Source organism: Ruegeria profundi (assembly GCF_049800715.1).
GTDB lineage: Bacteria > Pseudomonadota > Alphaproteobacteria > Rhodobacterales > Rhodobacteraceae > Ruegeria > Ruegeria profundi_A.
In genome coordinates, this window is sequence record NZ_JBNAFO010000002.1 from 171,122 (window position 1) to 227,929 (window position 56,808).

At 59.3% G+C, this 56,808-nt stretch carries 54 protein-coding genes and 1 riboswitch (1 of these 55 running past the window's edge); of the genes, 26 read left to right on the forward strand and 28 right to left on the reverse strand.

Going from position 1 to position 56,808, the window contains the following annotated elements:
* The first annotated feature begins 223 nt into the window (after nt 1-223).
* From ctaD to ACP15L_RS04715, 3 genes are all read left to right on the forward strand, one after another.
* Nucleotides 224-1,882 (forward strand): cytochrome c oxidase subunit I, encoded by a 1,659-nt coding sequence (gene ctaD, locus ACP15L_RS04705; RefSeq protein WP_170470015.1) that lies wholly within the window; start codon nt 224-226, stop codon nt 1,880-1,882.
* Nucleotides 1,883-2,028: 146 nt separating this feature from the next.
* Complete coding sequence (locus ACP15L_RS04710) at nt 2,029-2,628, forward strand: 2-hydroxychromene-2-carboxylate isomerase (RefSeq protein WP_425083320.1); 600 nt, start codon at nt 2,029-2,031, stop codon at nt 2,626-2,628.
* A gap of 44 nt (nt 2,629-2,672) precedes the next feature.
* On the forward strand, nt 2,673-3,164 hold the full coding sequence (locus tag ACP15L_RS04715; protein WP_425083508.1) for a DUF2244 domain-containing protein: 492 nt from the start codon (nt 2,673-2,675) through the stop codon (nt 3,162-3,164).
* A gap of 12 nt (nt 3,165-3,176) precedes the next feature.
* On the opposite strand, the gene ACP15L_RS04720 is transcribed toward ACP15L_RS04715, so the two are convergent.
* Nucleotides 3,177-3,662: a GatB/YqeY domain-containing protein gene (locus ACP15L_RS04720; protein WP_170376437.1), complete on the reverse strand. Its 486-nt coding sequence runs from the start codon at nt 3,660-3,662 to the stop codon at nt 3,177-3,179.
* Between the two features lie 182 nt (nt 3,663-3,844).
* On the opposite strand from ACP15L_RS04720, the gene carA reads away from it, so the two are divergent.
* Nucleotides 3,845-5,011, forward strand: coding sequence for a glutamine-hydrolyzing carbamoyl-phosphate synthase small subunit (gene carA / locus ACP15L_RS04725; protein WP_425083321.1), 1,167 nt, complete (start codon nt 3,845-3,847; stop codon nt 5,009-5,011).
* Between the two features lie 94 nt (nt 5,012-5,105).
* The gene (locus tag ACP15L_RS04730) at nt 5,106-6,989 is read left to right on the forward strand and encodes a glycosyltransferase (protein WP_425083322.1); all 1,884 of its coding nucleotides are present in this window, start codon (nt 5,106-5,108) and stop codon (nt 6,987-6,989) included.
* Here ACP15L_RS04730 and ACP15L_RS04735 read toward each other — a convergent pair.
* On the reverse strand, nt 6,986-7,633 hold the full coding sequence (locus ACP15L_RS04735; RefSeq protein WP_170376422.1) for a GntR family transcriptional regulator: 648 nt from the start codon (nt 7,631-7,633) through the stop codon (nt 6,986-6,988). The two genes, ACP15L_RS04730 and ACP15L_RS04735, sit on opposite strands and share 4 nt — an antisense overlap.
* 100 nt (nt 7,634-7,733) lie before the next feature.
* Between ACP15L_RS04735 and ACP15L_RS04740 the strand changes: the two genes are divergently transcribed.
* The 3 genes from ACP15L_RS04740 (at nt 7,734) to ACP15L_RS04750 (ending at nt 9,983) form a co-directional block, all read left to right on the forward strand.
* The gene (locus tag ACP15L_RS04740; RefSeq protein WP_425083323.1) at nt 7,734-8,378 is read left to right on the forward strand and encodes a pyrimidine 5'-nucleotidase; all 645 of its coding nucleotides are present in this window, start codon (nt 7,734-7,736) and stop codon (nt 8,376-8,378) included.
* 86 nt (nt 8,379-8,464) lie between these two features.
* On the forward strand, nt 8,465-8,713 hold the full coding sequence (locus tag ACP15L_RS04745; RefSeq protein ID WP_170638952.1) for a hypothetical protein: 249 nt from the start codon (nt 8,465-8,467) through the stop codon (nt 8,711-8,713).
* Nucleotides 8,714-8,786: 73 nt separating this feature from the next.
* Complete coding sequence (locus ACP15L_RS04750) at nt 8,787-9,983, forward strand: UbiH/UbiF family hydroxylase (RefSeq protein ID WP_425083324.1); 1,197 nt, start codon at nt 8,787-8,789, stop codon at nt 9,981-9,983.
* 12 nt (nt 9,984-9,995) lie between these two features.
* On the opposite strand, the gene ACP15L_RS04755 is transcribed toward ACP15L_RS04750, so the two are convergent.
* On the reverse strand, nt 9,996-11,123 hold the full coding sequence (locus tag ACP15L_RS04755; RefSeq protein ID WP_425083325.1) for an aminotransferase class V-fold PLP-dependent enzyme: 1,128 nt from the start codon (nt 11,121-11,123) through the stop codon (nt 9,996-9,998).
* A gap of 231 nt (nt 11,124-11,354) precedes the next feature.
* On the opposite strand from ACP15L_RS04755, the gene ACP15L_RS04760 reads away from it, so the two are divergent.
* Nucleotides 11,355-12,056 carry a GntR family transcriptional regulator gene (locus ACP15L_RS04760; RefSeq protein ID WP_425083326.1) on the forward strand — a complete coding sequence of 234 codons (702 nt, stop codon included), beginning with the start codon at nt 11,355-11,357 and terminating at the stop codon, nt 12,054-12,056.
* 6 nt (nt 12,057-12,062) lie between these two features.
* On the opposite strand, the gene ACP15L_RS04765 is transcribed toward ACP15L_RS04760, so the two are convergent.
* Both ACP15L_RS04765 and ACP15L_RS04770 read right to left on the reverse strand, forming a co-directional pair.
* Nucleotides 12,063-12,521: an Lrp/AsnC family transcriptional regulator gene (locus ACP15L_RS04765; protein WP_425083327.1), complete on the reverse strand. Its 459-nt coding sequence runs from the start codon at nt 12,519-12,521 to the stop codon at nt 12,063-12,065.
* A complete protein-coding gene (locus tag ACP15L_RS04770) occupies nt 12,518-12,973 on the reverse strand; it encodes an Lrp/AsnC family transcriptional regulator (protein WP_425083328.1) in 456 nt (151 codons plus the stop codon). The genes ACP15L_RS04765 and ACP15L_RS04770 overlap by 4 nt, the downstream gene beginning before the upstream one ends.
* Before the next feature lie 131 nt (nt 12,974-13,104).
* Between ACP15L_RS04770 and ilvC the strand changes: the two genes are divergently transcribed.
* The gene (gene ilvC, locus ACP15L_RS04775) at nt 13,105-14,127 is read left to right on the forward strand and encodes a ketol-acid reductoisomerase (RefSeq protein ID WP_170457922.1); all 1,023 of its coding nucleotides are present in this window, start codon (nt 13,105-13,107) and stop codon (nt 14,125-14,127) included.
* Nucleotides 14,128-14,250: 123 nt separating this feature from the next.
* The gene (locus tag ACP15L_RS04780; protein WP_425083329.1) at nt 14,251-15,153 is read left to right on the forward strand and encodes a DMT family transporter; all 903 of its coding nucleotides are present in this window, start codon (nt 14,251-14,253) and stop codon (nt 15,151-15,153) included.
* Here the strand turns inward: ACP15L_RS04780 and glmM are convergent.
* The 8 genes from glmM to ACP15L_RS04820 all read right to left on the reverse strand — a co-directional run bounded on the left by glmM (nt 15,150) and on the right by ACP15L_RS04820 (nt 26,037).
* Complete coding sequence (gene glmM / locus ACP15L_RS04785; RefSeq protein WP_425083330.1) at nt 15,150-16,493, reverse strand: phosphoglucosamine mutase; 1,344 nt, start codon at nt 16,491-16,493, stop codon at nt 15,150-15,152. The two genes, ACP15L_RS04780 and glmM, sit on opposite strands and share 4 nt — an antisense overlap.
* A gap of 34 nt (nt 16,494-16,527) precedes the next feature.
* Nucleotides 16,528-17,526, reverse strand: coding sequence for a dihydropteroate synthase (gene folP, locus ACP15L_RS04790; protein WP_425083331.1), 999 nt, complete (start codon nt 17,524-17,526; stop codon nt 16,528-16,530).
* Nucleotides 17,523-18,443 (reverse strand): dihydroneopterin aldolase, encoded by a 921-nt coding sequence (locus tag ACP15L_RS04795; protein WP_170470064.1) that lies wholly within the window; start codon nt 18,441-18,443, stop codon nt 17,523-17,525. Before ACP15L_RS04795 ends, folP begins: the two co-directional genes overlap by 4 nt.
* A gap of 163 nt (nt 18,444-18,606) precedes the next feature.
* Nucleotides 18,607-19,248: a cell wall hydrolase gene (locus tag ACP15L_RS04800; RefSeq protein ID WP_170638959.1), complete on the reverse strand. Its 642-nt coding sequence runs from the start codon at nt 19,246-19,248 to the stop codon at nt 18,607-18,609.
* Between the two features lie 186 nt (nt 19,249-19,434).
* The gene (locus tag ACP15L_RS04805) at nt 19,435-21,996 is read right to left on the reverse strand and encodes a putative PEP-binding protein (protein WP_425083332.1); all 2,562 of its coding nucleotides are present in this window, start codon (nt 21,994-21,996) and stop codon (nt 19,435-19,437) included.
* Between the two features lie 68 nt (nt 21,997-22,064).
* Nucleotides 22,065-24,284, reverse strand: a complete 2,220-nt coding sequence (glyS, locus tag ACP15L_RS04810; protein ID WP_425083333.1) for a glycine--tRNA ligase subunit beta — start codon at nt 24,282-24,284, stop codon at nt 22,065-22,067.
* Nucleotides 24,285-24,293: 9 nt separating this feature from the next.
* Nucleotides 24,294-25,505 carry a sodium/glutamate symporter gene (gltS, locus tag ACP15L_RS04815; protein ID WP_425083334.1) on the reverse strand — a complete coding sequence of 404 codons (1,212 nt, stop codon included), beginning with the start codon at nt 25,503-25,505 and terminating at the stop codon, nt 24,294-24,296.
* Between the two features lie 10 nt (nt 25,506-25,515).
* Complete coding sequence (locus ACP15L_RS04820; RefSeq protein ID WP_425083335.1) at nt 25,516-26,037, reverse strand: DUF6446 family protein; 522 nt, start codon at nt 26,035-26,037, stop codon at nt 25,516-25,518.
* A 79-nt stretch (nt 26,038-26,116) separates the two neighbouring features.
* On the opposite strand from ACP15L_RS04820, the gene ACP15L_RS04825 reads away from it, so the two are divergent.
* Entirely contained in the window at nt 26,117-26,749 is a 633-nt protein-coding gene (locus ACP15L_RS04825) for a MarC family protein (RefSeq protein WP_170765649.1), read from the forward strand.
* 8 nt (nt 26,750-26,757) lie between these two features.
* Here ACP15L_RS04825 and ACP15L_RS04830 read toward each other — a convergent pair whose 3' ends face one another.
* Nucleotides 26,758-27,687, reverse strand: a complete 930-nt coding sequence (locus tag ACP15L_RS04830; RefSeq protein ID WP_425083336.1) for a glycine--tRNA ligase subunit alpha — start codon at nt 27,685-27,687, stop codon at nt 26,758-26,760.
* Nucleotides 27,688-27,892: 205 nt separating this feature from the next.
* On the opposite strand from ACP15L_RS04830, the gene ACP15L_RS04835 reads away from it, so the two are divergent.
* Entirely contained in the window at nt 27,893-29,632 is a 1,740-nt protein-coding gene (locus ACP15L_RS04835) for a serine protease (RefSeq protein ID WP_425083337.1), read from the forward strand.
* Between the two features lie 60 nt (nt 29,633-29,692).
* Here ACP15L_RS04835 and ACP15L_RS04840 read toward each other — a convergent pair whose 3' ends face one another.
* The gene (locus ACP15L_RS04840; protein WP_425083338.1) at nt 29,693-31,267 is read right to left on the reverse strand and encodes a 5-guanidino-2-oxopentanoate decarboxylase; all 1,575 of its coding nucleotides are present in this window, start codon (nt 31,265-31,267) and stop codon (nt 29,693-29,695) included.
* Nucleotides 31,267-32,715, reverse strand: a complete 1,449-nt coding sequence (locus ACP15L_RS04845; protein WP_170487681.1) for a TrkH family potassium uptake protein — start codon at nt 32,713-32,715, stop codon at nt 31,267-31,269. Before ACP15L_RS04845 ends, ACP15L_RS04840 begins: the two co-directional genes overlap by 1 nt.
* Between ACP15L_RS04845 and ACP15L_RS04850 the strand changes: the two genes are divergently transcribed.
* Nucleotides 32,714-33,685, forward strand: a complete 972-nt coding sequence (locus ACP15L_RS04850; RefSeq protein WP_425083339.1) for a hypothetical protein — start codon at nt 32,714-32,716, stop codon at nt 33,683-33,685. The two genes, ACP15L_RS04845 and ACP15L_RS04850, sit on opposite strands and share 2 nt — an antisense overlap.
* Before the next feature lie 133 nt (nt 33,686-33,818).
* Here the strand turns inward: ACP15L_RS04850 and folE2 are convergent, their stop codons facing one another.
* Complete coding sequence (gene folE2, locus ACP15L_RS04855; protein WP_425083340.1) at nt 33,819-34,922, reverse strand: GTP cyclohydrolase FolE2; 1,104 nt, start codon at nt 34,920-34,922, stop codon at nt 33,819-33,821.
* Nucleotides 34,923-35,128: 206 nt separating this feature from the next.
* A complete protein-coding gene (gene metZ, locus ACP15L_RS04860) occupies nt 35,129-36,319 on the reverse strand; it encodes an O-succinylhomoserine sulfhydrylase (RefSeq protein ID WP_425083341.1) in 1,191 nt (396 codons plus the stop codon).
* Between the two features lie 65 nt (nt 36,320-36,384).
* Nucleotides 36,385-36,462: riboswitch (SAM riboswitch) on the reverse strand.
* Nucleotides 36,463-36,594: 132 nt separating this feature from the next.
* Here metZ and ACP15L_RS04865 point away from each other — a divergent pair.
* Nucleotides 36,595-37,530 carry an alpha/beta hydrolase gene (locus ACP15L_RS04865; RefSeq protein ID WP_425083342.1) on the forward strand — a complete coding sequence of 312 codons (936 nt, stop codon included), beginning with the start codon at nt 36,595-36,597 and terminating at the stop codon, nt 37,528-37,530.
* Between the two features lie 23 nt (nt 37,531-37,553).
* Nucleotides 37,554-38,243, forward strand: a complete 690-nt coding sequence (locus ACP15L_RS04870; RefSeq protein WP_425083343.1) for a glutathione S-transferase N-terminal domain-containing protein — start codon at nt 37,554-37,556, stop codon at nt 38,241-38,243.
* A gap of 28 nt (nt 38,244-38,271) precedes the next feature.
* Here ACP15L_RS04870 and ACP15L_RS04875 read toward each other — a convergent pair whose 3' ends face one another.
* Entirely contained in the window at nt 38,272-39,171 is a 900-nt protein-coding gene (locus ACP15L_RS04875; RefSeq protein ID WP_425083344.1) for a hypothetical protein, read from the reverse strand.
* A 101-nt stretch (nt 39,172-39,272) separates the two neighbouring features.
* Nucleotides 39,273-39,653 carry an OB-fold nucleic acid binding domain-containing protein gene (locus ACP15L_RS04880; RefSeq protein WP_425083345.1) on the reverse strand — a complete coding sequence of 127 codons (381 nt, stop codon included), beginning with the start codon at nt 39,651-39,653 and terminating at the stop codon, nt 39,273-39,275.
* Nucleotides 39,654-39,780: 127 nt separating this feature from the next.
* Here ACP15L_RS04880 and ACP15L_RS04885 point away from each other — a divergent pair, with 127 nt between their 5' ends.
* Together ACP15L_RS04885 and ACP15L_RS04890 are read left to right on the forward strand one after the other, a co-directional pair.
* Nucleotides 39,781-40,104, forward strand: a complete 324-nt coding sequence (locus ACP15L_RS04885; RefSeq protein ID WP_170376365.1) for a 2Fe-2S iron-sulfur cluster-binding protein — start codon at nt 39,781-39,783, stop codon at nt 40,102-40,104.
* A complete protein-coding gene (locus tag ACP15L_RS04890) occupies nt 40,104-40,871 on the forward strand; it encodes an FG-GAP repeat domain-containing protein (RefSeq protein WP_425083346.1) in 768 nt (255 codons plus the stop codon). The genes ACP15L_RS04885 and ACP15L_RS04890 overlap by 1 nt, the downstream gene beginning before the upstream one ends.
* 80 nt (nt 40,872-40,951) lie before the next feature.
* On the opposite strand, the gene purD is transcribed toward ACP15L_RS04890, so the two are convergent.
* Nucleotides 40,952-42,214 carry a phosphoribosylamine--glycine ligase gene (gene purD, locus ACP15L_RS04895; RefSeq protein ID WP_425083347.1) on the reverse strand — a complete coding sequence of 421 codons (1,263 nt, stop codon included), beginning with the start codon at nt 42,212-42,214 and terminating at the stop codon, nt 40,952-40,954.
* A 76-nt stretch (nt 42,215-42,290) separates the two neighbouring features.
* On the opposite strand from purD, the gene xseA reads away from it, so the two are divergent.
* Nucleotides 42,291-43,775 carry an exodeoxyribonuclease VII large subunit gene (xseA, locus tag ACP15L_RS04900; RefSeq protein WP_425083348.1) on the forward strand — a complete coding sequence of 495 codons (1,485 nt, stop codon included), beginning with the start codon at nt 42,291-42,293 and terminating at the stop codon, nt 43,773-43,775.
* 3 nt (nt 43,776-43,778) lie between these two features.
* Here the strand turns inward: xseA and ACP15L_RS04905 are convergent, their stop codons facing one another.
* A complete protein-coding gene (locus ACP15L_RS04905; RefSeq protein ID WP_425083349.1) occupies nt 43,779-44,174 on the reverse strand; it encodes a hypothetical protein in 396 nt (131 codons plus the stop codon).
* Between the two features lie 129 nt (nt 44,175-44,303).
* On the opposite strand from ACP15L_RS04905, the gene ACP15L_RS04910 reads away from it, so the two are divergent.
* From ACP15L_RS04910 to ACP15L_RS04930, 5 genes are all read left to right on the forward strand, one after another.
* Nucleotides 44,304-44,942, forward strand: coding sequence for a lysoplasmalogenase (locus ACP15L_RS04910; protein WP_425083350.1), 639 nt, complete (start codon nt 44,304-44,306; stop codon nt 44,940-44,942).
* 59 nt (nt 44,943-45,001) lie between these two features.
* On the forward strand, nt 45,002-46,075 hold the full coding sequence (gene ftsY / locus ACP15L_RS04915; RefSeq protein WP_425083351.1) for a signal recognition particle-docking protein FtsY: 1,074 nt from the start codon (nt 45,002-45,004) through the stop codon (nt 46,073-46,075).
* An 86-nt stretch (nt 46,076-46,161) separates the two neighbouring features.
* On the forward strand, nt 46,162-47,064 hold the full coding sequence (locus ACP15L_RS04920; protein ID WP_425083352.1) for an EamA family transporter: 903 nt from the start codon (nt 46,162-46,164) through the stop codon (nt 47,062-47,064).
* 16 nt (nt 47,065-47,080) lie between these two features.
* Nucleotides 47,081-47,686, forward strand: a complete 606-nt coding sequence (locus tag ACP15L_RS04925) for an inner membrane-spanning protein YciB (protein ID WP_170765682.1) — start codon at nt 47,081-47,083, stop codon at nt 47,684-47,686.
* A 121-nt stretch (nt 47,687-47,807) separates the two neighbouring features.
* A complete protein-coding gene (locus tag ACP15L_RS04930) occupies nt 47,808-48,476 on the forward strand; it encodes a Crp/Fnr family transcriptional regulator (RefSeq protein ID WP_170376330.1) in 669 nt (222 codons plus the stop codon).
* Between the two features lie 219 nt (nt 48,477-48,695).
* Here ACP15L_RS04930 and ACP15L_RS04935 read toward each other — a convergent pair whose 3' ends face one another.
* The 6 genes from ACP15L_RS04935 to rpiA all read right to left on the reverse strand — a co-directional run bounded on the left by ACP15L_RS04935 (nt 48,696) and on the right by rpiA (nt 54,879).
* Nucleotides 48,696-50,132, reverse strand: a complete 1,437-nt coding sequence (locus ACP15L_RS04935; RefSeq protein WP_170376863.1) for a Do family serine endopeptidase — start codon at nt 50,130-50,132, stop codon at nt 48,696-48,698.
* Between the two features lie 185 nt (nt 50,133-50,317).
* Nucleotides 50,318-50,512, reverse strand: coding sequence for a DUF2065 domain-containing protein (locus tag ACP15L_RS04940; protein ID WP_170381551.1), 195 nt, complete (start codon nt 50,510-50,512; stop codon nt 50,318-50,320).
* Complete coding sequence (gene hflC / locus ACP15L_RS04945) at nt 50,512-51,390, reverse strand: protease modulator HflC (RefSeq protein ID WP_170689879.1); 879 nt, start codon at nt 51,388-51,390, stop codon at nt 50,512-50,514. The genes ACP15L_RS04940 and hflC overlap by 1 nt, the downstream gene beginning before the upstream one ends.
* Nucleotides 51,390-52,535, reverse strand: a complete 1,146-nt coding sequence (gene hflK / locus ACP15L_RS04950; protein WP_170470140.1) for an FtsH protease activity modulator HflK — start codon at nt 52,533-52,535, stop codon at nt 51,390-51,392. The genes hflC and hflK overlap by 1 nt, the downstream gene beginning before the upstream one ends.
* Before the next feature lie 72 nt (nt 52,536-52,607).
* A complete protein-coding gene (gor, locus tag ACP15L_RS04955) occupies nt 52,608-53,966 on the reverse strand; it encodes a glutathione-disulfide reductase (protein ID WP_425083353.1) in 1,359 nt (452 codons plus the stop codon).
* A gap of 124 nt (nt 53,967-54,090) precedes the next feature.
* On the reverse strand, nt 54,091-54,879 hold the full coding sequence (rpiA, locus tag ACP15L_RS04960) for a ribose-5-phosphate isomerase RpiA (RefSeq protein ID WP_170457893.1): 789 nt from the start codon (nt 54,877-54,879) through the stop codon (nt 54,091-54,093).
* A gap of 169 nt (nt 54,880-55,048) precedes the next feature.
* Here rpiA and ACP15L_RS04965 point away from each other — a divergent pair, with 169 nt between their 5' ends.
* Together ACP15L_RS04965 and ACP15L_RS04970 are read left to right on the forward strand one after the other, a co-directional pair.
* On the forward strand, nt 55,049-55,750 hold the full coding sequence (locus ACP15L_RS04965; RefSeq protein WP_425083509.1) for a glutathione S-transferase family protein: 702 nt from the start codon (nt 55,049-55,051) through the stop codon (nt 55,748-55,750).
* 1 nt (nt 55,751) lies between these two features.
* Nucleotides 55,752-56,808, forward strand: the 5' portion of a protein-coding gene (locus ACP15L_RS04970) for an L-serine ammonia-lyase (RefSeq protein ID WP_425083354.1). The gene runs 317 nt beyond the window's last position; 1,057 of the gene's 1,374 nt are visible here — the first part of the coding sequence; its start codon is at nt 55,752-55,754; its stop codon lies off the right edge, out of view.

A 56,808-nucleotide genomic window follows, 5' to 3' on the forward strand; every position in this document is an offset into this window, starting at 1 on the left:
GATGACGAACCTGCGTGACCTCTTGAAAGCTGGGATGAAATAGCCAGGTTCGACCCATCGTTGATCTGAATTCGCGGCGCAGCGCTCTGCCCGCGACAATTATTCTTGATCCAGATCAAACTCGGCCATTGAAGGCAACCTCAACGCAATCTAAAACCAGCAGTAATCCCGCGCACCGGAGAGGTCTGGTTGCGCGGCGTAGTTGCAACAGGAGGCACCTAAAATGGCAGACGCAGCCATTCATGGCCACGATCATGAAGACGAGCGCTCGTTCTTTCAGCGCTGGTTCATGTCGACCAACCACAAGGACATCGGGATTCTCTACCTGATCTTCTCGGCTATCGCCGGGTTCATCTCGGTGGCGATGACCGTTTACATGCGGCTTGAGCTGATGCACCCCGGTGTTCAGTACATGTGCCTGGAAGGCTTCATGGCCGATCCATGTACACCTAACGGCCATCTGTGGAACGTGATGATCACCTATCACGGTGTTCTGATGATGTTCTTCGTTGTCATCCCTGCCTTGTTCGGTGGATTTGGCAACTATTTCATGCCGTTGCAGATCGGCGCGCCAGATATGGCGTTCCCGCGAATGAACAACCTGTCCTTCTGGCTTTATGTCGCTGGTACCTCTCTGGGTGTGGCCTCGCTGCTCAGCCCCGGCGGTAACGACCAGCTGGGTTCAGGCGTGGGCTGGGTCCTCTACCCACCGCTGTCGACGACCGAGGGCGGCATGTCCATGGACCTTGCAATCTTCGCCGTACACGTCTCGGGTGCGTCATCGATTCTGGGCGCGATCAACATGATCACCACCTTCCTGAACATGCGTGCCCCGGGCATGACCTTGTTCAAGGTGCCGCTGTTTAGCTGGTCAATCTTCGTCACTTCGTGGCTGATTCTGCTTTCGCTGCCCGTTCTGGCCGGCGCGATCACCATGCTGCTGATGGACCGCAACTTCGGCTTCACATTCTTTGATCCGGCCGGTGGCGGTGACCCGATCCTGTATCAGCACATCCTGTGGTTCTTCGGCCACCCGGAAGTGTACATCGTGATCCTGCCCGGCTTCGGCATCATCAGCCACGTTATTGCGACCTTCGCACGCAAGCCGATCTTCGGTTACCTGCCGATGGTCTGGGCAATCATCGCGATCGGTGTTCTGGGCTTCGTCGTTTGGGCGCACCACATGTACACCGTTGGCATGTCGCTACGTCAACAGGCCTATTTCATGCTGGCCACGATGGTCATTGCGGTTCCGACTGGTGTTAAGGTCTTCTCGTGGATCGCCACTATGTGGGGCGGCTCAATCGAGTTCAAGACACCGATGCTGTTTGCCTTCGGCTTCCTGTTCCTGTTCACCGTTGGCGGTGTGACAGGCGTGGTTTTGTCGCAAGCCGGTATCGACCGTGCCTATCACGACACCTACTACGTTGTGGCGCACTTCCACTATGTAATGAGCTTGGGTGCCGTCTTTGCGATCTTCGCTGGCGTCTACTTCTACTTCTCGAAGATGACCGGTCGTCAGTACTCGGAGTTCTGGGGAAAGGTTCACTTTTGGATGTTCTTCATCGGCGCCAACCTGACCTTCTTCCCGCAGCACTTCCTGGGCCGCCAGGGCATGCCGCGCCGCTATATCGACTACCCTGAGGCATTCGCTCAGTGGAACTTCGTGTCGTCGATCGGTGCATTTGTGTCCTTCGCTTCGTTCCTGTTGTTCTTCGGCATCGTGTTCTACGCCCTCTTCCGCGGCGCAAAAGAAACACGTCCGAACCCGTGGAACGAGTACGCGGATACGCTGGAATGGACCCTGCCGACGCCGCCGCCCGAACACACGTTCGAGCAGCTGCCAAAGCAGGAAGACTGGGACAAAGGCCACGCGCACTAAGCCCAGGCTGAGAAACCAAGAAAACCCCGCCATCCCGGCGGGGTTTTTCTTTGCGCATTCACCTTTTGGAACAACACATCGCCAGATCGGGCAAAATAGGCTATTCTGGTAAGGGAAACTCATCCGGCAATCCGGGGAGGATCCAGATGCCCGAAATTGACTTTTGGTATTCGATCGGCAGCACATACAGCTTTCTGACGATCATGCGCCTTGATGATTGGTGCACTGAGAACGACGCCTCAGTGCGTTGGCGTCCGTTCAACGTGCGCAGCGTGATGTCCGAACAGCAGAACGTACCCTTTGCCGGCAAGCCGGTGAAATCTGCCTATATGTGGCGTGATATCGAACGCAGGGCCGCCAAGTATCATATCCACGCAAAGCTGCCTGCGCCCTACCCCATTTCGGACTTGCCTCTGGCCAATCAGATCGCCCTACTCGGAATGAATGAAGGTTGGGGCAAGGATTTCACCCAGAACCTCTATCGGATCTGGTTTGAAGACGGCGTCGAAGCGGGCAGTGAGACCGCCGTATCCGAGGCCCTTTTGCGGTGCCAGCAAGATCCCCGCCTTGTCCTTTCTCGCGCGCGCAGCCCCGATGCCGTTGCGGCACTGGAGGCTGAGACCGAACACGCAAAACGCCTCGGCGTTTTCGGCGCACCCAGCCTTGTCGTAAGGGGCGAAGTATTCTGGGGCGATGACAGATTGGACGACGCGCTGTCCTGGGTGCGGGTTGGCCACGTCGTGTGATCTTTAACCTTAGACAGCACATAACTTTGCGCTATTTTTCCGTTATGCCCTATCAGTGGAATCATACCTCGGACACAGAACAGGAATTGCGCCTTTGGCCGCATAACTCATTGCCCCCGCGTGGCGCGATGATCGTGATCCTGTCAGTCTTCACGTTCGGCCTTATTCCCGTTCTGGCCATGCTGGGGTCGATAGTCTTGTGGGGGTTGCTGCCCTTCCTGTTGCTGACAGTTCTGGGCCTGTGGCTCGCGATCCAGACGAACTACCGAGCGCGCAGCGCGGTCGAGGTTCTAACCCTCAGCGGCTCACAGGCGCGCCTCGTTCATCAGTCTCCGGGAAAACAGCGGCAGGAATGGTCTTGCAATCGGTATTGGGCCCGCCCCGAGATGCACGAAACCGGTGGGCCGGTGCCGCACTACGTGACCCTGATCGGAGCCGGTCGCGAGGTCGAGATTGGCGCGTTTCTATCCGAGGATGAACGGATCACCCTCTATGACGACCTGATAGCAAAACTGCGCGGACCAGCCGCGCAGTAAAGGGGTTCAGTCTCAGCAGTCGCCGTTCGAGGCGGCACACAGATGGTCTTTAACCATCGGACCAACCTTGCCGAAATCCATCTGACCGGTGTAGCGCGTTTTCAGCTCGCCCATCACCTTGCCCATATCGCGGATCGAGCCCGCCCCGGTCGCGGTGATGGCGGTCTGAATCGCTTTCGAGACCTCATCGTCATCCAACTGCTTGGGCAAGAACTCCTCGATCACCGAGACTTCCAGCAATTCCCGTTCCGCCAGATCCAGACGTCCGCCCTCTTCATAGGCGCGGGCGCTTTCCTTGCGCTGCTTGGTCATTTTACCAAGAATTTCAAGAACCTCGGCGTCACCGCAGCCCTTGGCCTCTTCGTTTTGCGAGCCGCGCGCGGCGATATCGCGATCCTTGATCGCAGCATTAATCAACCGCAGAGTCGACAGCCTCTCGGCCGCCTTGTCTTTCATCGCTTGCTTCAGGGCGGCATTCACCCGTGATCGCATGTCCATATGGTTTGTCCATCCCCATGACAAAGGAACCCCGAACATATCCAAACAAAAAGCGTGACACAACAGGGGGTGAATACCGCTAACCTATTGAAAAACAAAGATAGCCTAAAAAATGATCAGACTTGACCCGAACGTATAACCCCCTTAGGTATGCGCCGATTTACCTGCAGGAGAGTTGTGCCATGGCCCAGAACGCCCCGTCCAAGCCCACCGCATGTCTGGCTTTGGCCGACGGAACTTTGTTCTACGGAATGGGCTTCGGCGCCACCGGACAGACCGTGGCCGAGCTGTGCTTCAACACTGCCATGACCGGTTATCAAGAGATCATGACCGACCCCTCCTATGCCGGGCAGATTGTCACCTTCACTTTCCCGCATATCGGCAATGTCGGCGTGAACCCTGAAGACGACGAAACCGGCGATCCGGTGGCTGCGGGCATGGTCGTCAAATGGGACCCGACAGAGCCGTCAAACTGGCGCTCGGCTGAAGAGCTGAAGGGCTGGCTGGAGCGTCGTGGCCGTATCGCGATCGGTGGCATCGACACCCGCCGCCTTACCCGCGCAATCCGCCAGCAGGGTGCGCCGCATGTCGCATTGGCCCACGACCCCGAAGGTAACTTCGATATCGAAGCGCTGGTGTCCGCCGCACGCGGCTTTGCCGGGCTTGAAGGGATGGATCTCGCGAAAGACGTCACCTGCGCCCAAAGCTACCGCTGGGATGAGATGCGTTGGGCCTGGCCAGACGGCTACCAGCGGCAAGAGGCCCCTGCCCACAAGGTTGTCGCCCTTGATTTTGGCGCAAAGCGCAACATCCTGCGCTGCCTGGCGTCTGCCGGATGTGACGTGACCGTTCTGCCAGCAACCGCGACAACGGCCGAGGTTCTGGCCCATGAGCCTGATGGCGTGTTCCTGTCCAACGGCCCCGGCGATCCGGCGGCCACAGGCGAATATGCCGTACCGATGATCAAGGAGATCCTCGACACCACCAAGCTGCCGGTGTTCGGTATTTGCCTCGGTCACCAGATGCTGGCCTTGGCGCTTGGCGGGCAGACCGTCAAGATGAACCACGGCCACCACGGCGCGAACCACCCGGTCAAGGATCTGGAAACCGGCAAGGTCGAGATCACCTCGATGAACCACGGATTTGCGGTCGACGCGCAGTCGCTGCCCGACGGCGTGGTTGAAACGCACCGTTCGTTGTTTGACGGCTCCAACTGCGGCATCCGTATGACCGACCGCCCGGTGTATTCGGTTCAATACCACCCCGAGGCCTCCCCCGGACCGCAGGACAGTTTCTATCTGTTCGAGCGTTTTTCCAGCGCAATGGCGGACGCAAAAGCACAGGCATAAACACCAAAATTCCGTGTGTTTATCAGAGTTAACCGCGCGTTAACCTTAGTCGTTCAACCCTGACGCCAACAAAAGGCGTCGGGGTTTTTCTTTCATGGTTGATTTGAACGCACAACAAATCTCTGCAACACATCCGATCCCGTCGCCTGAGCTTCGCAAACCCTTAGGGGCGTGTCTGGTTGATGCCGGGGTGATCACGCAGGACCAACTGGATCACGCGTTGGACCTTCAGGCCCGCCAGAACGCTCCTCTCGGAGAAATTCTGGTGAGTGAGGGCTGGGCCAGCCGCAAAGACGTTCTGGCCGCTTTGTCCGCGCAAACCAACCTGCAGATCGCCGATCTGGTGCAGACCCCGCCTTCTGCTGAGCTAAGCGCTCTCAAACCCATGGAGTTCTGGCTTCGCCACAATGTGATCCCTTGGCTACGGATCGGTCCGTTTCTATTTGTCGCCACCGCGCGCCCGGATCGCTTTGCCACGGTATCGGCCGAAATGGCGGGCGGCGATTTGACCATCGTTCCGGTTGTCGCCGCTGCCGATCAGATCGACCGCTCGATTGCGCAGATCTTCTCGGACCAGTTGGCCCAAAATGCCGAGGCCCGCGTGACCGAGGATCAAAGCTGCCGCACCTGGACCGCCTGGAGCCGGACCCGCAGCGCGAGCATTGTGGTGCTGGCGCTGCTGGCTTTCGTTTCGTTTCCGCTGACGGGAATGGCTGTTCTGGCGACGGCGGCTGTGGTGTCGCTGCTGATGTTCATGATCATGCGGTTCTTAGGCCTCTTGGCTTTTGCCCACCAAAACCTGCGCCCGCAGCCCGCCCCCTCCTCGCCGGTGACCGCTCTGCGACAACCCTGCGTGTCGATCATGGTGCCTTTGTACAAAGAGCGTGAGATCGCAGGCGCGTTGATCCGGCGACTTCAGCGCCTGACCTACCCCAAAGCGCTGTTGGACGTGATTTTGGTGCTAGAGGAAAAGGACGATGTCACACGGGACACCTTGTCAAAGGTTGACCTTCCCAGTTGGATCCGAACCATCGAAGTGCCCGAGTTGAACGGCCTGACCACCAAACCTCGCGCCATGAACTACGCTTTGGATTTCTGTCGGGGCGACATTCTGGGGGTCTGGGATGCCGAGGACGCCCCGCAGCCCGATCAGATCGAGCGGGTCGTTGATCATTTCACGCAGGCCGCGCCCGAAGTCGTCTGCCTACAAGGCGCGCTGGACTACTACAACCCGCGCACCAACTGGCGCTCTCGCTGCTTTACAATCGAATATAATAGCTGGTTCCGCGTTATTCTTCCGGGGATCGCCAAACTGGGTTTCGTGGTCCCTCTGGGCGGCACGACCTTTTTCTTTCGCCGCGACAAGCTGCTGGAGCTTGGCGGATGGGACGCCCATAACGTGACCGAGGATGCCGATCTGGGCGTGCGCCTCTGCCGCGCCGGCTACCGGACCGAGATCGTGAACACCACCACCTATGAAGAGGCCAACTTTCGCGCCTTGCCCTGGGTCAAGCAACGCTCGCGCTGGCTCAAAGGCTTCATGGTCACCTACCTTGTCCATATGCGCGCGCCGTTGCGCCTACTGCGGGATCTGGGACCGCTGAAATTCATCGGTGTTCAGGCGTTTTTCATGGGCACGGTTGGGCAGTTTCTGCTGGCCCCTGTCTTGTGGATGTTCTGGCTGACCACGCTGGGGCTGAACAACCCGTTCCTGCAGGTGATCCCGATGCAGACCTTCAAAACCCTGATCTGGCTGTTTCTGGCCGCAGAAGTGTTGAACTTCATCATCGGCGTAATCGCCGTCTGGGCGAAAGAGCGACGGTTCCTGCTACCCTGGGTGCCTACGATGATCCTATATTTCCCGTTGGGGGTCGTGGCGGCCTACAAAGCGTTATGGGAACTGGCCGCCAAACCGTTCTTTTGGGACAAAACCCAACACGGGCAGGCCTCTGAGGACCTGCCGCCTCAAGAGGTCTAGCCGTCGCGCCGGATTGCATCCTGTTTCAGACGGGTCATGAACGCGACCGAAATATGCTCCTTCAGCGCTTTCGCTGCAGCCTCTTCGTCCCGTGCAGCGATGGCTTCTACGATACCCTTATGTTCGCTCTGCGCAATTTCACTGCGCCCTTGCGCCGCCAGAGACGTGGTCGCCATCAGCGCCATGGTGCGATGCACAAGGTCCAGTTGCTGCACCAGGTAGCGGTTGTGTGAGGCCAAATGGATCTGCTCATGAAACCGTCGATTCGCGCGCGACAGAGCCGCCGGATCATCGACCAGCGCATCATCCTCTGCGACCATCTCCTGCAATACGCGAATTTCTTCCTCGGTCGCATGTTTAGCAGCGAGGCTTGCGGCCAGCCCCTCCAACTCGCGCCGCACGATGTAAAGTTCGGCCATTTGGTTGTGGTTCAGGGAGGCCACGATCAGCGACCGCCCGTCCCGTTCCAACAGAGATTGCGTTTCCAGACGTTGCAGCGCCTCGCGAATGGGGGTGCGGGATACACCGAACCGTTCGGCCAATTCGCTTTCGACCAGACGATCTCCGGGCTTGTAGATACCGACATCAATGGCGTCGAGTATAAGCGTATACGCGTCTTTGCTGGGGTGTCTGGATTGGGGCATGGGGCGATTGGTCTCCTCGTTCGGACCTGTCTATCCGTCCTGACCGTCTGCAATCAAGTGCGGCATTGAAAACCCTCCCGCAGCGCCCTACACCCAAGGCATGGTTAAACCGTCCTTCAGCCACGTCACGCAATGGGTGTTCGATCTGGACAACACCCTCTACCCGCCACAGATGCGCCTGTTCGATCAGATCGAGGTGTTGATGACGGATTACGTCGTTCAAGCGATTGGCGTCGACCGGGCCGAGGCTGACCGTCTGCGCGGGCACTACTGGCGTGAATACGGAACCACTCTGGCTGGTTTAATGGCCGAGCATGATCTGGACCCCGACCCTTACCTGCATGCGGTTCACCAAGTCGACTTGAGCCATATGGACCCGGACACCGAACTGGCCGACCACATACGCGCCCTGCCCGGTCGCCGCATCGTCTACACCAATGGCAGCGCACCTTATGCCGAGCGCGTCCTTGAGGCGCGCGGGCTGAATGGTCTGTTCGATGCCATCTACGGGGTCGAGCATGCCGGATATCGTCCCAAACCCGAAAAGGCCGCGTTCGAAGCAATCTTTGCACAGGACGGAATCACAGCTGAGGCGGCCGCGATGTTCGAAGATGACCCGCGCAATCTGGCCGCTCCGCATGAGATGGGAATGCGCACGGTTCACGTCGCACCCGACCCGCATGATGCCGATCATATCCACCATCATACCGACGATCTGACCGCCTTCCTCGCCCGCCTGCGATAGGCTGTCACACTGCGACGATCTGTATATTCTGCAGCTGCAAAATCATCCCTATATGCCGGTCTGCGATGAACAGAACGGAGACCCCGATGACCGCGACCATGATGCCGCAGCGCCTGCCGATTTGGCAACGCCTTCTCTTTGCAATTCCCCTCTTTGGCTGGATGGCCCGCGACGTGGCCGATGGCCGCCCCGAGGATCTGGGCTATACCGCTGTTGCGATTGTCAGCATGTGGGGCTGTTCAGCATTGCTGTTTGGCCTGCCGGGCCTATACATCCCCGCATTGATGATGGTTCCGGTGATGTTTCTGGTCCTCATCCTGATTTCACGCGGCTGACACGCGGGACAGGATGTCGCTTGGCGCAGAGGCATGAACCGAACTAGGTTTTGCCGGGAACGGAGAAAGCGCCATGACAGACAGCTGTGACATCCTGATTTCCGGCGGCGGCATCGCCGGGCTGACCGCTGCCGCCGCATTCGGCGCCGCCGGGTTCAACGTGGTCTGCGTGGACCCAACACCACCGATCACCGAACGCGACGTGGATGGCTCCGACCTGCGGACCACCGCGTTTCTGCAACCCTCCCGCATTTTGCTTGAACAATGCGGATTGTGGGACCGGCTGGACAGCCACGCGGCCCCGCTGCAAGTTATGCGGATCGTCGACGCAGGCGGCGACATTCCCGAACCGCGCGTTGTGCGGGATTTCAACGCCTCGGACATTTCCGAGCAACCCTTTGGCTGGAATCTGCCCAACTGGCTGCTGCGGCGCGAGATGGTTGCCCACCTGTCGGAACTGCCCAATGTCGATTTCCGCCCCGGCACCGCGACGGTCAGCCTGTTCACTCGCACCGCCGAGGCCCGTGTGGGGCTGAGCGACGGCAGCCGCATCCGCTGCAAGTTGGTGATCGCCGCGGACGGGCGCGACTCACCGATGCGTGAAGCCGCCGGGATTTCCGTTCACACCACGCGTTACGGCCAAAAGGCCCTGGCCTTTGCGGTGACACACCCCATTGCGCATGAGAATGTCTCGACCGAGATCCACCGCTCTGGCGGGCCATTCACCCTGGTGCCCTTGCCCGATTGGCAGGGTCAAGCATCGTCGGCCATCGTCTGGATGGAGCGGGGCCCGTGCGCGGTCGAACTGCTGAACCTCGACGCGGACGCCTTTGAGGCCGCGATGACAGAACGCTCCTGCGGGTTGTTCGGACCTTTGAAGCTGGCCTCACGCCGCACAATCTGGCCGATCATCAGCCAATCCGCCGAACGGCTGTCGGGCGAACGTATTGCCCTGATGGCCGAAGCCGCGCATGTCGTGCCGCCCATCGGCGCGCAGGGTCTGAACATGTCATTGGGCGATCTGCGTACTCTGCTGGACCTCGCACAGGCCCGGCCAGAAGGTCTGGGCGACGCACAGATGCTTGAGGCCTACCACAAAGCCCGCCATACCGAGATCGAACTGCGGGTCAAAGGCATCGACCTTCTGAACCGCACCTCTATGCTTGAGGCGCGGCCCCTGAGGGACGCGCGTGCTATGGGCCTCAACGCGCTTTATTCCATGGCGCCGGTGCGCAAGACGTTGATGCAGATGGGCCTCGGCATGCGCTGAGGCCCTAGTGGCTTACAGAACCTGATCCAACACGCGCTTCAAACGCGCAATCGTACCATCGACGTCGTAGAGCTTGTCGAGACCGAACAGACCCAACCGGAAGGTGCTGAAACCGGCAGGCTCATCACATTGCAGAGGCACACCAGCCGCGATCTGCATCCCCAAAGCGGCGAATTTCTTGCCGTTCTGGATCTCGGGATCAGCCGTATAGCTGACCACAACGCCCGGAGCGCCAAAGCCTTCCGCCGCGACCGAAACGATGCCCTTGTCCTTCAGCATCGCGCGCACGCCATTTCCCAAGGCCCATTGCGCCTTACGCAGTTTCTCAAAACCGTAGTCCTGTGTCTCGGCCATCGTATCGCGGAACGCGCGCAGCGCGTCGGTTGGCATGGTCGCGTGATAAGCATGACCGCCGTCCTCATAGGCCTGCATGATCTGCCGCCACTTCTTGAGGTCGATGGCAAAGCTGTCGGACTGGGTGTCCTGCAACCGAGCCTCGGCCCGGTCCGAGAGCATGACCAAACCGGCACAAGGCGACGCGCTCCACCCTTTCTGGGGGGCCGAGATAAGCACATCCACACCGGTCGCCTTCATGTCGACCCACACGCAGCCTGACGCTATGCAATCCAGAACCATCAGCGCGCCGACCTCATGCGCGGCCGCAGCCATGGCCGAGACATAGTCATCCGGAAGAATCACCCCGGCCGAGGTTTCCACATGCGGGGCAAACACCACATCCGGGCGCTGCTCGCGGATCGCCGCAACCACATCGTCAATCGGTGCGGGCGCAAACGGCGAAGGACTGTCATTACCGGTCTCACGCGCCTTCATCACCGTGACCGATCCGGTCAGCGCGCCGTTTTCGATAATCTGGCTCCAACGGTAGGAAAACCACCCGTTGCGCACCACCAAGACATTGGCATCACGGGCAAATTGACGGGCCACGGCCTCCATCCCATAGGTGCCACCACCGGGGATGATGGCAACGCCATCCGCATTGTAGACCTGTTTCAGCATGCCCGAGATATCGCGCATCACCTGCTGAAAGCTTGCAGACATGTGATTCAGGGATCGGTCCGTGAACACAACCGAAAATTCTTCGAGGCCGTTTGGGTCGATGGAATCCAGCAAGGCGGGCATTTGATGTCCTTTCAATCAGTGTTGACGGCACCTTCAACACATTATCATTGCGGGTAAAGCGCATTTCCGACGAAAAGGTGACGCAAAGTCATCTTTGTTTTTCAGTAAAAATTAACCCTCAAACGCGCCAATATTTTAGTATTGACGCCAACTAGTATCACATACCCTTTACACTTCTGCGTGCTTCTGCCCAGATGCATACACTTTTAAAACGAAGGGAAATTAAAACCCGTGACTGCAAATAAGCGGATCAGCTTTCAGAGTGTTCGAGATGAGGTAAAGCGCAGGATCGAAAGCCGAATTTGGCCTCAGGGATCATTGCTGCCTACCGAGACCCAGCTGGCGGAAGAATTCAATTGCGCCCGCGCGACCGTCAACCGCGCCCTGCGCGAACTGGCCGATCAAGGGGTCGTCGAACGCAAACGCAAAAGCGGAACACGAGTCAAGAAAGAGCCCAGCAAACATGCCAAGCTGGAGTTTTCGTTGACTCGTCAGGTGGTTGAAAACCAGAACGCGGCGTATCGCTATGCCCTGGTCGAGCGCAACGTTGTCACCAGCCCCAGCTGGCTGGCATCGCAGCTCAGCGTCGCGCCAGATGCGCGCATCCTGCACGTCATTTGCATGCACTACTCCGACAACAGACCGTTTCAGTTAGAAGAGCGCTGGATCAACCTTGAAACCGTCCCCGAAGTCGAGCAGGCCGACCTGAGCGACAATGGCCCACATGAATGGCTACTGAATGCAGCGCCTTTCACCGATGCCGAGGTCGCCTTTTGCGCCGTGTCAGCCGACAGCCGGTTGGCCGAGTTCATGGGCACCACCGCAGGCACGTCGATGATTCAATTGGAGCGCACAACCTGGAAGGATGAAAAGCCCCTGACATTCGCGAGGATGACGCATCATCCGGGCTTCTGCATTCGCACCAAGTACTGATCCGGTTCAACCAATCGGTCCGGGTAAACGTTCTTCGCTGAGCAAGACATTTGCCTCGACATCGCCGGCACCCGGAAGGGTCATGATTCGCCGCCGCAGGACTCGTTCGAAGTCAGAGAGATCCCGCGCCACCACGCGCAGGCGGTAGTCGTATAACCCAAGAACATGCTCGACGGTTTGTACCTCGGGGATGGCGCTGACAGCGCGCTCAAAGTCCTCAAGGCTCACCTGCCCTTTTCGCGCCAGTTTAACTCCTAGGAAGACGGTGACGCCGAATCCTAAAGCCTCGGCATTCAGGCGTAGACGACGGCCTTTGATTACGCCCGCCTCTTCCAGCCTCCGAATGCGCCGCCATGTGGCGGGTTGCGACAGGTCCAGACGTCGCCCAAGTGCACCGGCACTTTGGGTTGCGTCGTGAACCAGCGCGCGCAGGATCTTGCGGTCGATCTCATCCAGCTCAATCATACTGGCAGCATCTCATCTCGTTTGAGGCGCGCGATGTGCATCAATGCCTCGATATCAGCGATATGCGGTAGGGTCAGAATGCGGTCCCTATAGACCTGCTGATAGTGCGCCATATCCCGCGCCAAAACCGAAAGGCGCACATCCACGCGGCCAAGGAAGGTCTGAATTTCGATCACCTCGGCAACCTCGCGCGCGGCCGCGGTGAATTCGTCAAATGCCCGAGCCTGCGTCTTGTCCAGTGTGATCCGCAACGAGACCTCAACCGCGTAGCCCAAGGCGACCCAGTCGATCACGGCCTCTTGGCCTTCGATCACCCCTGCCGCCTGCATCTTTTCTATGCGCCTCCAGCAAACACCCGAACTGATACGGCACCGTTCGGCAAGTTCGGCCGTTGTCAGGCTTGGCTCCGCCTGAAAATGGCGCAGTATCCGCCGATCAACATCATCAAGCATGATTTTTTTACTTTTTGCCAAACTGAGGAATTATTCTTCATCTTTATTACAAATACTCAATCTCAACCCTATCGCCAATACCAAAGGCTCAGGCTAAAAGCACAGTAATCGAAACAGAAAGGACCAGCGAAATGCGCGTCTATTACGATCGCGATTGCGACATCAACCTGATCAAAGACAAAAAAGTGGCCATCCTGGGCTATGGCTCGCAAGGTCACGCGCACGCGCTGAACCTGCGCGACTCGGGTGCGAAGAACCTGGTCGTCGCCCTGCGCGAAGGGTCGCCCTCGGCCAAGAAGGCCGAAGCTGAAGGTCTGGAGGTCATGGGTATCGCCGAAGCGGCAGCCTGGTGCGACGTCATCATGTTCACCATGCCCGACGAACTGCAGGCTGAGACCTACAAGAAATACGTGCATGACAACATCAAGCCGGGCTCGGCCATTGCCTTCGCGCACGGCCTGAACGTCCATTTCGGCCTGATCGAGCCGAAAGAAGGCGTCGACGTCATCATGATGGCTCCCAAAGGCCCCGGCCACACCGTGCGTGGCGAATACACCAAAGGTGGCGGCGTGCCTTGCCTTGTTGCCGTCAACAACGACGCAACCGGCAAAGCGTTGGAAATCGGTCTGTCCTACTGCTCGGCCATCGGTGGCGGTCGCTCGGGCATCATCGAGACCAACTTCCGTGAAGAATGCGAAACCGACCTGTTCGGCGAACAGGCCGTTCTGTGCGGTGGCCTGGTTGAGCTGATCCGCTGCGGCTTTGAAACTCTGGTCGAAGCGGGCTACGCGCCCGAAATGGCTTACTTCGAGTGCCTGCACGAAGTGAAGCTGATCGTTGACCTGATCTACGAAGGCGGCATCGCCAACATGGATTACTCGATCTCGAACACGGCTGAGTACGGCCAGTACGTCACCGGTCCGCGTATCCTGAAATACGACGAGACTAAAGCACGTATGAAAGAGGTTCTGAACGACATCCAGCAGGGCAAATTCGTTCGCGACTTCATGCTGGAAAATGCTGTTGGCCAGCCGACCATCAAAGCGTCGCGCCGTGCCAATGACGAGCACATGATCGAGGAAACCGGTGCCAAACTGCGCGCCATGATGCCCTGGATCTCGGCCGGTAAAATGGTCGACAAAGAAAAGAACTAAGCCCGGCACCCGTCGGCGAAAGGGCGGCCCATATGGCCGCCTTTTTTCATTTGAACCCGCGTAAAACTCGACCCATAAACGTCTGACTAAAATCGATTTTCTTACCAACCCATAGGTACTTCCATGGTGTCCCAGCCCACAAAACAGGATTGGATCGGCGTCTTCTCGCTTGGCCTTATCTGGGGCGGCACGTTCATGGTCGTGGCCATGGCGCTTGAGGGGTATGGCCCGATCACGGTTGCGACATCTCGCACCACGCTCGGCGCTTTGACGCTGCTCGTGCTGATGCAGATCACCGGGCGCCGGTTTCCAACCCTCACCCCGGCACTTGGCGGCTCAATCATCCTGATCGGCGTACTTTCGACTGCGATACCTTTCATGCTGCTCAGCTGGGGGCAGCAATTCGTACCATCGGCCTTTGCGGGCCTGTCGATGGCGGCGATCCCCTTGATGGTGCTCCCACTGGCGCATTTCTTCTCGGACGAACCGCTCAACCTGCGTCGATTTCTGGGGGTGTGCCTTGGGTTTTCCGGCGCATTGGTCCTGATAGGTCCGGGACTTTTGCAACTCGGTCAAGGAACCGAGCCGCTTGCGCAGATGGCCTGCATCACCGCCGCCTTGTGCTATGCGGTTTCATCCATACTGACGCGGCGGTGCCCCCCGATTGATCCAGTTGCACTGGCGGCCCTTACATTGCTGGTAGGCGCGGCGCTGCTGCTGCCGATCATGCTGATGACCGAAGGGCTGCCCGACTGGCAAGGAACCCGCCCCACTCTGGCGCTGATCGTACTGGGCCTAGTGCCCACAGCCTTGGCAAACCTCTTGCGCGTTTCGATCACACGCAGCGCGGGGTCGGTGTTTCTGACCCTCGTGAACTATCAAGTCCCTGTCTGGTCGATGGTTTTCGGAGCGTGGATTTTATCCGAGGCCCTGCCCCTGCGATTCTACATCGCACTGACCTTAATCCTGACGGGCATGGCCATCAGCCAGTGGTTCAGCCTGCGCAAAGCTCTGATGGGCCGCTAGGACGCCGCTGCCTCGACCTCGGCCACGATGCCATCAACCACCTGCGTCAACAGGGTGGCGTCCTCGCATTCAGCCATGACACGGATCAGAGGCTCGGTCCCTGACTTGCGGATCAGCAGACGACCCTGCCCGTTCAGGCGTGCTTCGGCATCGGCAATCGCGGCTTGCACACTGGCCACCTCAAGCGGCAGTTGACCCTGTTGATAGCGCACGTTCTTCAACAGCTGAGGCACCGTTTCAAATTGCTGCGCAAGCTCCGAGGCTTTACGTCCGCTCAGAACCATTTCGGATAAGAAATGCAGCCCAGCCATCAGGCCATCTCCGGTTGTGGCATAGTCGCTCATAACGATATGGCCGGATTGTTCGCCGCCAAGGTTGAAGCCGCCCTGGCGCATCCGTTCCACGACATAGCGATCCCCGACCGCCGTCCGCTCCAGCCGCAGACCTTGCCCTTGCAGATGCCGCTCCAACCCGAGGTTGGACATGACTGTCGCCACCAAGGCACCGCCACGCAGCTGTTCGGCCCGCGCCCAAGCCCCGGCCAACAGGGCCATCAGTTGATCGCCATCGGCAACCTTGCCATTTTCATCAATAACGACAACCCGATCCGCGTCGCCATCAAGACAGATACCAACATCCGCACCGTGCGAGACAACGGTTTCCGCAGCCACGCGCGGCTTGGTCGAACCACATTCGAGATTGATGTTTTTGCCGTTCGGCGACACGCCCATCGGGATGACTTCGGCGCCAAGCTCCCACAGGACTTCAGGCGCCGTTCGGTGGGCCGCACCATTGGCGCAATCGATCACCACTTTCAAACCGTCCAGTCGCACATCGCGCGGAAGCGAGGATTTGACCCGCTCGCCATATCGAAACCGTGCGTCATCTACGCGACGGGCGCGCCCGATATTCTGCGCCTGAGCGGGGCTAACGCCTTCTTCGATCAAACGCTCAATCTCAAGCTCGGCCTGATCTGAGAGTTTATATCCGTCAGGCCCGAAGAACTTGATGCCGTTATCTTCCGCTGGATTGTGGCTGGCCGAGATCATAACCCCCAGATCCGCACGCATGGATTGGGTCATCAGACCCACCGCAGGGGTCGGAACCGGACCCAACAGTAATACGTTCATACCGGTCGAAGTCAAACCCGCCGTCAGCGCGTTTTCCAGCATATAGCCGGACAGGCGCGTATCCTTGCCGATGACCACGCGGTGAACTCCGGTCGTGTCGCGCCGGAAATAGCGCCCGACCGCCGCACCTATGCGCAAGGCCATTTCTGCTGTCATCGGATGCGTATTGGCTGTGCCTCGCACACCGTCAGTTCCGAACAGCTTGCGCATAGTCGACTCTCCGTAAAATCTGCTTGTGACCGGATTAACGGACGGCAGCCCATAGGCGCAAGGCCTGAGCTGTCTCAGCCACGTCATGGACCCGAATGATCTGCACGCCCTGGGACAATCCGTCCAGAGCAACCGCGATTGACCCCGGCGCGCGCGCGGTTTTTCGCGGCTCCTGCCCGATGGAGCCGATAAAGCCCTTGCGCGAGACGCCCAGTAGAAGCGGGCAACCCAAACCGTGGAACAGGCTCAAGTTACGCAGCAGGGCCAGATTGTGATCCTCGGTCTTGCCGAAACCGATGCCCGGATCGACGATGATCAGATCCCGGTTCAGGCCCAACGCCTCAAGCCGTTCGATCTGACCGGCCAGAAAATCGTAGACATCCAGCACGACGTTTTCATAGACCGGGTTGTCCTGCATTGTCGCGGGATCGCCCTGCATATGCATGACGCAGACCGGCGCGCCCAGCCCTGCGCAGAACGGCGCAAGCTCCGGGTCGTACGTGAAGCCCGATACGTCATTGACCAGCCCCGCCCCGGCCTCACAGGCCGCTTCGGCCACAGCGGCCTTGCGGGTGTCGATTGAGATCAGCGCATTTGTTTCAGACCGGATCGCTTCGATCACCGGGCGGGTCCGGGTGATCTCTTCGTCTGCGGGCACGAAATCTGCACCGGGCCGTGTGGATTCTCCGCCGATATCCAGAATCGTGGCGCCGTGCGAGACCATCTCAATGGCCCCTGCCCGCGCCGCCTCGACCGAGCTGTGGATGCCACCGTCAGAGAAGCTGTCAGGCGTTGCGTTCAGGACGCCCATTATTTGAGGGCGTGCCATATCCAAACCGGACAGGGCCGCGCGCGGGCGGCTGAGACGCTGTAGCACATCCGCGGGGATATCCGCTGCGGCTACGACCTGAGACGCTCCATCGCGCGAAAGCGCTTCGGCATGAGTGAACCAGAGCGACTGCCCGGCCAGAGGCACCGCTTCATCCGGACGAGCCGTACCGTGCTGAACCAGCGGTCGGTAGTAGCGGCTCACAATTGTGCCTGATCAATGGCCACTGCACGCAGCGGCGTTTTCGGCTCTTTCGGCAATGCGCCTCCGATCACCATCATCTCGCTGGCCTCAAAGGTGGCGGCAAACCATGCCGCCAGCGCAACCGCGTCGGATGGCGCGGCCGAGGGGCCATCGACAGCATCCAAAACGATCTTTGACGGGGCCCAGACGCAAATCTGGCCGTTCTTCATCGCCCAATCCAGTTCGGTTCGGGTCGAAACGACCACGCAGCGATGATCGCGCGCGGCCAGAACCCACGCGTTCTGTTCGATCGACAAAAGGTCGATGCGGCGCTGGGTCATGGCGTGACCGGTCTGCGGCACCGGAAGGTCCGAGGCCCCGACACACAGGATCAAGGGACGCTGACGGTTTTCCAACTGATCGATCCAGCCGGTCAGGTTATCCGAGGCCATCGCCTCATTCGATAGATAAACAAGACGTGGATGAGGGCGTTCCTCTTCGACGACGTCGTGATGTACAGCGTCCTTGCCGCGCACTATCTCGACCCCGAGCGCACCGGGGCCACGATCCAGCTTTTCGATCCGGACAAACACTCGAACCGCTTGCGGCTCCAGCAGGATACGTTCGGCCACACGTTCGGCCAGCGTTTCCAATAGATTCAGACGCTCGGCCGCCAGTTCATAGGCAATTGCTTCGGTCACTCGGTCATAGGACAGGATACGATCCACATCATCGTCAATATCCGAGGTCAGCGGACGCACCTCAACCACGATATTAAAGCAGATACGCTGGGTTGTGCCGCGTTCGGCCTGAAAGGCACCGATCTCAACCTCGACAGTATGATCACGGAGCGAGATGCGATCCAAAGGCCCTCTGGGCGAGGTCGCCTCGGACCGTTCAGAGGGGTGCGCAAAAGCGAGGCGGATTTCAGAACTCATGGGTCAGGCCTTCTTGGGCTCGGTGAAACTTTCGCCCAGTCTAGGCGTTTCGAGGGCCTATAGCATTCATACAAACGCCATTCCAACCGCTGATTTCGACGCTTTTTCTGCGTGCAATGGTATACGCTGCGCCTTGAATTCAAGACGCAGCGCTAAACCTGCCTCAGTTGCTCGCAGTGCGGTAGTTGTGACGGTAGAAGATGTGAACACCAATCTTCGCCGTCTGTTTATAAACCCGCGCCCAGGACGGGCGGACCGCGGTGGTATGATAGTGGGTCGCCCCTTCAGTCAGCTCTTTGGCAACGCCATCCATCGCCGCGCGGGCGACTTTCGAGACACGCTCAAAGGCTTTCTTCTCGTGAATCACTTCCTTGCGGCCATCACATGTATAGGTGAACTGGCACTGGTACTTTTTGCCGGTCCCCTGACGGATCACACCGCAAAGACTGTCGGGAAAACGGCTGCTCTTGACCCGGTTCAGGATAACCTCGGCCACTGCAAACTGACCGCGCACGCTTTCGCCGCGGGCTTCAAAATACAGCGCCTCTGACAGGCATTTCCAGCCTTCATCTCCGGACGCTTTGGGCTGTTGGTCTAGCCAATCCTTGGAATAGGACACTTTGATCGGTTCCACCACTTTTCGCGGCTGGAACAATTTCAGATAGTCCCGAAAGCTCTGACCCGGCAATTCACTGCGGGCAACCAGTTCTTTCTTATTGGCATCCGTAGCTTCCCTCTCAGCGTAGGACGCACTCGGCAGCACGGTTGCCGCCAATGTGGCAACAGCCATTATGTAACGTAGCATCAGATAACCTCGCACAGGCACTTCACGCGCCAAACCCTCCCCCGGCGGGCGCGTCGAGGCATTTAGCGCAGTCTTGCGCAAAGGTCCAGATCAGAGGCAAATACAAGTGGAAATTCGCTCGTGGAGAAAAACAATTCCGCCACAAGTTCGCTTATTGACCACTAATCATTGGGTTTCAGGCTGCTGTCAACCCCCAAGTCTGGACGAAATCGCCAGTTGAGCGGCAGCCAGCCGAGCGACCGGTACCCGGAACGGAGAGCAGGACACATAGTCAAAGCCCAGATCGCGGCAAATGGCGATTGATTCGGGGTTTCCGCCGTGTTCTCCGCAGACCGAAAGGGTCACATCGGGCTGGGCCGCGCGCCCCCTCTCGGACCCGAGCTTGAGTAATTCGCCAACCCCGTCGGCGTCCAGAACATGGAACGGGTCCTCGGTGAAGACCCCCCGCCGGACATAGGCCGACATGAAACGCCCCGCGTCGTCGCGTGAAAGACCATAGGTCATCTGGGTCAGGTCGTTGGTTCCGAAACTTAAGAAAGCGGTGTTTGGTGCAATCTCTTCAGCACGCAGGCAGGCGCGTGGTGTTTCGACCATCACACCGAGGCGGTATTCGAACTCCTGCCCCTTTTCGGCAGCGACAGCGGCCGCCACTGAGTCGATGCGGGATTTGACCAACTCGACCTCTCGCTTGGCCGAAACCAGCGGGATCATCACCTCGGGTACAACCGGTGCACCGTTCTTGCGGGCCTCCAGAGTGGCTTCAAAAATCGCGCGGGCCTGCATGTCGTAGATTTCGGGCACTGTAACGCCCAGGCGAACCCCGCGCAGACCCAGCATTGGGTTGTATTCGGTCATCGCAGAGACGCGACGCTCCACATCCGAGACAGGCAGATCCAGCGCTTCGGCCAGTTCGCGCTGGCCGCCGCGGGTGGTGGGCAGGAATTCGTGCAGCGGCGGGTCAAACAGGCGAATGCAGACCGGTTGCCCCTCCATGATACGGAAAAGCTGAACGAAATCGTCGCGCTGCATGGGCAGCAAACGCTCCAACACGGCCGCTCGACCGGATGAGGTCTGGGCAAAGATCATCTCGCGCATCACGATCAAGCGGCCAGGATCAAAGAACATGTGCTCGGTCCGGCACAGGCCGATGCCCTGCGCTTGAAAATTCCGCGCGGTCTGCGCATCCGCAGGGGTATCGGCATTGGCGCGGATTTCGATGTCCCGCTCGGCATCCGCCCAGCCCATAAGAGTCTGGAAACAGTCGTCCAGCGCGGCCTCGAGCATCTCGGGCTGCCCCGCCAGAACCTGCCCCGAGCTTCCGTCGATCGTCAGAACGTCACCGGTCTTGAACACTCGCCCATCCGGGGTCGTCAGCATTTTCTTCTTGGTCTGGAACCGCATCTCTGACGCGCCGACAATGCAGGGCAGCCCCAAACCCCGCCCAATCACGGCGGCATGGCTGGTCATCCCGCCCTTTTCGGTCAGTACGGCAACGGCGGCATGCATGCCCCGCACATCCTCGGGCGAGGTTTCGCGGCGCACCAGAACACAGGCCTCGCCCCGCGCGGCGCTGGCTTGCGCCTCGGCGGCCGTAAACACGATCTTGCCGGTCGACGCCCCCGGACTTGCGCCAATCGCGGTGGTCAGCACATCCCGTTCTGCCTCGGGGTGGACCTGCCGGTGCAGCAGTTCGTTCAGTGCATGAGGGTCCACGCGCATCACCGCCTCTTGTGGCGGGATGATACCGTCTTCAGCCAGCCGCACCGCAATCCGCATAGCCGCGCGCGAGGTCCGCTGAACACGCACGCCGTCCAGAATATGCACATTGCCGTTCTGGATCACGAATTCGACCTGCATTTCCTCGCGCAGCTTCTCGCGCATCAAAGCAGCCTGGGACTTTAGATCGGCAAATGCGTTGGGCGCCACTTCTTCCAGAGACGGACCCCTCGGGTCTTTCTCAAGATACAACGCCGAGACATCTTCGCCTAACGCATCCCGTCCCTGGCTCTGGCTCAGATACCGGCCGGTGATCTGAGGCATACCGGTTGTCGGATCCACCAACTGCAATACACCCGATCCGCATTCGCCCTGTCCGACGCCCGGTATCATCTCTTGGATGACGAGCCCCAATCCCGCATCCGCCGGAGCCCCCTTCGCCTGACGCAACAGGCGCGCCGAGGTGCCATCCCATGCCCGCGCCATCGAGCGCAGAACGCCAATCAACTGCTCACCACGATCCTCGGGGAAAACCTCATCGGTCTCATCCTCATAGGCGTGCAGAGTGCGCTTCAGCCCCGCGACACCGTCCTCGTCGATCTCGTCGAACACATCCGCATCCAGACGCGCCACATGGATCGCGTAGCTTTGCACAAAGCGCAAATACATGGCTGCGGCAAGCTCATCGCCCATCGAGTTCGACAGCTCGGCAAACCGCGCCTCGTTCATGCCGATATTCAGAACCGCGCCTGGGCCGCCCCAATCGGGGTCCTCGGAACTGGGACGCACACACAACAAGGCCGTCGGCTCGAATTGCTCAAGAATTGCGGCCAGATCGGGGATTTGTCCTTCGGCAATGCGCTGCACCGCGTCAAAAGACAACGCGACCGTGCGCGGCACCGGCATCTCCAACCGGACCAGACGTTGCAGGCACTTTGCCCGCCCCCCATGGGTGTGCGGGGCAACGGGCGCGGTGGACGTGATGAGCGTGGTATGCGGATTATTCTGCACTGCGGCACCTTTTGGTTTCACCGCAGCATAGGCCCCTGCGCCCGTCGCGCAAGGGTGATCTGGGCGCGCAAATCCGCGAGCCCGGACCTTTAGCCTTCGATCTTGGTCAGATCGGCAACGCTGGAACAGACCGAGCGGATCTGGCTGAGCAAGTTCAGGCGGTTGCGACGCAGGATGTCATTGTCGGTGTTGACCTGCACATCCTCAAAGAACGCATCCACTGGCCCACGCAACGCGGCCATGGCCGCCATGGCGGTTGGGAAATCCTCGGCCCTGAGCGCCGGATCAATCTGGGCCTGCGCCGCGTCAAGCGCCGAGAACAGAGCCTTTTCGCTGTCCGTCTCGGCGAATTTCACATCCGCACCGTAGGAGTACTCGACCCCGTCCTTCTCTTCGGCCTGCGTCAGGATGTTGTTGGCCCGCTTGAACCCCTGCACGAGGTTTTCCCCATCCTCGGTCGCGATCACTGCGTTCAGTGCGCGGGCGCGTTTGACCAGCAGGTTGAGGTCATCATTGCCGTCCATCGCGATACAGGCGTCGATGACGTCGTGACGGATGCCCTCATCTCGGAGGAAGACTTTGAGGCGGTCGTGGAAAAACGACAGAAGATCGTCAGATGCATCTGGGACCTTTTTCTCAAGTTCAAGAAAAGCTGCCGCAGGCAAATCATCTACTCGATCTCTGACCGTCTGGAATGCTGCACCAAAGACACCTCGCTCTGCGATTTCTTCCAATAGATCAAGAACGTTAGCCTCCGGTAGCGCCTCATTGATTGCGCTTTCTGCTCGTATCAGTTGGCTGTCAAAGAACCGATCCAAAGACAGCCGCAGATCGTTTTCGAGAATCAATCGAGTTACACCCAAAGCAGCACGACGCAGAGCAAACGGGTCTTTCGAGCCGGTCGGCTTCTCATCAATCGCCCAGAACCCGGTCAGCGTGTCCAGCTTGTCGGCCAGCGCCACGGTCACCGAAAGCGGTGCGGTCGGCACGTCATCTGACGGGCCAAGCGGTGAGTAGTGATCCTGTGCCACAGCGGCCACGGCGGCGTCCTCGCCTGCTGCTTCGATGTAATAGCGGCCCATAAGACCCTGAAGTTCGGGGAATTCATAGACCATCTCAGAGCTCAGATCGGCCTTTGCCAGACGCGCGGCTTTCTCTGCCTGATCGGCATCTGCTCCGGTCACAAGCGCCAGTTCACGGGCCAGCGCGGCGATGCGTTCGATCCGTTCGGCCTGTGTGCCTAGCTTGTTGTGAAAGGTCACATTCTCCAGCGCGCGGGTCCATTGGGCGATGTCCGATTTGGCAACGCGCAGGTCATTTTCCCAGAAGAACTTGGCATCCGCCAGACGGGCCGAAAGGACCTTCTGGTTCCCGGCCAGAATCGTCGCGCCATTGTCGGCAGTTTCGCGGTTGGCGACGGTAATGAAGCGCTCGATCCGGCCGGTTTTGGGGTTCCTCACGGAAAAGAACTTCTGATGCTCTTTCATTGAGGTCTGCAGCACCTCGGGCGGCAGGTCGAGGAATTCGTCGTCGATCTGCCCCATCAGCACTACGGGCCATTCGACCAGACCAGCGACCTCGGCCAGCAGGCCCTTGTCGTCGACCACTTCCAGACCGGCGGCAAAAGCCATGTTCTGGGCGTCGTTCCAGATATGCTCGGCGCGTTCCTCGGGCGACAGGACCACGAAGGCGCGTTTCAGCTTGGCGGCGTAATCCTCGAAGGAGATGACGGCAAAACGGTTCGGGGCCATGAACCGGTGGCCCTCGGTCGTGTCACCAGAGGTGACGCCTTCGACCTCAAGCGGAACGACTTGCGCGCCCGCTTCATCGGTCAGAATGCACAGGATCGAGTGCAAAGGCCGCACCCATCGCATCGGGCCAGAGCCCCAACGCATAGACTTGGGCCATGGGAAGTTGCGGATCGTGGCCTCAAGCACTTCGGCCACGATCTCTGCCGCCCGGCGTCCGGGCTTTTCGATCTGGGCGAAATAGACCGCACCTTTGGGGGTGTCGCGTTCCTCTAGCTGGTCGCGGGTCAAGCCAGCGCCGCGCAGGAAGCCTTCGATCGCTTTGTCGGGCGCGCCGACCTTGGGGCCTTTGCGTTCCTCGCGGATCGTGGGGCTCTCGGCCAGCAGCCCTTCGACCGCCAAGGTCAGGCGGCGCGGCGTGGTCAGGGCGGCGGCAGAGGCATAGGTCAAACCGGCCTCGACCAAACCATCGGTGATCCGCTTTTTCAGGTCCTCACCCGCGCGGGTCTGCATACGCGCGGGGATCTCCTCGGAAAACAGTTCGATCAGCAGGTCGGGCATTTTCGGTCCTTAGAAATTTACGATCGTCTGGATGACGATGGCATTGGCGATATCCACAAAGAATGCGGATACAAGGGGCAGCACGATAAAGGCAATAGGCGATGGTCCATATCGCTTGGTTACTGCAGTCATATTCGCGATAGCGGTGGGTGTTGCACCCAAAGCGAAACCTCCGAACCCCGCGGCCAGCACAGCGGCGCGGTAGTTTGAGCCCATGACCGGGAACAGCACCCACAGCACAAAAACCACTGTGAACAGAGTCTGGGCGGACATGATGACGACGATGGCCATGCCAAGCTCGGCGATGGTCCAAAGCTGAAGGCTCATGAGTGACATCGCCAAAAACGCGCCCAAGGCAAATTCCGAGATCAACGCCAGCGATGGCGTGCGCGATACCGGAGGGGCCGCAGGTGCCACCAAGGCACGTACATTGGCGATGACGATTCCCATGATCAGACAAGGCACAAACAGCGGCAGCTTGAGACCGGCTGCCGAGATCGCTTCGTTCAGAGAATAGCCTGCAATGATCGCAAGGTTTAGATGCAGCAAAACGCGCATGATCGACAGGTGGTCGATATCAAGCGCCCTGCCTTCTGTTTCATCCGGCAGTCCGACACTTGGCCCTTCATCTGGACGTTCGGGGCTGAGATTGCGCCCTTCAACCAGCAAACGCGCAATCGGTCCACCAACCAGGGCGGCCAGAACCAAACCCAGCGTTGCAACGGCAACCCCCAGCTCGGTGGCGCTTTCCAACCCTGTCGCCCTAGCAACTTCGGGCGCCCAAGCGATCGCAGTCCCGTGACCGCCGATCAACGCCGCCGAGCCGAACAGAACACCCGCCTGCGCCGGGTAGCCGAACATGGAAGCGCCAGCCGCACCGATCACGTTTTGCGCAACAATCGTCACAAGGGTCAGGATCAGAAGCAAAAACAGCGGCTTGCCGCCCGAAATCAGGTCAGACAGACGTGCATTCAATCCGATCCCGGCAAAAAACACGACCAGTAGAAAATCCCGTGTTCCCAGCTCGAACGACAGTTCAAGATCGAATATCAAATACAGCGCGAGAACGGCGAATGAGGCCAGCAACCCTCCGGTGACGGGCTCGGGGATGTTGAAATTGCGAAGTACGGCGACGCGATCATTGATCCGTGCGCCAAGCAGATAAACGGCAAAACCTAAGGTCGCCGTCAGAAAATCGGGGATTTCGACGACGTGTTGCACGGCGGTCTCCTTACTGCTGCGGTCTGGGTGGGCATTCCTCGCCCACTACAGTGCCATCATAGGCTTTTTCACCGCAATTGTTCAGGGAATGCCAAACAAAGCCGCGCCCATCTTCGGTGATCGCGACGATGCGGTCGACCCCGTAGTGTATATTCTTCGCGCTGATGTAGGCCTGCGCCTGCCCGGATTTCAGCGCTTCGGCTACGGCGACCGCATCGTAGCAATCGAACCAACCCGGAGCCGTCAGGGGTTCTGCATTATCAACCGGTATGAAGTCGGACAACTGTTCCTCCGATAGATCCGTGTTGAAACAGGCCCGATACCGGATCGGAGAGCTATCGGCATCAATTGCCTGAAACGAAGAATAGGCAATCGGCTGCGGAGTCTCACCGCCCACAGGCAAGAGGGCGACGTCCTGTCCGGGCTTGGGTTCGACCTCATAATAAAAGCCGTAGACTTGCAGGTAATACATGCCCGCCCCGGCCAGCACAGCCGAAAGCCCTAGAATGATCGCAAGCAATTTTCCTGTCATTGTCTTAGGCTGCCTCTTTCAAGTTCCTGAAAAATAGGACAGGTTTCGCAGTGAAGATTGATACCAAAAGGGTGTTTTCATGGAATCGACCCTCGCCGTTGGGTTCTTTGGTGCGCTGTTTGCGATCATGAACCCGATCACCAACCTGCCTGTGTTCCTGAGTGTTACGCAGGACCTGCCCCCTGCGGATCAACGTAAAGTCGCAGTTAAAACCGCGCTCTACTGCCTGGTCCTGGGCGGCGCGTTCGCAGCCATTGGCAGTCAGACGCTGAGCTTGTTCGGAATCAGCGTGGACCATCTGCGTGTCGCCGGAGGGTTGGTTGTACTGATGATCGGCCTGAATATGCTGAACGGCAACGAAAGCACCTCGCATCACGGAACGGACGGAGAAAAAGAGGCCTATCCTGCGCCTGACACAGTCGCGTTCTATCCGCTGGCCTTTCCCATTCTGGTTGGCCCGGGCACGATCACGACCCTGATCCTGTACGCGCATCACGTCAACAAGCCGCTTGAAGCTGTTGTTTTCGCCGGTGTATTCTTGACCGTCGTCGCCTTGCTTCTGGTAACCTTCTGGAATGCCCCATGGCTGTCCAAACGTCTTTCGAGCAACGCACGCGTCATCATGAGCCGCTTCATGGGTATGATCCTGTCGGCCATCGCCATCGGCATGATTTCTGACGGCCTCAAGGCATTGCTGCCCGGATTGGCCTGAACGCTGCATCAGGCCTCGTACCCGGCGGCCTCGGTCAGAACGAACGCATCCGCGCATTGCTTGGCCAGCGCCCGGACGCGGCCGATATAGGCCTGCCGTTCGGTTACCGAGATCACCCCGCGCGCGTCCAGCAGGTTGAAGATGTGGCTGGCCTTAATGCACTGATCATAGGCCGGGTGCGCCATCACGATGCGCTTGCCTGTTTTCGGATCATCATGCCGTTGCGCCAGAATGGTGGCGCATTCGGCCTCGGCCTCTTCGAAATGACGCAGCAGAACTTCGGTGTTGGCCACATCAAAGTTCCAACGGGCGTATTCCTCTTCGGTCTGCTTGAAGATGTCACCGTATGTCAGCGGGCTGGGGGACTGAGGGTCGTTGAACGGCATGTCCATCACGTGGTCGATGCCCAGCACATACATCGCCAGACGCTCCAGACCATAGGTCAGCTCACCGGAGACCGGCGTGCAATCATGACCACCGACCTGTTGGAAATAGGTGAACTGGCTGACTTCCATACCGTCGCACCAGACCTCCCACCCAAGACCCCATGCGCCGAGGGTCGGGCTTTCCCAGTCGTCCTCGACAAAACGGATGTCGTGCAGCTCCATATCGATACCGATGGCCTCGAGGCTGCCCAGATACAGCTCTTGCAGGTCTGGCGGGCTGGGTTTGATCAGAACCTGATACTGATAGTAGTGCTGCAGACGGTTCGGGTTCTCACCATACCGCCCGTCGGTTGGACGGCGCGAGGGTTGGACATAGGCCGCGGCCCATGCCTTGGACCCGAGCGCGCGCAGGGTTGTCGCCGGGTGGAACGTCCCTGCCCCAACCTCCATGTCATAAGGCTGCAGAATCGCACAGCCTTTCGAGGCCCAATAGGTCTGAAGCCGCAGGATGATCTCTTGAAAAGAACGAGGTGCGCTGGACTGATCGGTCATGACATTCCCTTTGGGCGCGCCTGCGCCCGGTTCCGATGGGTTTGGCCCTTCCTATGCAAGGGGCCGAAGGGCGTCAACGGGCCAATGGGTCCTTGCTGTATCTGCGCTGCCACACCGCAAATTCCCCGCATTCCCACCATGGCTTTCGCCACCCGAAATCGGGTATTCTGAGCAAAAGCATCAAAACTGCATAAACGGGCAGAAAATGACACGAGTATTTACGGCAATTTTATTGCTTCTTTTGGTCGGCCTACGCGCCGCAACCGCCCAGCAAGATCAGGGTGTCTGGGTTCAGGTCGAGGCGCAGCCATCCCTGCGTGAGGCACAGGATCGTGCACAGGATTACGCCCGCGCGCTGCCCGACGTGAACGGCTTTCGCCTGGGCAGCGGCTGGTATGCCATTGTTATCGGCCCCTACCTACGCAGCGACGCAGAACAAGTGCTGCGGGTTTACCGCGCCGAAGGGCAAATCCCACGCGACAGTTTCATCACCTTCTCAAGTTCCCTGCGGCAGCAGTACTGGCCGATCGGTGCAAATGTGCTGAACCGTGGCACCCTTGCCCCACCGGTCGAACCCGAACAGCTCACTGTCGACACGCTGTCAGACGCGACCCCGCAGCCGTCGGATGAAACCCGCTCGCAGGCGTTGCAATCCGAACGTTTGCTCACGTCGCAGGAACGCAAGGACCTGCAGACTGCACTTCAGGCCGCGGGGTTCTATAACTCGACCATAGACGGAGCCTTCGGCCAAGGCACGCGCCGTTCCATGGCCGACTGGCAAAGCTTCAACGGATATGAGGCGACCGGCGTTCTGACCACTGTCCAGCGCGCCGCATTGATCGAGGACTATAACGCGCCGCTGATCAGCGTTGGAATGGCGCAATACACCGACGATCAGGCCGGGATTTCGGTCGATCTGCCGCTGGAGGCCATCGCCTTTGATCGTTATGAGGCCCCTTTCGCCCATTTCAAAAGCAACTCTGACCTGAACGCACAGGCGCTGTTGATCAGTCAGGAGGGCGGCAAACCCACCCTGCGCGCGCTTTATGAGGTGATGCAGTCGTTGGAAATCGTGCCGCTTGTCGGCCCACGAGAGCTGCGCGGTGATCGCTTTACTCTGGAAGGGCGCGGCAAAGGCATCGTCTCTTACACCGAAGCGGCGCTGAAGGATGGCAAGATCAAAGGCTTCACGCTGGTCTGGCCCGAGGGCGATGAGGCCCGCCGCGCCCGAGTTCTGGCGGCGATGAAGGCCAGCTTTGCCACCACAGATGCGGTTCTGGATTCCAGCGCAGGCGCAGATGCTGAGCAGCGCGTCGATCTGGTCTCGGGCCTTCAGATTCGCAAACCGCGCCTGTCTCGTTCGGGCTTCTTTGCGGATGCGTCCGGCACTGTCCTGACCGTATCCGAGGCCGCCGACAGCTGCAGCCGCGTCACGCTGGACGGCGATCAGGAGCTTCAAGTGGCCTGGACGGATGCCGATCTAGGTGTTTCCGTCCTGCGCCCGCGCAAGTCGCTGGCCCCGATCAACGTGGCCGAGTTCCGCGCGGACCAGCCGCGCATTCAGTCCGAGGTCGCTGTCTCTGGGTTCTCTTACGAAGGGGCCTTGGGGGCACCGACGCTGACCTTCGGTCAGATCGCGGACGTGCGCGGCTTGAACGGTGAAGCCGGTGTGAAACGCCTCGCTCTGGCCGCCCAACCGGGAGATGCCGGTGGTCCGGTCTTTGACGACAGTGGCAGCGTGGTTGGCATGCTTCTGCCCACCCCGTCCGAGGGCCGCACCCTGCCCGGCTCGGTCAGTCTTGCGGTTTCGACCCAAGGGCTGAACGACGTTCTGACCCAAGCGGGTATCTCGGGCCAAGCGGCGCAAGAAACGGCTGAGATCTCACCCAATGAGCTGAGCCGCCGCGCCAATGGGATGACCGTTCTGGTGCATTGCTGGGACTAACAATGTCCCCAAACTGAAAAAGCCGCTGCGCATCCGCGCGGCGGCTTCTTTGTTTCCCGACTAAAGAATATCCGGCGTCACATAAATCAATGTCGGCCCCGAGGCCTGAAACGCGGCTTTGACTGCCTCCTGCATCTCATCCACAGTTTTAGGCGCACTCGACAGCGCCCCGAACGCTTCGGCCAGTTTGCAGAAATCAGGATTGCGCGCCACAACCGCGTTTGGAGAGATCTGGCTACGGACCATGCTGTCCTCGATCTCTTTCAGCTTACCGTTGTCCCATAGGATAATCGGCAACGGCAGGCCCAGTTCCACCGCCACGCCCAGTTCTTGCATCGTGTAGTGGAACCCATAGTCCCCGGCGATTACCGCCGTTGGCCGCCCGCGCCGCGCCACTGCCCCACCGATGCCAGCGGGCAACGCATAGCCCAAGGTGCCAAAGCCGGTCGGATGGTGCCAATGATGGGGATAGGCCATGTCCCAGACCTCTTTCGCGGCATAGGCGAATTGAGTCATGTCGGAATAGATCATGGTGTCGGCAGGCATCGCGGCGCGCAGCGCATCAGCGACGGGCACGATACTCGGGCGCTCTGCATCGACCTCGGCCCGCCAACGGGCGCGTGCCACGGCGACTTCCTCAGCCGTCCATCCCGTCGCAGGTTTGGCGCTTTCGGTAACGGCCCACAAGGCAAGGGCAAAGCTGACACTGTCGGCCTGAATTTTGACAGCAGCGCGATGGCGATCCGACAGTACCTCAGGGTCCAAGTCGACGCGGACCAGATGCGCCGAATGGCCAAGCTCTTCCCGCCAGAGGTCAACCTCGCCCAGCTCGGCTCCAACAGCGATCACCAGATCGGCCGAGGCGATCACCTCAGCGCTGCCGGGCCTAGGCAGCATCGCACCAAAATCCAAAGGATAGTTCGCCCCGACCATGCCACGCCCTGCGTAGGTGGTGAAACAGGCCGCCCCCAGCTGGGTCAAGATTTGCCGCCATTCGTTCGATTTGCAACCACCACCCAGAATGAACAAGGGCCGTTTGGAGATGTTTAGCAAGGACACAACCGGCGCGACGTCCGGGGCAAATACCTTGGGGCGCAAGGCCGGTTGGTTCTGGAATGGCGCGGGATCGGCATCGCCCTCAAGCTGCGCAATCGGTACTTGAATGTGCTTTGGCCGCGGACGCGAGAGTTCGAATTCCTCAAACGCGCGCTCAACCAGACCATAGGCAGCCTGCGCAGTGTTCGCCTGTGCCGACCAATCCGCGACCGTGCCCGCCGCCCCTTGCTGGTCCTTCATCTGATGCAGTTGGCCCCGCTGCGCCTGCGTCTCATCGAGACAGGATGACAGCACCAGCATCGGGACCGAGTCGCTATAGGCCTGCCCCATCGGCGTCATGATGTTGCACAGCCCCGGACCCGTTATGACATAGGCAACGCCAGGCCTACCCGTCGCCCGCGCATAGCCATCGGCCATGAAACCGGCGCCCTGCTCATGCCGGGCCAACACATGGGTGATCCCGGCCTCTTCTATGCCGCGATACATTTCCTGATTGTGGACGCCGGGGATGCCAAAAATCACATCCACGCCGCGATCCCTCAGCATGTGGGAGATTTGCGCGCCAAGGGGTCTTTTCATCAGTCTCTCCAGAATTGGACGGTAAAGATTGCGTAGACGGCCAACAACTCGAGCCGGCCGACTAGCATGCCTGCGGTCAACAGCCATTTTGCGGTGTCGTTCAGACCGGCGAAATTGCCCGCCGGGCCGATTTGACTCCCTAACCCCGGCCCGACATTAGCCAGCGCTGTCGCAGCGCCCGAAACGGAAGTGATGAAGTCCAACCCGGTCAGCGCCAGCGCCCAGGACAAAATCCCCATCGACAGGACGAAGAACATGAAAAAGCTCATGACCGAGGTCAGAACGTCGCGGCTAACGGGTCGCCCGTCATAGAGCGGTACGAACACCCCATGCGGCGACCGGATGCGACGGATCTGCGTTTTGATCGACGCAAAAAGAAGCTGATAGCGAAACACTTTGATCGAACAGGCGGTCGATCCGGCGCAGCCTCCGATCAGGCCGATCAAGAAGAACAACATGATCGGGAAGCTGCCCCAGAGCATGTAGTCGACACTGGCATAACCAGTGCCCGAGATGATCGAGGTGATGTTAAACAGCGACTCGCGCAGGGCCCTTTCCCAATGGTGTGGAAAGACCGAGGTCAGGAACACGGACATCACGACGACCAGTACCAGAATGGTTGCCAGAAAGGCGCGGATCTGACTGTCCTGCCATAGCGACGAGGTGTTGCCATTGGCCAGTTGCACATAGCGCACGAACGGCAATGCCGCGAGGATCATAAAGACCGAGGCCGCGTATTCCGCCGGACCACTGAAGGTCGCAAACGAGCTGTCGTAGTTCGAAAATCCGCCCGTTGCGATGGTAGTCATGGCGTGGACCGTCGCATCAAAGAATCCCATTCCGACGGCCGCATAGACAAGGCCGCAGGCCAGTGTCAGGAACACGTAGATCAGCGAGATCTGGCCCGCGATCTCCTGCGCGCGGGGAAGGATTTTTCCCATGGTTTCAAACCCTTCCGAACGGAAGATTTGCATACCACCGACCCGCAGCTCAGGAAGGAAAACCATAGCCACAACGATGATCCCGATGCCGCCCAGCCATTGCAGGATACCGCGCCATAGCAGCAGGCCCTGCGGTAGGTCATCCAGACCCGAAATCACGGTCGATCCGGTGGTGGTCAGGCCAGACATCGCCTCGAAATACGCGTCGACAAAGCGCAGCTCGGTCTCGCCAAACAGAAACGGAATTGCTCCGAACACCGGCAGCGCGACCCAGACGCCCGAGGTCAGCAAAAAGGTCTGACGGATGGTCAGACCTTCTCCTACGCCATTGGCGCAGCTCAGCGCAAGGACAACGCCGGTCAGAACGGTGATGATCGCGCTTTCAAGAAAGACATGCCACTCGCCCCGCCCCTCGATCATGTCGGCAAGCATAGGCAGCAGCATGGTCGCCCCTAGAATGGCGACCAGCATGCCAATCACATATCCGACCGGGCGAAGATCCATCATGACGCGCAGCGTTGGCGCGCCAGCCCGACCGTGTCAAGCAGATGACCCCGATTACTCGTCGGTTTTCGCAGCAACCTTTGGCATCGCGGGCGGTTTAGACGGCGCGCGCGTCTTGCGAGGGGCCGGTTTAGGGGACTCTGTCGTCGCTGCAGCCGCTTTAGCCGGTGCCGCGCTTGGTGCCTTGGCCGCGGGTTTTGGCGCAGTCTTGGGGGCCGCAGGAGTTTTGGCCGGTGCCGCCTTTTTAGCCACGGTCTTTGCCGGAGTTGCCTTAGCCGCAGGTTTAGGTGTCGCGGGCGCAGGGGCAGCCTTGGCCGAGGGTTTGGACGTCGCCGGTGCAGGCGCTGCCTTGGCAACTGTTTTGGGCTTTGCTGATACTGGGGCAGCCTTAGTAGCCGGTGTGGGCTTTGCTACTTCAGGCGCAGCCTTACCCGCCGGTTTAGGCGTCGCAGGTGCGGGGGCAGCTTTGGCGGCTGCGGGTTTTGCCGCTTGGCGCGGTTTGGCGGTGAATTTTGCAACCGGTTCGGCCTTAGGCTTCGATGCGGCGGGTTTGGATTGCACCTTCTTGGCAGTCGAGGCCCGCTTAGCCGGAGCAGGTTTTGCGGCCGGTTTGGCAACAGGTTTAGGTGAAGCCGCACGTTTTGCTGCAGGTTTGGCCGGCGCCGGCTCCGATGCTGTATTGCGCAGCACGTGCAAGGGCGCCATCGGCAGTTCCATGGCCGACCGGGCCATGATCTGCATAATCTTCATCTGGCTGACCACGGCGTATCCAGCCACGCGCATTGCAGCCGCCTGCAGCTCCAACGGTTGGGAAATTGGGTTCATGACATGTCTCTCCTGTAAATGCGATGCAGCCGGAACACTGAGAGAGGGATGCCCAGCCCGCGCCGATCACTCGGGCGGTTGGCGGGGTCTTGCAGTCCAAGGCGTCGCACGTCTCGGCTTCCTTCCGGGGGGCGGCACACCCGTATAGACGGGCAAGCGGCAGCTGCATTCCCTGCCTTGATAGCCCATTTACTGCGCAGACGCAGCAAGTTTTGCTGCATTGCGGCGAAAAAGCGCTGTTTTTGGAACTACGCGGCTAAATTTTCCGCATCCTCACGGGTTTAGCCCACGTGGAATAAGGTCGTGAACAGACGCGGATCAAGGCTGGAGGCCGCAAATGTAGGCCCTTCCGTCAGGATCGAGACCGCATCATGGCTGTGCAGGCTCTCCTGATGGCTGGCGATCACACGGAAATCGCCCACGTGATGATCGGCCAGCAATTCGGCACAGAACAGGCGCGCAGCGTCTTCGACAAAGATCGGATTGGCCGCGTTCAACTCGGCAAAAGCCTGTTCATCCTCGCGCTTGACCATGACCTGTGTTTCCGTCGGGACCGCACGGCGGCACAACTCGATCAGGTCTTCAAACCACAGGCAATCAGCGTCGCAATCCACCAACACTGAAATCCGCGCGACCGAGCGCTGCGAGTGCGGCGTTGCCAACTGTCCGCGCTGCGACCTGGCATGCTCGCTCAGTTCCAGCGAGCAAGGACAGGTCGAGGAATAGACATAGTCCAGATGCATGATCTTCTGGCGCACACCGTTCTGTTCGATCAGCTCCAGTGCGATGTCGTAATATTGGTAGCCCTCGAGGCCAGAGCGCAGGCTTTTAACCTTGGCCGGATAGGAAAAGCGCATCTGCAGACGCGCGTCGAAACTGTCGAGGTCGGTCAGATAGTCGCTCAGCGCCGCTTCCATCACCTCAAAGCTGAAGGTCCGCTCGGCGTGTTTGTAGAAGGACCGCATGATACGGGACATGTTGATGCCCTTCTTCTCGGCCTCGAGGCTCACCGTGCCAGTGACTGAAGTCTCGAGCGTCAGATCGTCCCCATCCTTGCGGTGAAAACGGATCGGCAGGCGAAAGTTCGAGATGCCCACGTGTTGGATCTGCTGCTTGGCCCCCCGGATCAAGCTGGACGGGCCGTTTTGCAGGTCGGGCAATGTTGCCCGATACGCCTCATCCGCGACAAAACCTTCGGGGTATTCACGTGACAGGGACGGATAGTTCACCGCCGACATGCCGGGCACGAGCCGCGCCAAGGACGGGTCTAGCTGGCTGATCTCGGCCGCAGGCGCGGTCTTGGCCCATTGCCGTAGCAATTTCAGAGCTTCAGCGGCCTGTTCCCGGTTTGGGGCGTCGTCGATGTCACGGGGGTGAACGTTCATAGGCTGAGGTTCCTCGGTTGGCCGTCGAAATTAAGACGGCTGAAGTTCAGTATCCAGTTTAACCCGATACGGGCCAATTAACAGGATGGATCGAAAAAACCCAGCGTAAATCCGGCATTCTGCGCGCGGCAGCGACACATTGTGCCGCCAGTTTCCACGGATCAGAGAGGCAGGCTGCACCACCTCTCTGCCTGTCACGGCGCCTGCTAGCCCTGCGAAACGTCCAACGCATGTTGGATATCGGCCAACAGGTCATTTGCATCCTCAAGACCAATCGACAGGCGGATCAGACCGGGTGTGATGCCCAGCTCATCTTTCTGTTCATCACTCAGACGCTGATGGGTTGTGGTTGCAGGATGGGTCGCGATGGATTTCGCATCCCCCAGATTGTTCGAGATCACCGGGATCGTCAGCGCATTCAGAAATGCAAATGCTGCGTCCTTGCCGCCCTTGATATCCAAAGACAGTACGGTTCCGCCCTTGCCCCCGAGCTGCGTCTGCACCAGAGCATTCTGCGCATGGGTTTTCAAACCCGGATACAGCGTCCGCTCCAGTGCCGAGTGACCTTCCAGCGCCTCGGCCACCGCCTGCGCCGTTGCGGCCTGCGCGTTGACCCGCAGGGCCATCGTCTCAAGACCCTTAAGCATGATCCACGCGCTAAACGGGCTAAGTGCACCGCCGGTATGCTTCATGTAGGGTTCGACCGTGCCGCGGATAAACTCCTTGGTGCCAAGGATCACACCACCCAGCGCCCGGCCCTGCCCGTCGATATGTTTGGTCGCCGAATAGATCACCACATCCGCGCCCTGCTCGACCGCGCGCGAGAACACCGGTGTCGAAAACACGTTGTCCACCAGAACCAGAGCACCAACCGAATGGGCCAGTTCCGCAACGGCGGCAATGTCGATCACCTCGAGCGTCGGGTTTGACATGGACTCGAAGAATACGGCCTTAGTGTCGGGGCGGATCGCCGCCTTCCACTGGTCAAGATCGGTTCCATCGACAAACGTCACCTCGACACCATAGCGGGTCAGGATGTTTTCCAGAATGAACAGGCACGACCCGAACAGCGCCTTGGCCGAGACCACATGGTCCCCCGCCTTCAGCATCGAGGTCAACGCACCATTGACAGCGGCCATGCCGGAGGCGGTGGCAAAGGCATCCTCGGCCCCTTCCAGCGCCGCGATGCGCTGTTCGAACATCGACACAGTCGGGTTGCCATAGCGGGCATAGATGAACTCATCCGGGCCACATTCCAAGAACCGGGCCTCGGCCTGCTCGGCAGTGTCGTACACGAAGCCCTGGGTCAGGAAGATCGCTTCGCTCACCTCGTTGTACTGACTGCGACGGATGCCGCCATGGACGGCTTGGGTGCGTTTGGTCCAGTTCTCGCTCATGTCATTCCTTTCGGCCTCGATCCCCGAGGCGCATCAAAAAAACCCCAGACGCGGTCAAGCGAAAGGGGCCTTTCATCCTGACCTTTTAGCGGTGTTGTTTAGCGTGGCCCGCAATCCGGTAACAAATCGCCACGTGGTGTTGTTGCCCTTAAGCCGCAGTTGCGAATTCGTCAAGCCCGGCGCCTGCGACGTCACGGTTCTGTAATCGTTCATTCACGGAAACGTCATAGCGCCATGACAAAGCGACACCACAACATCTTGTATGGGGCAGAGCTATGCCAGTAATCAGGATCAATGCTGTTAACGGACGTGCTGAGTTGCATGGTAGTTGCCGACCCTTGATCGATGCTGTGCAAGAAGCCCAGCAATCCGACGGGCCAGTCATTATAATGACCCACGGATACAAGTATCGGCCCGACGATGCCGGTGCCTGCCCACACAGGCATATTCTGTCGCTGCACCCCAAGGCGATGCCTTGGTACAGCCCCAGCTGGCCGCAGCATCTGGGCTTTGGCAGCGGGTTTGAGGACGAAGGTCTTGCCATTGCGGTTGGTTGGGACGCGCGGGGCCCGCTCTGGTCAGCGCAACGTCGTGCCGTTGAAGCGGGCAAGGTACTGGCTGACGTCATTCGCAAAGTGCATCATTTGAACCCAAAGCGTCCGATCCATTTCATCGGCCATTCCATGGGTATTGAATTGGCGCTGGAGGCTCTGCATCACATTCCACCCGGCGCGCTCAGCCGGATCATTTCTCTAACCGGGGCAGCCTATCAATCCCGCACCGTTGCGGCCCTGACCAAACCTGCCGGGCGCGCGGCTGAATTCATCAACATCATCAGCCGCGAGAACGATCTATTCGACTTTCTTTATGAAACCTTCATCCAGCCACCCCGTCTTGGTGATCTCAGCATTGGCGCGGGCCTGACGGCACCAAACTCGGTCACATTGCAGATCGATTGCCCGGACACGGTGGATCACCTGTCGGCGCTGATCTCCCCGCTCGCCGCGCCCGAGCGGCGTATCTGCCACTGGTCCAGCTACACACGCCCAGGCGTGCTACGCGTCTACAACGCCTTGCTGCGCGACCCCGAGCGCCTCTGCCTGCAAAGGCTCAAACGCGGTATCCCCGAAAAACCGCACAGGCGCTGGTCACGGTTTTTTGCCCTACCCCGCCCACAGGGCCTCTTGCCGTTTGCTCAGAAAGCTTCATGATCCCCTCAGCTTGAGGAGACATCATGATCGACCTGTATTTCTGGCCCACCCCGAACGGTTGGAAAGCCTCCATCGCTCTGGAAGAGATGGAGCTGCCCTACACCACGCATCTGATCAACATCGGTAAGGGCGACCAATTCGATCCGGAGTTTCTGAAGATCTCACCCAATAACCGCATGCCTGCCATAGTCGATCCGGACGGGCCTGATGGTTCGCCGATCACGGTGTTCGAAAGTGGCGCGATCCTGATGTATCTGGCCCGTAAAACCGGCCGGTTTTACGGCGCGACCGAACGGGACAGGGTTGCGGTAGAAGAGTGGCTGATGTGGCAGATGGGCGGCGTTGGCCCGATGGCGGGTCAGGCGCATCACTTCCTGAAATATGCTCCCAACCTAGAGCCTCCGCAGGACCTGCCCTACGCCAAAGACCGCTACCGGACCGAAGTCGCCCGGCTCTACGGCGTGCTGGATCGGCGTCTGGCCGAGAACGAGTATGTTGCGGGTGATTTTTACTCGATCGCCGATATATCTATCTGGGGTTGGGCGAGCCTTTGGGAGGGTCAGCAGCAGGTTTTGGACGACAAGCCTCACTTCGCCCGCTGGCTAGAGGCTGTAAGCGCCCGCCCCGCGGTTCAAGCCGGACGCGCCCTGCACGCCGAGCTGCGCGGGGATCACAGCAGTAAGCAAGCGCATAGTGTTCTGTTCAAGCGATAGCTGCGGCCCGTGCGCCAGCATTCGAAGCCTAGGCGAAAACATCGGCCATGTTGCGAACAACCGGTTTCTGACGCGCCACGATAAGAGCGACACTTGTCAGCCCAAACACAATGAATGGCGCCATCAAAACGTTTTCAACCCACGGGTAAACTGCATCCCGCTGTGGCAAGTCCTCGAACAGACGAGTGTGAAACAAAAAGGCCCGAGTGGTTAGCTTGGTGGCGAAAAGCGCGGACATAGCGACGCAGAATTGCAATGCGATATTCCAAAGACTGATCGGCTTTTCAAAATTCCTCACGCTGAGTTTCGATGTGCCAAGCAGAGTCGCGAATATCCACATTACGATACAAACTCCGACCGTGGTCGTCGTCGTCGGACTATTCAGGAATATGACCGACCCCAGAATTGTGCCCGCGATGACAAAGGCAAATACACATGCAATCTGCCGGGCGGAATAGTGCACTTTGCGCAGCATTCTGAACTGAACCGAGGGATCTTCATCACCTTTTGGCCAAGTGAGACGAAAGGCCCCCAATACAGCAAGGCAACAATACGAAGCGGCACACCCCAAAATGAAAAACTGCGCGATGTCATTGGGCGCGACCCAAGAGATCAACGGGGCATCAAGGACAATAAATCCGCTCAATATGACCAGAGCGGCGCCGCACAGGCATATCACGGCGTGAAACAGAACGTATCCAACTGTACCGGGCGAAACCACGTGCTCCATCAGTCTCGGCACGGCTAAAAAAGCCAGAATGAATGTCAGACCCGCAACGGGAAAATAGGCCTGAACGTCCAAATCAGTTCTGATGTTTCTATCAAGCTGCTGTATGAAAAACGAAATGGACAGGGCGATCACAATCAGAGTGATCACTACGGCAAATCTCAACAACAAACGATGCGTGTGGAAAATAAATGAACTCATAGCTGCCGCGTAGTCAGGGAATTGGGCGAAACTAAGACCTTACGCTTTCTTTGAGCGCGACTAGTGGCGATCGATTGGCAAGCACATAAAAATTGGAATTTTCAGGCCAACGCCCCCTCTCCCCGCACCAGAACATCCAGCATTCCCGAGATATCCTCGATCTCTTCCGCAATTACATGGATCACGGCGTCGGCCTTCTGCATTCGGCCCGTGACCCTCAGCAAACGCCCCGAGATCACCGCGCGGCGGAATTGCTCGTAGATCTTGCGCCAGACCACGATGTTCACGATCCCCGTCTCGTCCTCAAGCGTCAAAAAGATCACCCCTTTGGCGGTTCCGGGCCGCTGTCGCAGGATCACCAAACCCGCCACCGCCACCTGCGCGCCTTCGGGCGGCTGATCCAACCGGTTGGCAGGCAAACAGGCCGGCGGTCGGGGCCAGGTTCGGTTTGAAACATCAGGACAAGTCGCGGCAACAAGCATGAGAACAAAAATAGAACAATTGCGCAGAAAGTCCAGACGCGGCGCACAGAGTCGCAAATGAGGCTAGAAAGACCTAAATGCCTTGATTAAGGAAGAATTCGAACATCGCAAAAGGAAGACGCAAGCCATGGCAAAGATCACCTATGTCGAGCATAGCGGTACTGAACATACAGTCGACGTCGCCAATGGGCTGACCGTTATGGAAGGGGCCCGAGACAACAACATTCCCGGCATCGAGGCCGATTGCGGCGGCGCTTGCGCCTGCTCGACCTGCCACGTCTACATCCACCCCGACTGGGTTGAGAAAATCCCCGCCAAGGACGACATGGAAGAGGACATGCTGGACTTTGCCTATGAGCCCGACCCCGCCCGCTCGCGCCTGACCTGCCAAATCAAGGTCACGGACGCATTGGACGGTCTGGTTGTGCAAATGCCAGAAAAACAGATCTGATGCCCTCCAAAGCGCCGCGTCCCCCCGCCTGCCCCTGGCACCGTCGGGCACGCGGCGCGAAACTGATGTTGTGCCTTTGGCTGGCGGGCGCAAGCTCTGCCGCAGCATCAGAAGAAATCATCGAAGCCCGATTTGCTGAGCCCACGACGCGCTATGCCCATGGCGTATTGGGGGACGATGTGGAATACGGCGCCTTAGAGCTCCGGGTCGAAACTCGCGGTTCAGACAGTGCGCAAACGTTGCGGACGATACGCCTGCCCCAAGATCGGGTTTTCGAAGACCTTTCTCCTCGACTGGTGGACATGGACTCCGACGGAACGCCCGAAGTGATCGTGGTCGAGTCCCACGCTCAATTTGGCGCACAACTTGCAATCTACGACGAAAGCGGCACAAAGATCGCCGCCACCACGCACATCGGAACCCGCTTTCGCTGGCTTGCCCCGATCGGAGCCGCCGATCTGGATGGTGATGGCTATACCGAGATCGCTTATATCGACCGCCCTCACCTCGCCAAAACCCTTCGCATCTGGCGCTACAAAGAGGGTGCTTTGGCCGAGATCGCCTCTCTGCCGGGCCTAACCAATCACCGTATCGGCGAAGACTATATCTCTGGTGGCCTGCGTGACTGCGGCGAGACGCCAGAACTGATCACAGCCAGCGCCGACTGGTCACGCATCATCAGCGTCACCTACAACAGTGGATGGACCACGTCAGACCTCGGCCCCTTCACAGGCAGCAAAAGCCTGAACCAAGCGTTAAAGTGCTGATCCGCTCGTCATCTGGCTAAAAATATCCTGGGGGAGAGGCCGCAGGCCGAGGGGGCAAAGCCCCCTGACCGACATCAAAGTCAAAGCGCCCGCCACCCAATATCGCGCCGATAAAAGCCCTCGGGCCATTCCACGCCCTCAACCATTTCATAGGCCCGATCACGCGCCTCTTGCAGCGTCGCGCCACGGGCGGTGACATTCAGAACGCGTCCACCGACCGCTTGAATCTGCCCATCAACAGCCTTTGTCCCCGCGTGGAACACCATGTTGCTGCTGTCTTCAGGAAGGTTGTCCAAGCCCTTGATAAAAGAGCCTTTCTCATAGGCACCCGGATACCCGTTGGCTGCCATAACGATGGTCATCGCGTGATCATCGGCCCAGTTCACGCGCGTTTCGTCCAAACGCCCTTCGGCTGCGGCATGCATCAGGTCCATTGCCTGCGCGCCAAGACGCATCATCAAAACCTGACATTCGGGATCGCCAAACCGGACATTGTATTCCACCAAACGCGGCTGCCCGTCCTTGATCATTAAACCGGCATACAGAACCCCTTGGAACGGCGCGCCCCGGCGCTTCATCTCGGCCATGGTTGGGCGGATGATTTCATCCATCGCGCGCGCCTCGACCTCGGCGCTCAGAACCGGAGCCGGGGAATAGGCCCCCATCCCACCGGTGTTCAGACCTGTATCCCCCTCGCCCACGCGCTTGTGATCCTGCGCGGTGCCGATCGACAGGATATTCTCTCCATCGCACAGCACAAACAATGAGGCCTCTTCGCCATCCATGAACTCTTCGATGACAACCTCGGCACCTGCCCCACCGAACGCCCCACCAAACATGTCGTCAATTGCGTCCAGAGCGGTCTGTTCGTCCATCGCCACAATCACGCCCTTGCCCGCCGCCAGACCATCAGCCTTGACCACGATCGGAGCGCCCTGCTCTTTGATGTAGGCCTTGGCGGGCGCGGCTTCGGTGAACCTTGCATAGGCGGCGGTAGGCGCGCCGGATGCATCGCAAACCTCCTTGGTGAAACTCTTCGAAGCTTCCAACCGAGCCGCTTCGGCAGAGGGGCCAAACACCAGCACACCGGCTTCACGTAGCCGGTCGGCCACGCCAGCGGCCAGAGGGGCCTCGGGGCCGACGATCACGAAGTCTATCGCGTTGGCCTCGGCGAAATTGACCACCGCACCGCCATTCTCGATATCCAGCGAAGCGCATTCGGCGATCTGAGCGATCCCGGCATTGCCTGGCGCAACGATCAGACGGTCGCATTTGGGGTTCTGCATCACCGCCCAAGCGAGGCTGTGTTCACGCCCACCGCTGCCGAGAATAAGAATGTTCATAAGGTCGTCTCCGATCTGCTTGGCCTCGCCTGCGCGGCGTTCTAAGCTGGCACGGCATTTGACACAAGGCGCTGAAATGTCCGACCTGCTTGACGACCCAATTCCCGGCCAAAACACCCCCGAATACTCGGTTTCCGAGATTTCTGGCGAGGTGAAGCGCACGCTCGAGGGCTCGTTCGGGCGAATCCGTGTACGCGGCGAGGTCGGTCGCGTGTTCAAGGCGCGCTCGGGTCATCTGTATTATGACATCAAGGACGACCGGAACGTTCTGGCCTGTACCACCTGGAAAGGTCAAATCTCCGGCCTCTCCGTCGTCCCCGAAGAAGGGTTGGAGGTCGTCGTCACCGGCCGCCTCACAGCATTCGGCGCGCAATCCAAATACAACATGAATGTTGATGAGGTCGCGGTCGCTGGCCAAGGCGCGCTGATGGCACTGCTGGAAAAGCGCAAGAAACAGCTAGAGGCCGAAGGACTATTCGCGCCTGAGCGTAAGAAACCGCTGCCCTACCTGCCCCAGATCATCGGTGTCGTGACCTCTCCATCCGGGGCGGTGATCCGAGATATCCTGCATCGCCTGCGCGACCGGTTTCCCCGCAAGGTTCTGATCTGGCCCGTCGCCGTACAGGGTGCAAACTGCGCCCCCGAGGTGACCCGCGCCATAGAAGGCTTCAACGCGCTGACGCCCGGTGGTGCGCTGCCGCGCCCCGATCTGATCATCGTCGCACGCGGAGGCGGCTCAATCGAAGATCTGTGGGGGTTCAATGAGGAAAACGTAGCCCGCGCGGCTGCTGCATCAGAGATACCGCTGATCTCGGCCGTGGGGCATGAGACAGACACGACGCTGATCGACTTTGTCTCCGACCGCCGCGCGCCTACGCCGACAGCCGCAGCCGAATTGGCCGTCCCCGTGCGGATGGAATTGATGGCGTGGACCAACGAACAGGGTGCGCGCCTTTCACGGGCTGCGAGCGATGCGGTTCAGCGCCGTGCGCAGCGTCTGCGTGACGTGTCTCGTGCGCTTCCGCGCCCGGATAGCTTGTTGAACTCTCCACGGCAGCGCCTTGATCTGATTGCAGAACGCCTGACACCCGCATTAGATCGCGGGGTGCAAAACCGCCGCCTGCAACTGGTCGAGATGTCGGCGCATCTGCGCCCGTCGACTTTGCGAGGCGTCGTCTCCTCCCGTCAGGAACACCTGCGCAACCTGTCTTCGCGTCTGTCCCTCCGCCCGATCCAGCGCGAAATTGAACAGCAACGCCAGGCCACCGCCCGACTGGCTGAGCGGCTGGACGCGGCCCAAACCGTCCGACTAGAGCGCCTGCGCCAACAACTGACAGCAACCGACCGCCTACGCGAAACGCTCAGCTACAAGGCAACGCTGGCGCGGGGCTATGCGGTTGTGCGCGCCGAGGGCGACGTCGTGACCACCAAGGCTCAGGCTGGCAAACACGCGGCGCTTGAGATCGAATTCTCGGACGGTCGCCTGGCGACCGGTTCCGCTGGCCGCCCTGCCGCGAAAAAACCCAAACCCGACGCGCCGGATCAGGGATCGCTGTTCTAGAGGTTAAACTCCGACCTCGGGACCCAGACACACCATATCTTCCCCGAGGTCTTCTGCCTCGTAGAGTTCGGTCGCCTGTGGGTCGCCTTCGAACTGCGCGATCAGCCCACCGCCCGAGCGAGTGAATACCCAGCATTGCGGGTCCAGCCGGTCCTCGTAGACGAAACAAATCTGATCCTCGCGCTGATACCAGACGCCTTCTTTGCACTGTCCGTCCAGAAACGACCAGATCACGCGGCGGTTGGGCAAGTATCGCTCAACCCCATAAACCTGCCCTTCAAAGCCATAAAACAGGGTTTTGCCCTGCGTGTACTCATCGAACTCGGCCCCGGACAGCGCCGTTTGCGCGCCCGCCGTCTGCGCCGACAGCGCCAATAGAATCACAAGATGCCTCAACATGAGGCCATAGTGTCAGATGCGGGCGGGCATGGCCAATCACCACGCCGGTATTCGCCTGCCCCCACGTCATTATTGTGCCGCGTGCCACCGCAAAGAACAGTGGTCCCGAACACGACAGAGGGGACCGATGTGACACACCTGCTATTTTGGCTCGCCGCCGCTTGCGCGTTGGCCTATTTGCCGCTGTCCCCGCGCCCGGCAAGCGTGCTCCGCACCGTTCTGAAAACCGCTTCGGTTGCTGTGCTGGCGCTCGTCGCTCTCCTCAGCGGTGGCGCGACCTTGCTGGTTGTCGCCTTGGGCCTCTGCGCGATTGGGGATGCTCTGCTGTCGCGAGAGTCCGACACCACCTTCATGGCAGGGATCGGCGCGTTTGCTGCGGGGCATATCGCTTACATCGCGCTTTTCCTGACGTACCCTGGCAGCAACTTTGACCTCATTCTGGAACGGCCGGGATATTTCTGGTCGCTCCTCATTCTGGGGATCGTTGCCGCCACTTTGCTCGCCCCGCGCGCTGGAGAGCTAAAACTCCCGGTTCTGATGTACATCCCGATCATCCTCGGCATGGGCGTCGCAGTTCTGTCTTTGCCCGAGACCGGAATGCTGCGTTGGGCCTTGCCTGCAGCACTGGCCTTCATCGCATCGGACCTCGTGCTGGCGACCGAGAAGTTTCTGCTGCCCCAAGACCACCCGGCACTGAAGCTGACACCCTATCTGGTGTGGCCGCTCTATTGGGCTGCGCAGGCTGGACTACTGATCGCCTTCACCTGACCCTTTGCAACTCCGGCAAATCCACATTAGGTGGAGGGGAACACCTGCGGAGACCGATAATGGCGTTTTTTTCAAAGCTGAAGGACAAGCTGTTCAAATCCTCATCCCGTCTTGAGGAAGGGCTGGACGCCATTGTCGAAGACGGAGGCGAGGAAGCTACCGTGCTTGAGCCTGTGGCGCAAACGCCAGAACCCGCCCCGCAGCCGCAGGAAACCGCTCCGCAACCCGAAGACCAACCCGCATCCAGCGGGTTGCTGGGTCGCCTGTTCAGCCGTACGGAAACCAAGGCCGAAATCCGCCGGACCCTGGATGACGATATGCTGGAACAGCTCGAAGAGCTTCTGATTGCCTCCGACATGGGCGTCGACACGGCCCTGCGCGTCACCTCGAACATGGCTGAAGGGCGCTTTGGCCGCAAACTCTCGTCCCGAGAGATCAAGCAACTGCTGGCGCAGGAAGTGGCCCGCGTGATGGAGCCGGTCGCCCGCCCCCTGCCAATCTACCCCAAACGCCCGCAAGTGGTTCTGGTGGTTGGCGTCAACGGCTCGGGCAAGACCACAACCATCGGCAAACTGGCCAGCCAGTTCAAATCCGCGGGCAAGAAGGTCGTGATCGCCGCCGGAGACACCTTCCGCGCCGCCGCCGTAGAACAACTGCAGGTTTGGGGTGACCGCGCTGGCGTCCCGGTTCTGACCGCGCCCGAAGGCTCGGACCCCGCAAGCCTTGCCTTTGACGCCCTGACCAAAGCGCAACAGGACGGTGCCGACCTTCTGATGATCGATACCGCAGGCCGCCTGCAAAACCGAGCCGACCTGATGGAGGAACTGGCCAAGATCGTCCGCGTGATCCGCAAGGTCGATGAGACCGCGCCGCACAACACGCTGCTTGTGCTGGATGCGACCACGGGCCAGAACGCCCTCAGCCAGGTGGAAACCTTCCGCAAACTCGCCGATGTGTCGGGCCTTGTGATGACCAAACTGGACGGCACAGCCAAAGGCGGCGTGCTGGTCGCGCTGGCCGACAAGTTCGGCCTACCCATCCACGCCATCGGCGTCGGAGAGCAAATAGACGACCTCGCCCCGTTCGACCCGGAAGAATTCGCGGCCGCGCTAACAGGCCTCGACCAAAACTGATCCGCCTCTTCATCTGGCTGAAAATATCCTCGGGGGTCTGGGGGCAGACGGCCCCCAGCCTCGTCACACTGGACAAGTTCTGACAATTGAGCGACTGGCTGATCTCACTCGAAGGCACGGAAGCGGGCCACACCCTCGCCCTAGGCCTAGCGTTGATGGCTGCTTTCCTGCACGCGGTCTTCGGAGCATTGCAAAAGGGCCGCCACGATCCGTGGCTGTCCCGGGGCGCTATTGACGCCTGCTATTGCCTGATGGCCATCCCCTTTGCCCTATTCGTCGTGCCGTGGCCCGAACCCTATATGTGGCCGATCTTCGGTATCGTCTGGCTGATCCACATCACCTACAAGATCCTTCAGGCCTTGGCCTATACCAAAGGCTCCTACACTGTGGTCTACCCGGTCGTTCGCGGCACCGGACCGCTTTTTACCGTAATCGGAGCCTACCTTCTGTTCGGAGAAACCTTCACAGGCATGCAATGGTTCGGTGTGGCCGTCCTTCTGGCCGGTATCTTCGGGCTGGCTGCCTATAACTTCCGGTTTCTGGAAACCAACCGTGAGACTCTGGGCATCGCTCTCACCCTGGCGATTGCCACCGGTCTCTTCGTAGCGCTCTACACGACCTATGACGCCTATGGCATCCGCGCCACCGCTGATCCGTTCACCTTTCTGGCCTGGTTCTTCATGATCGACGGCTTCGCGATGCCGATCTACGCGTTCCTCAGATGGCGTGCCATGATCAACCGCCCTTCCCTAGGTCCGCTGATGCTGCGCGGGCTTGCAGGCGGCTTGATCGCGCCACTGTCATTCGGAGCCATCATGCTGGCCACCCGATTGGACAAAGTCGGAGAAGCGGCTGTACTGCGCGAAACATCAACTGTATTTGCAGCCTTGATCGGCTGGTTGGTTTTGAAAGAAACCGTTGGCCCAAGGCGCATCGCCCTGATGGCACTGATTGCATTGGGCGCTGTAATCGTTGAAATGGGCGCATGAACAGCAGGACACCACGATGACAGGCAAAAAAGAAATCAACCCGTTCCTGAAACAGGTGCTGGAACTGGGCCCCCCGCTGGCCTTCTTCTTCATCTACCTGCGTCTGCGCGATGACAGCTTTCTGATCGGCGGTATCGAGTATTCAGGCTTCATCATTGCCACTATCCTCTTTGTCCCGCTGATGTTGGCGGCAATGGGTATCTTGTGGTTCCTGACTGGCAAGCTCAGCCGGATGCAGATATTTACCGCCTTTATGGTGATCTTCTTTGGTGGCCTGACCGCCTGGTTCAATGATGAGCGGTTCTTCAAGATGAAAACCACGCTGGTCTACGGGTTCTTCTCGGTCATCCTCGGGATCGGGTTGTTGCAGGGCAAGTCCTACCTCGCCTACGTTCTAGACGAGATGCTGCCGATGAAGCACGAAGGTTGGATGATCCTGACGCGGCGCCTCTGTGCCTGCTTTGCAGTTCTGGCCATCGCCAATGAGATTGTCTGGCGCACGATGTCCACCGATCTGTGGGTCAAGATCGAAACCTTCGCCTTTCCCATCGCGTTGATGGCCTTCCTGATGTTCCAGTTCCACCGCCTGCAAAGCTATCTAGAAGACCCCGATCGCCAGTAAGTGACCAATAGCCTCAATGATATCACTTTGATACTACATCGAGGAAACCGCTTGGCTTGTTGACCTTGCTGTGAATAATTGAGTAACCACTCACCATCCTACTCCGGAGATTAGTACCCGAATGGCGGTATTCCCAAATAGCGGCTTCCTGTCCGATGCATCCGAAGGCCTGCGCGAGATGCTCTCGGCGCTGGCGACGGAAATCTCTTTGGATAAAAACGAAACCCTGTTCGATCAGGATGACGAAGGCGATGCGCTATATGCCATCGTCGAAGGGACGCTCGAAGTGTCGTTCCTGGCCATGAGCGGCCGAAAGCTGGCTCTGACGCTCATGCGTCCGGGCGAGGTTTTCGGTGAGATAGCCCTGTTCGACAGCGGCCCTCGCACTGCCACTGTTGCGGCTGCTGAACCTTCTCGGGTTCTGCGCGTGCGTCGCAGGGACGTGATGGAGCAAATCCGCCAACACCCCGATCTCGCCGTTGATATGGTCCGTCTGGCCGGATTGCGGATGCGGTCGATGAGCTCGCAGTTGAACGAGCAGGTCTTTCTGCCGATGCCGATTCGACTGGCGCGCAAACTGCTGCACCTGTCGTCTCTGCAGGACGATCCCACGGAACGCATTACCCTGTCGCAAAGTGAATTGGCTGAATTCGTTGGGGCCACCCGTGAGGCCGTCTCGAAAACCATTTCGATCTGGAAACGGGACAATGTGGTCGAGGCATCGCGGGGCGGATTGCTGATCCACGACATCGAGGCATTGCGCGCTTTGGCTGAATCGGACCTGATCTGACCTTTTGTGATCTTGTTCACAGACGACTCGGATGTCAGTGCCCTAGGGTAAACCTGTTACCGTAGGAGATCAGTATTCATCCCCGATATCTGTCCACTGATCTCTCCCTGTACCTAAGCCATATGCCCAAAAGGCATATGGCTTATTTTCTTTTTGCCGGACCAAATATGAAAAAGGCCGGGGAAATCCCCGGCCCATTTCGGTAGTTATGTGATGAGCTTAGTTCTCAAGGCTCAGCGCGACAAAGCGCGGGTCGCCGCCACGGCGTACCAACAGCAGCAGCGATTTGCGCCCGGCTTCTGTAGCTTCTTCAATACGCGCCTCAAGGTCGCTGATGGATTCGACCTTCTGCTGTCCAGCTTCGGTGATCAGGTCACCCGCGCGCAGACCCTTGGCAAAGGCTTCCGAGGCTTCATCAACCTCGGTCACGACCAGACCGTCCGCCTCGGCATCGAGGCCCAGGTCTTCACGCAGCGTATCTGTCAGCGGTGAAATGGTCAGGCCCAGAATGTCAGCGTTTTCGTCGGTTGGCGCGTCCGGAGTATCTTCCTCACTCGTTTCGGCACGCTCCGCATCCTCACGGCGCCCGAGTGTGACCAGAATAGTCTGAGTGCCACCGTCGCGATGTACCACCACACGAACTGATTTGCCCACGGTCGTCTCACCGACTTGTCGTACCAGACCGCGCGTATCTTCAACCTCGACCCCGTCAAAGCTGAGGATCACGTCCCCTGCTTTCAGACCGGCCTCTTTCGCGGGACCCTCCGGTACATCGCTGATCAGCGCGCCACCGGGTTTATCCAGACCCATCGCCTCAGCCATGTCTTCGGTCACATCCTGAATCCGTACACCCAACCAACCCCGGCGGGTTTCGCCGAACTCACGCAGCTGGTCGACGACCTTGGTCACGACATTGGAAGCCATCGAAAACCCGATACCGATCGAGCCGCCGTTGGGCGACAGAATCGCAGTGTTCACGCCAATGACCTGACCATCCATGTTGAATAAGGGACCACCCGAGTTGCCCCGGTTGATCGCCGCGTCGGTCTGGATGTAGTCGTCATAGGACCCGCTGAGCGCGCGGTTACGGGCGGAAACGATCCCCGCCGAAACCGAGAACCCCTGCCCCAGCGGGTTGCCCATGGCAATCACCCAGTCACCGACGCGCGCCGTGTCGCTGTCGCCGAACTGAACGTATTGGAGAGGGCCCGAAGCCTCGACTTTCAACAGAGCGATATCGGTTTTCTCATCCGTGCCGATCACCTTGGCAGGCAGTTCCTTCACGGGTTGACCATCGCCGGGGAAGAACTCGATCAGGATCTCATCGGCCTCGGCGATGACGTGGTTGTTTGTAACGATAAAACCGTCTTCCGAGATCACGAACCCCGACCCCAGCGCATTGCTGCGGCGCGGGCGGTCGCCATTATCGCCGTTGCGATCCTGAAACTCGCGGAAGAAGTCTTCGAACGGAGAGCCCTCGGGCACGATCCCCTGCGGCCCGGTCTGACCTTCGATCAGGGTCGACGTTGTGATATTGACCACCGCCGGACTGATCTGTTCGGCCAGCGGCGCAAGGCTTTCCCCTCGTGCATAAGCCGCAACCGTTTGCGCTGCGATCAGAACCATCGCTCCGAAGGTCAGCCACATCAGTCGCATGAAACCAACACCATCGTCCCGCCGGACGGAAATACTGCGCGCTTGTGCCTGCACTTGGGAACTCCTTGTCGTCAATTTCATACAGACCGCCCTAAGGCAGACTATCTTTCCACCCAATGTAGTCGGTTTGATCACGCTCGCAACTGAGGATCGCGGGGAAATCACCGGCAAGTGAGGTCAGCAGGTCAAAACCCCAACTGATAGGCGCCCCAAAGCAGCACAAGACCGCTAACAACACAGAGCAGCCCTGCCAAACGCCGCGCCTGTTCTGGTAGCGTGCGCAGCGCCTCTAACATACGTTCAATAAGCGAAGGGGCCAGCGCATAGGCCAGCCCCTCGACAATCAGCACCAGCCCGAAGGCCAGAAGGATCATACCCATTATTGGGTCGCCTGCCCGGTGGGCGATTTCAGGTAGTTGAAGAACTCTGAATCCGGGCTGAGAACCATCGAGCTGTTCCCGCCCTGCAACGCGCGCTCATAGGCGGACAGCGAGCGGTAGAATTCAAAGAACTCGGGGTCTTTGCCAAAGGCTTCGGCGAAGATCGCGTTGCGTTCGGCGTCGGCCTCACCGCGAATGATCTCGGCCTCGCGGTTGGCGTCTGACACGAGTTCAACCACGGTCCGGTCGGCCTGCGCGCGGACACGCTGCGCGGCTTCGTTACCACGGGCGCGTTCGTCGGTTGCTTCCCGTTCCCGCTCGGCTTTCATCCGATCAAAGGTCGCTTCAAGGTTCGCCTGCGGCAGGTCGGTGGCTTTCAGGCGCACGTCGATGACGTTGACGCCCAGCGCGCGTGCCTCGGCAATTGCGCTGTTGCGGATACGCAGCATCAGAGCCGCACGGTCCGAGCTGAGGATATCCCGCGAGGAGACCGAACCCAGAACTTCCCGAGTTTCCGCACGAAGGATACGGTCCAGACGATCCTCGGCAACCGGAATACCGCCAACACCAACGGCCTGACGGAACTGCTCCAGATCCGAAATCCGGTAGCGTGCGAAGGCATCAACCACCAGACGACGGTCATCAAGAGGTGTTACCTCAAGCGGCTGCACGTCGATCGACAGGATGCGGTCATCATAGCGCACAACCTCTTGAATCAGAGGGATTTTAAACGCCAATCCGGGCTCTTCCTTGACCGCAACAACGCGACCAAACTGCAGAACCAGAGCGCGTTCACGCTCATCCACGATGAAGATCGAGGACAGAACACCGACAATCGCGAGGAAGACGACGGGTAGGATAAATGTCGTTTTACGCATCAGTTGCTCTCCGCTGCAGGGGTACGACGCAGTTCGTTCAACGGCAGGTACGGCACAACGCCCTGCCCCGAGCCGCCGGTGTTTTCGTCAAGGATGATCTTGTCCACGTCACCCAGAACCTGCTCCATGCGCTCCAGATACAGACGCTTGCGTGTTACATCCGGCGCTTTGGAGTATTCCTCCAGAACCGCGCTGAAGCGGCTGGCCTCACCTTGGGCGCTGTTGATCTGTTGGGCGCGATAGGCTTCGGCTTCTTCCAGAACCTGAGCAGCTTCACCGCGCGCTTCCGCGAGAACACGGTTTGCGTAGGCATCCGCGACGTTCTGCAGACGATCCCTTTCCTGCGCAGCGGCTTGAACGTCACGGAACGCGGCAATCACGTCCTGCGGCGGGTCAGCCTTGTCGAAGTTCACGCGAACGATGTTCACGCCCGAATCGTAGCTGTCCATTGTCGCCTGAATCAGCTCTTGCAGACGTTCTGCGATAATGCCGCGGTCTCTGTTCAGGATCGGAGCAAGTTCGCTTTGCGCGATAATCTCACGCATCGCCGATTCCGACACCGCCTGAATCGTTTGGCGGGGGTCGCGCAGGTTAAAGAGGAACTTGGCGGGGTCGTTGATGTTCCAAACGACCTGATAGTCGATATCGACCACGTTTTCGTCACCGGTCAGCATCAGACCGTCGTCGCTTCCACGCGCGCCGCCCATGTCTTCGTTCTGTTCCCGTGTAACAGGGATGACTTCGGCAGTTACGAACGGCCAAGGTGCAAAGTTCAGACCTGGGTTTCCAACAGCCGAGAATTCGCCAAGGAACAGTTCAACCGACTGTTCTTCGGGCTTAACGGTGTAAAAGCTGGCCGCAGCCCAGAGGCCGATCGCAACCAATGCACCAATCGCCACGGTTCCCTTGGTAAAGATCGGACCACCGCCGCCACCGCCTGAACCGTTGCTGCCACGGCCACCGCCGCCACGACCGCCCATGAGGACGCGCAGCTGCTCTTGCCCTTTTTTCATCAGTTCATCGATTTCGGGGATCTGCGGGCTCTCCCCTTCGGGAGGCTTGCGCCCGTCACCGTTGTTACCCCGATTTCCTCCACCACCAGAGGAGCCTCCGCCCCCCCAGGGGCCACCGCTGTTGCCCGCCATATGTGTCTATTCCCTTGTGTTTGACCGTGTGATCACGGTGTTCCTTGTAACTTGGTTGCGCGCAGTTGCAAATCAAGCCGTGCGTACAGGTTGCCGCATTGTCACCAGTTCTTCGGCCATGACCGGGTGAACTGCAACCGTGCGGTCGAAATCTTCCTTGGTCGCGCCCATTTTGACGGCAATGCCAGCCAACTGGATCATCTCACCCGCGCCAGGCGCCACGATGTGGCAGCCCAGCACCTTGCGCGTCGCCTGAGACACGATCAGCTTCATCAGAACCCGCTGAGTGCCACCGGCAAAGGATTTCTGCATCGGCTTGAACGAGGTCGCATAGACCTCAATCGGTTCCTGCGCTGCGGCCTCTTCCTCGCTGAGGCCCACGGTGCCGAATTCGGGCTGGGTGAAAATCGCGGTCGGGATCAGCTCATGATCCACTGGGGTCGGGTTGCCTTTGAAGACGGTCTCAACAAAGGCCATGCCTTCGCGGATCGCAACCGGAGTCAGGTTCACACGATCGGTCACATCACCAATCGCATAGATCGAGGGCACGCCGGTCTGGCTGTACTCATCCACGATGATCTCGCCCTTGCGACCACGCTCGACGCCCACGTCCTCAAGCCCCAAGTTGTCCGCATTCGGAGTGCGCCCGGTGGCATACATGACCACGTCGAAATGATCCTCGGTCCCGTCGGTGGCTTTGACCCGGATCTTGTCGCCCTCTTTCGTCATCTCAAGCACATTGGTGCCCAGACGCACGTCGATACCGTTCTGGCGCATCTCTTCACAGATCAGGCCACGCGCTTCTTCGTCAAATCCACGCAGGATCTGCGCACCGCGGTAGAACTGAGTGGTCTTGACGCCCAGCCCGTTCATGATCCCGGCAAATTCGCTGGCGATATAGCCGCCTCCGACGATCAGGATGCTTTCGGGCAGCTTCTCAAGGTGGAAGATTTCATTCGAGGTGATCGCCAGCTCCGAGCCGGGGAAGTCCGGCACAACCGGACGGCCACCCGTCGCGATCAGGATATGCTTGGCAGTTTTGCGTGTGCCATCGGCGAGTTCAACCGTATGCGGATCGACCACTTTAGCACGCTGATCGAAGCTCTCGACACCGTTGTTTTTCAGGATGTTGCGGTAGATACCTTCCAGCCGATCCAGTTCCGTCACCAGCTTGTCGTGGAAGGTGTTCCAGTTGAACGCTCCGGGCTGAATGTCCCAGCCATAAGCCTGCGCGTCACCGACCATCCCCGAATATTCACTGGCGAAGACCATCAGTTTCTTGGGAACGCAGCCGCGGATAACGCAAGTGCCGCCGTATCGATCCTCTTCCGCCAGAGCCACTTTGGCACCGTTTTCGCCAGCCGCTACGCGCGCCGCGCGGACCCCACCCGAGCCTCCGCCGATTACGAAGAGGTCATAGTCAAAGCTCATGCTGGGTTCCTTCATTCAGCTTGCAAAATTCTTTGGATATCTGGGCGCGAAAACCGCCCTGCCAACCCCCAAAGGCGTAAATTTCCAGTATATTCCAACACGTCCTTGGGATGGCGCCTTCCACTCAGTCCGAAAAATCCGAAAACAGGTTGTCCTTGGCACCATCAAGGAACTGGTCCAACTCAACGGTTCCGGCATTGATATCGCGCAGCTCGACCCGGCCATCGCCGTAGCCCACAACGACCTTGTCGCAGATATCTATGAACAGCCCGTTCTCGACGACACCCGGCACCTGGTTCAAAACAAGCGCCATCTGCCGGGCATTGCCGATCCTTTGCAGATGCAGGTCGAGGATATGATTGCCCTCATCGGTCACAAATGGGGCCTCACCATTCATCCGAAGGGCTGAATTGGTGCCAAGCACATCCATCGTGTCCAGAACTTCTTCGATCAACGTTCGAGTGGTCTGCCAGCCAAAGGGGATCACCTCGACCGGCAGCGGGAATGCGCCGAGCGTTTCGACCTCTTTCCCGGCATCGGCGATCACCACCATCTGGTCGCTGGCCGTTGCCACGATTTTTTCCTGCAGATGCGCACCGCCTCCGCCCTTGATCAGGTTCAGATCACCGTCGAACTCATCCGCGCCGTCAATCGTCAGGTCCAACCATCCGGCCTGATCCAGCGACACGACCTCGATCCCGACTTCACGCGCCAGTTGCGCGGTTCGGGTTGAGGTTGGTACGCCCTTGATGCGCAGGCCTTCTTGCTGGACACGCTCGCCCAGACGGCGAACAAGCCAGGCGGCGGTCGAGCCGGTGCCCAGCCCCACCCGCATTCCGTCTTCGACCATGTCGGCCGCGCGGTACGCCGCAACGTATTTGGCTGTGTCGATTGGCGACAAATCCGCGGTCATTGGCAGTCTTCCCCAAATAGTCTGCAAGACTTATATGCAATGCTCCACCCAACTTCGAGACCCAATTCACGTCGCCCGGATGCGAAAGATGTCGCTCAATTGCGCGTTTCCTATCGGAAACGTCGCAAACAAGGCTTTTCAGGTTTCGGTTGCTGTATATCTAGTCCGTATGATGACGCCCTATCGCCTGCACTATGCCCCTGATAACGCCTCGCTGGTGATCCGGCTGGTGCTGGACGAAATGAGCCAGCCCTATGAGACGGTGCTGGTTGATCGTAGTCAGAACGCGCAAGACAGCGCAGCCTACCGAGCGTTGAACCCGAACGGGCTGATCCCGGTTCTCGAAACCCCTCATGGGCCGATATTCGAAACGGCTGCCATTCTGCTGTGGCTGTCCGACAGCCATGGGCAACTTGCGCCCGCGTCAAACAGCCCTGACAGGGCCGCCTTTCTGAAATGGCTGTTTTTCGCGTCAAACACGCTCCATGCCGATCTGCGCATCCTGTTTTATGCCGAGAAATACATAGACCCCAAACAGGCCGAGCCCCTGCGGGCCGGAATACGTCCAAGGCTGCGCACCCATCTGAAAAATCTGGACGCAGTCGCTGCGCAGACACCGGATTGGCTCAACGCTGATCGGCCTTCAGTTCTGACATACTATATCGCGTGCATGATGCGTTGGATGGCGCTTTACCCATCCAATGCGGACCGCAGCTGGTACCAACTCGCCGATACGCCCTATCTTCAGCGCATCCTGACGCAGCTGGAGATGCGTCCCGCAACGCGAACGGCAATAGCCGCCGAAGGTCTTGGGGCCACGCCGTTCACCTCACCTATCTATGCCAACCCTCCTGAAGGCTCAGCTATCTGACATGTTCCTCTCTGTCTTCGATATGTTCAAAGTGGGCATCGGCCCGTCCTCATCCCACACCATGGGCCCCATGGTGGCCGCCGCGCGTTTTCTGGACATGATGCGTGCATCGCCGTTTGAATTTGCCGGGCTGCGCGGCTCGCTACACGGTTCGCTGGCCTTTACCGGGGTGGGTCATGCCACCGACCGCGCCACCATTCTTGGCCTCGCCGGCTTCGTGCCGGACACATATGACAACGACAAGGCCGAGGCCGCGCTGGCCGCAATTGCTGAGACGCACACGGTAACGCCTGAAGGGCTACCGACGCTGACCTTCAACCCAAAGACCGATCTGGTCTTTGACTACGACCACAACCTGCCCGGCCACCCCAACGGTATGATCCTGATGGCAACCGACGCGCAGGGCGATGTGATACTGCGGCAGGTCTTCTACTCGATCGGCGGCGGCTTTGTTCTGACCGAAGAGGAACTGGCCGCTGGCAAAGCCACCGACGAAGGCGCCCCGGTGCCCTTCCCCTTCAAATCCGCCGTCGAGATGTTGGAGATGGCCAAGTCCAGCGGCAAGTCCATTGCTGAAATGAAACGTGCCAACGAAATCGCACGTGGCTGCGCGGATAGCTTTGCCAAGGGCTCTGCCCGACTGTGGCAGGTGATGAACGACTGTATCGAGCGTGGTCTGACCACCGACGGCATCCTGCCCGGCGGCCTCAGCGTCCGACGTCGCGCCAAGGGTATCTATGATGCGCTGATGGCCGAGCGCGGCATGAACCTGACCGCACCGCACACCATCAACGATTGGATGAGCGTCTATGCCATGGCCGTGAACGAGGAAAACGCGGCCGGAGGCCAGGTGGTCACCGCGCCAACCAACGGCGCGGCAGGTGTTCTGCCTGCGGTACTGCGCTACTACCTCGACCACGTGCCTGGCGCGGCGGAAAGCCATATCGAGGATTTCCTTCTGACCGCAGCTGCCATTGGGGGGCTGGTGAAATTCAACGCCTCGATCTCGGGAGCTGAGGCTGGATGTCAGGCCGAGGTAGGCAGTGCCTCGGCGATGG

Bases quoted from the DNA above. Each gene is read 5' to 3' on its own strand.
- ctaD (WP_170470015.1), top strand. From the start codon at position 224: ATGGCAGACGCAGCCATTCATGGCCACGATCATGAAGACGAGCGCTCG.
- ACP15L_RS04710 (WP_425083320.1), top strand. From the start codon at position 2,029: ATGCCCGAAATTGACTTTTGGTATTCGATCGGCAGCACATACAGCTTT.
- ACP15L_RS04715 (WP_425083508.1), top strand. From the start codon at position 2,673: ATGCCCTATCAGTGGAATCATACCTCGGACACAGAACAGGAATTGCGC.
- ACP15L_RS04720 (WP_170376437.1), bottom strand. From the start codon at position 3,662: ATGGACATGCGATCACGGGTGAATGCCGCCCTGAAGCAAGCGATGAAA.
- carA (WP_425083321.1), top strand. From the start codon at position 3,845: ATGGCCCAGAACGCCCCGTCCAAGCCCACCGCATGTCTGGCTTTGGCC.
- ACP15L_RS04730 (WP_425083322.1), top strand. From the start codon at position 5,106: ATGGTTGATTTGAACGCACAACAAATCTCTGCAACACATCCGATCCCG.
- ACP15L_RS04735 (WP_170376422.1), bottom strand. From the start codon at position 7,633: ATGCCCCAATCCAGACACCCCAGCAAAGACGCGTATACGCTTATACTC.
- ACP15L_RS04740 (WP_425083323.1), top strand. From the start codon at position 7,734: ATGGTTAAACCGTCCTTCAGCCACGTCACGCAATGGGTGTTCGATCTG.
- ACP15L_RS04745 (WP_170638952.1), top strand. From the start codon at position 8,465: ATGACCGCGACCATGATGCCGCAGCGCCTGCCGATTTGGCAACGCCTT.
- ACP15L_RS04750 (WP_425083324.1), top strand. From the start codon at position 8,787: ATGACAGACAGCTGTGACATCCTGATTTCCGGCGGCGGCATCGCCGGG.
- ACP15L_RS04755 (WP_425083325.1), bottom strand. From the start codon at position 11,123: ATGCCCGCCTTGCTGGATTCCATCGACCCAAACGGCCTCGAAGAATTT.
- ACP15L_RS04765 (WP_425083327.1), bottom strand. From the start codon at position 12,521: ATGATTGAGCTGGATGAGATCGACCGCAAGATCCTGCGCGCGCTGGTT.
- ACP15L_RS04770 (WP_425083328.1), bottom strand. From the start codon at position 12,973: ATGCTTGATGATGTTGATCGGCGGATACTGCGCCATTTTCAGGCGGAG.
- ilvC (WP_170457922.1), top strand. From the start codon at position 13,105: ATGCGCGTCTATTACGATCGCGATTGCGACATCAACCTGATCAAAGAC.
- ACP15L_RS04780 (WP_425083329.1), top strand. From the start codon at position 14,251: ATGGTGTCCCAGCCCACAAAACAGGATTGGATCGGCGTCTTCTCGCTT.
- glmM (WP_425083330.1), bottom strand. From the start codon at position 16,493: ATGCGCAAGCTGTTCGGAACTGACGGTGTGCGAGGCACAGCCAATACG.
- ACP15L_RS04795 (WP_170470064.1), bottom strand. From the start codon at position 18,443: ATGAGTTCTGAAATCCGCCTCGCTTTTGCGCACCCCTCTGAACGGTCC.
- ACP15L_RS04800 (WP_170638959.1), bottom strand. From the start codon at position 19,248: ATGCTACGTTACATAATGGCTGTTGCCACATTGGCGGCAACCGTGCTG.
- glyS (WP_425083333.1), bottom strand. From the start codon at position 24,284: ATGCCCGACCTGCTGATCGAACTGTTTTCCGAGGAGATCCCCGCGCGT.
- ACP15L_RS04820 (WP_425083335.1), bottom strand. From the start codon at position 26,037: ATGACAGGAAAATTGCTTGCGATCATTCTAGGGCTTTCGGCTGTGCTG.
- ACP15L_RS04825 (WP_170765649.1), top strand. From the start codon at position 26,117: ATGGAATCGACCCTCGCCGTTGGGTTCTTTGGTGCGCTGTTTGCGATC.
- ACP15L_RS04830 (WP_425083336.1), bottom strand. From the start codon at position 27,687: ATGACCGATCAGTCCAGCGCACCTCGTTCTTTTCAAGAGATCATCCTG.
- ACP15L_RS04835 (WP_425083337.1), top strand. From the start codon at position 27,893: ATGACACGAGTATTTACGGCAATTTTATTGCTTCTTTTGGTCGGCCTA.
- ACP15L_RS04840 (WP_425083338.1), bottom strand. From the start codon at position 31,267: ATGAAAAGACCCCTTGGCGCGCAAATCTCCCACATGCTGAGGGATCGC.
- ACP15L_RS04850 (WP_425083339.1), top strand. From the start codon at position 32,714: ATGACGCGCAGCGTTGGCGCGCCAGCCCGACCGTGTCAAGCAGATGAC.
- ACP15L_RS04845 (WP_170487681.1), bottom strand. From the start codon at position 32,715: ATGATGGATCTTCGCCCGGTCGGATATGTGATTGGCATGCTGGTCGCC.
- folE2 (WP_425083340.1), bottom strand. From the start codon at position 34,922: ATGAACGTTCACCCCCGTGACATCGACGACGCCCCAAACCGGGAACAG.
- metZ (WP_425083341.1), bottom strand. From the start codon at position 36,319: ATGAGCGAGAACTGGACCAAACGCACCCAAGCCGTCCATGGCGGCATC.
- ACP15L_RS04865 (WP_425083342.1), top strand. From the start codon at position 36,595: ATGCCAGTAATCAGGATCAATGCTGTTAACGGACGTGCTGAGTTGCAT.
- ACP15L_RS04870 (WP_425083343.1), top strand. From the start codon at position 37,554: ATGATCGACCTGTATTTCTGGCCCACCCCGAACGGTTGGAAAGCCTCC.
- ACP15L_RS04875 (WP_425083344.1), bottom strand. From the start codon at position 39,171: ATGAGTTCATTTATTTTCCACACGCATCGTTTGTTGTTGAGATTTGCC.
- ACP15L_RS04880 (WP_425083345.1), bottom strand. From the start codon at position 39,653: ATGCTTGTTGCCGCGACTTGTCCTGATGTTTCAAACCGAACCTGGCCC.
- ACP15L_RS04885 (WP_170376365.1), top strand. From the start codon at position 39,781: ATGGCAAAGATCACCTATGTCGAGCATAGCGGTACTGAACATACAGTC.
- ACP15L_RS04890 (WP_425083346.1), top strand. From the start codon at position 40,104: ATGCCCTCCAAAGCGCCGCGTCCCCCCGCCTGCCCCTGGCACCGTCGG.
- purD (WP_425083347.1), bottom strand. From the start codon at position 42,214: ATGAACATTCTTATTCTCGGCAGCGGTGGGCGTGAACACAGCCTCGCT.
- xseA (WP_425083348.1), top strand. From the start codon at position 42,291: ATGTCCGACCTGCTTGACGACCCAATTCCCGGCCAAAACACCCCCGAA.
- ACP15L_RS04905 (WP_425083349.1), bottom strand. From the start codon at position 44,174: ATGTTGAGGCATCTTGTGATTCTATTGGCGCTGTCGGCGCAGACGGCG.
- ftsY (WP_425083351.1), top strand. From the start codon at position 45,002: ATGGCGTTTTTTTCAAAGCTGAAGGACAAGCTGTTCAAATCCTCATCC.
- ACP15L_RS04925 (WP_170765682.1), top strand. From the start codon at position 47,081: ATGACAGGCAAAAAAGAAATCAACCCGTTCCTGAAACAGGTGCTGGAA.
- ACP15L_RS04930 (WP_170376330.1), top strand. From the start codon at position 47,808: ATGGCGGTATTCCCAAATAGCGGCTTCCTGTCCGATGCATCCGAAGGC.
- ACP15L_RS04935 (WP_170376863.1), bottom strand. From the start codon at position 50,132: ATGCGACTGATGTGGCTGACCTTCGGAGCGATGGTTCTGATCGCAGCG.
- ACP15L_RS04940 (WP_170381551.1), bottom strand. From the start codon at position 50,512: ATGGGTATGATCCTTCTGGCCTTCGGGCTGGTGCTGATTGTCGAGGGG.
- hflC (WP_170689879.1), bottom strand. From the start codon at position 51,390: ATGCGTAAAACGACATTTATCCTACCCGTCGTCTTCCTCGCGATTGTC.
- hflK (WP_170470140.1), bottom strand. From the start codon at position 52,535: ATGGCGGGCAACAGCGGTGGCCCCTGGGGGGGCGGAGGCTCCTCTGGT.
- gor (WP_425083353.1), bottom strand. From the start codon at position 53,966: ATGAGCTTTGACTATGACCTCTTCGTAATCGGCGGAGGCTCGGGTGGG.
- rpiA (WP_170457893.1), bottom strand. From the start codon at position 54,879: ATGACCGCGGATTTGTCGCCAATCGACACAGCCAAATACGTTGCGGCG.
- ACP15L_RS04965 (WP_425083509.1), top strand. From the start codon at position 55,049: ATGATGACGCCCTATCGCCTGCACTATGCCCCTGATAACGCCTCGCTG.